57 protein-coding genes (2 of these 57 cut by a window edge) are annotated in these 57,671 nt (G+C 38.6%); 29 read left to right on the top strand and 28 right to left on the bottom strand.

Annotated features, from left to right (window positions below):
• The 10 genes from pilV to rplS form a co-directional block, all read left to right on the top strand.
• Positions 1-424, top strand: the 3' portion of a protein-coding gene (gene pilV / locus O1450_RS01570; protein WP_269229459.1) for a type IV pilus modification protein PilV. The gene continues 71 nt to the left of window position 1, outside the view; the window shows 424 of its 495 coding nt (coding positions 72-495); its start codon lies off the left edge, out of view; it ends in the stop codon at positions 422-424.
• Positions 424-1,425, top strand: coding sequence for a PilW family protein (locus O1450_RS01575; protein ID WP_269229460.1), 1,002 nt, complete (start codon positions 424-426; stop codon positions 1,423-1,425). Before pilV ends, O1450_RS01575 begins: the two co-directional genes overlap by 1 nt.
• The gene (locus O1450_RS01580) at positions 1,422-2,171 is read left to right on the top strand and encodes a pilus assembly PilX family protein (protein ID WP_269229461.1); all 750 of its coding nucleotides are present in this window, start codon (positions 1,422-1,424) and stop codon (positions 2,169-2,171) included. The genes O1450_RS01575 and O1450_RS01580 overlap by 4 nt, the downstream gene beginning before the upstream one ends.
• 13 nt (positions 2,172-2,184) lie before the next feature.
• On the top strand, positions 2,185-6,186 hold the full coding sequence (locus O1450_RS01585) for a hypothetical protein (protein WP_269229462.1): 4,002 nt from the start codon (positions 2,185-2,187) through the stop codon (positions 6,184-6,186).
• A gap of 12 nt (positions 6,187-6,198) precedes the next feature.
• Positions 6,199-6,714 (top strand): type IV pilin protein, encoded by a 516-nt coding sequence (locus tag O1450_RS01590; RefSeq protein ID WP_269229463.1) that lies wholly within the window; start codon positions 6,199-6,201, stop codon positions 6,712-6,714.
• Positions 6,708-7,148, top strand: a complete 441-nt coding sequence (locus O1450_RS01595) for a type IV pilin protein (protein ID WP_269229464.1) — start codon at positions 6,708-6,710, stop codon at positions 7,146-7,148. The genes O1450_RS01590 and O1450_RS01595 overlap by 7 nt, the downstream gene beginning before the upstream one ends.
• Positions 7,149-7,405: 257 nt before the next feature.
• Positions 7,406-7,663: a 30S ribosomal protein S16 gene (gene rpsP / locus O1450_RS01600; RefSeq protein WP_004660208.1), complete on the top strand. Its 258-nt coding sequence runs from the start codon at positions 7,406-7,408 to the stop codon at positions 7,661-7,663.
• Between the two features lie 16 nt (positions 7,664-7,679).
• Positions 7,680-8,228, top strand: coding sequence for a ribosome maturation factor RimM (gene rimM, locus O1450_RS01605; RefSeq protein WP_005156501.1), 549 nt, complete (start codon positions 7,680-7,682; stop codon positions 8,226-8,228).
• Between the two features lie 45 nt (positions 8,229-8,273).
• Entirely contained in the window at positions 8,274-9,014 is a 741-nt protein-coding gene (gene trmD, locus O1450_RS01610) for a tRNA (guanosine(37)-N1)-methyltransferase TrmD (RefSeq protein ID WP_269229465.1), read from the top strand.
• 196 nt (positions 9,015-9,210) lie between these two features.
• On the top strand, positions 9,211-9,582 hold the full coding sequence (gene rplS, locus O1450_RS01615; RefSeq protein WP_004660214.1) for a 50S ribosomal protein L19: 372 nt from the start codon (positions 9,211-9,213) through the stop codon (positions 9,580-9,582).
• Positions 9,583-9,640: 58 nt separating this feature from the next.
• Here rplS and O1450_RS01620 read toward each other — a convergent pair whose 3' ends face one another.
• Positions 9,641-10,615 carry a lipase family alpha/beta hydrolase gene (locus tag O1450_RS01620; RefSeq protein WP_269229466.1) on the bottom strand — a complete coding sequence of 325 codons (975 nt, stop codon included), beginning with the start codon at positions 10,613-10,615 and terminating at the stop codon, positions 9,641-9,643.
• Positions 10,616-10,718: 103 nt separating this feature from the next.
• The gene (locus O1450_RS01625; protein ID WP_269229467.1) at positions 10,719-11,762 is read right to left on the bottom strand and encodes a lipase secretion chaperone; all 1,044 of its coding nucleotides are present in this window, start codon (positions 11,760-11,762) and stop codon (positions 10,719-10,721) included.
• A 137-nt stretch (positions 11,763-11,899) separates the two neighbouring features.
• Here O1450_RS01625 and truB point away from each other — a divergent pair, with 137 nt between their 5' ends.
• From truB to O1450_RS01640, 3 genes are all read left to right on the top strand, one after another.
• Positions 11,900-12,793: a tRNA pseudouridine(55) synthase TruB gene (gene truB / locus O1450_RS01630; RefSeq protein WP_269229468.1), complete on the top strand. Its 894-nt coding sequence runs from the start codon at positions 11,900-11,902 to the stop codon at positions 12,791-12,793.
• A gap of 10 nt (positions 12,794-12,803) precedes the next feature.
• A complete protein-coding gene (locus O1450_RS01635) occupies positions 12,804-13,574 on the top strand; it encodes a sulfite exporter TauE/SafE family protein (RefSeq protein ID WP_269229469.1) in 771 nt (256 codons plus the stop codon).
• Between the two features lie 150 nt (positions 13,575-13,724).
• Positions 13,725-14,171: a hemerythrin domain-containing protein gene (locus tag O1450_RS01640; protein ID WP_269229470.1), complete on the top strand. Its 447-nt coding sequence runs from the start codon at positions 13,725-13,727 to the stop codon at positions 14,169-14,171.
• Positions 14,172-14,208: 37 nt separating this feature from the next.
• Here the strand turns inward: O1450_RS01640 and O1450_RS01645 are convergent, their stop codons facing one another.
• The 3 genes from O1450_RS01645 to serA all read right to left on the bottom strand — a co-directional run bounded on the left by O1450_RS01645 (position 14,209) and on the right by serA (position 17,384).
• Complete coding sequence (locus tag O1450_RS01645) at positions 14,209-15,075, bottom strand: EamA family transporter (protein WP_269229471.1); 867 nt, start codon at positions 15,073-15,075, stop codon at positions 14,209-14,211.
• 91 nt (positions 15,076-15,166) lie between these two features.
• Positions 15,167-16,036 (bottom strand): EamA family transporter, encoded by an 870-nt coding sequence (locus O1450_RS01650; RefSeq protein WP_269229472.1) that lies wholly within the window; start codon positions 16,034-16,036, stop codon positions 15,167-15,169.
• 115 nt (positions 16,037-16,151) lie between these two features.
• Positions 16,152-17,384, bottom strand: a complete 1,233-nt coding sequence (serA, locus tag O1450_RS01655) for a phosphoglycerate dehydrogenase (protein WP_269229473.1) — start codon at positions 17,382-17,384, stop codon at positions 16,152-16,154.
• Positions 17,385-17,741: 357 nt separating this feature from the next.
• On the opposite strand from serA, the gene O1450_RS01660 reads away from it, so the two are divergent.
• Positions 17,742-19,151: an FAD-binding oxidoreductase gene (locus O1450_RS01660; RefSeq protein ID WP_241282145.1), complete on the top strand. Its 1,410-nt coding sequence runs from the start codon at positions 17,742-17,744 to the stop codon at positions 19,149-19,151.
• 488 nt (positions 19,152-19,639) lie between these two features.
• A complete protein-coding gene (locus tag O1450_RS01665) occupies positions 19,640-20,404 on the top strand; it encodes a nucleotidyltransferase domain-containing protein (RefSeq protein ID WP_269229474.1) in 765 nt (254 codons plus the stop codon).
• 300 nt (positions 20,405-20,704) lie between these two features.
• Here O1450_RS01665 and O1450_RS01670 read toward each other — a convergent pair whose 3' ends face one another.
• From O1450_RS01670 to O1450_RS01680, 3 genes are all read right to left on the bottom strand, one after another.
• Positions 20,705-21,019 (bottom strand): putative quinol monooxygenase, encoded by a 315-nt coding sequence (locus O1450_RS01670; RefSeq protein ID WP_269229475.1) that lies wholly within the window; start codon positions 21,017-21,019, stop codon positions 20,705-20,707.
• Between the two features lie 12 nt (positions 21,020-21,031).
• A complete protein-coding gene (locus tag O1450_RS01675) occupies positions 21,032-21,622 on the bottom strand; it encodes an NAD(P)H-dependent oxidoreductase (RefSeq protein WP_269229476.1) in 591 nt (196 codons plus the stop codon).
• 108 nt (positions 21,623-21,730) lie between these two features.
• The gene (locus tag O1450_RS01680; RefSeq protein ID WP_269229477.1) at positions 21,731-22,603 is read right to left on the bottom strand and encodes a DUF4349 domain-containing protein; all 873 of its coding nucleotides are present in this window, start codon (positions 22,601-22,603) and stop codon (positions 21,731-21,733) included.
• 180 nt (positions 22,604-22,783) lie between these two features.
• Between O1450_RS01680 and O1450_RS01685 the strand changes: the two genes are divergently transcribed.
• On the top strand, positions 22,784-23,155 hold the full coding sequence (locus O1450_RS01685; RefSeq protein WP_269229478.1) for a hypothetical protein: 372 nt from the start codon (positions 22,784-22,786) through the stop codon (positions 23,153-23,155).
• Between the two features lie 363 nt (positions 23,156-23,518).
• Positions 23,519-24,748, top strand: coding sequence for a chloramphenicol efflux MFS transporter CraA (craA, locus tag O1450_RS01690; RefSeq protein ID WP_269230391.1), 1,230 nt, complete (start codon positions 23,519-23,521; stop codon positions 24,746-24,748).
• Between the two features lie 92 nt (positions 24,749-24,840).
• Here craA and sodC read toward each other — a convergent pair whose 3' ends face one another.
• Positions 24,841-25,425 carry a superoxide dismutase [Cu-Zn] SodC gene (gene sodC, locus O1450_RS01695; protein WP_269229479.1) on the bottom strand — a complete coding sequence of 195 codons (585 nt, stop codon included), beginning with the start codon at positions 25,423-25,425 and terminating at the stop codon, positions 24,841-24,843.
• A gap of 103 nt (positions 25,426-25,528) precedes the next feature.
• Complete coding sequence (locus O1450_RS01700) at positions 25,529-26,626, bottom strand: AI-2E family transporter (protein WP_269229480.1); 1,098 nt, start codon at positions 26,624-26,626, stop codon at positions 25,529-25,531.
• 353 nt (positions 26,627-26,979) lie between these two features.
• Here O1450_RS01700 and O1450_RS01705 point away from each other — a divergent pair, with 353 nt between their 5' ends.
• Positions 26,980-27,384 carry a hypothetical protein gene (locus O1450_RS01705; RefSeq protein ID WP_087544167.1) on the top strand — a complete coding sequence of 135 codons (405 nt, stop codon included), beginning with the start codon at positions 26,980-26,982 and terminating at the stop codon, positions 27,382-27,384.
• Positions 27,385-27,457: 73 nt separating this feature from the next.
• On the opposite strand, the gene O1450_RS01710 is transcribed toward O1450_RS01705, so the two are convergent.
• The gene (locus O1450_RS01710; RefSeq protein ID WP_087544228.1) at positions 27,458-28,102 is read right to left on the bottom strand and encodes a ParA family protein; all 645 of its coding nucleotides are present in this window, start codon (positions 28,100-28,102) and stop codon (positions 27,458-27,460) included.
• A 128-nt stretch (positions 28,103-28,230) separates the two neighbouring features.
• Between O1450_RS01710 and O1450_RS01715 the strand changes: the two genes are divergently transcribed.
• Positions 28,231-28,698 carry a Holliday junction resolvase-like protein gene (locus O1450_RS01715; protein WP_005156416.1) on the top strand — a complete coding sequence of 156 codons (468 nt, stop codon included), beginning with the start codon at positions 28,231-28,233 and terminating at the stop codon, positions 28,696-28,698.
• 14 nt (positions 28,699-28,712) lie between these two features.
• Here O1450_RS01715 and O1450_RS01720 read toward each other — a convergent pair whose 3' ends face one another.
• The gene (locus O1450_RS01720) at positions 28,713-29,336 is read right to left on the bottom strand and encodes a class I SAM-dependent methyltransferase (protein ID WP_250750038.1); all 624 of its coding nucleotides are present in this window, start codon (positions 29,334-29,336) and stop codon (positions 28,713-28,715) included.
• A 169-nt stretch (positions 29,337-29,505) separates the two neighbouring features.
• Between O1450_RS01720 and O1450_RS01725 the strand changes: the two genes are divergently transcribed.
• The gene (locus tag O1450_RS01725; protein ID WP_269229481.1) at positions 29,506-30,069 is read left to right on the top strand and encodes a hypothetical protein; all 564 of its coding nucleotides are present in this window, start codon (positions 29,506-29,508) and stop codon (positions 30,067-30,069) included.
• 44 nt (positions 30,070-30,113) lie between these two features.
• On the opposite strand, the gene O1450_RS01730 is transcribed toward O1450_RS01725, so the two are convergent.
• Both O1450_RS01730 and O1450_RS01735 read right to left on the bottom strand, forming a co-directional pair.
• Entirely contained in the window at positions 30,114-30,689 is a 576-nt protein-coding gene (locus O1450_RS01730) for a hypothetical protein (RefSeq protein ID WP_269229482.1), read from the bottom strand.
• A gap of 19 nt (positions 30,690-30,708) precedes the next feature.
• Complete coding sequence (locus O1450_RS01735; protein WP_269229483.1) at positions 30,709-31,488, bottom strand: class I SAM-dependent methyltransferase; 780 nt, start codon at positions 31,486-31,488, stop codon at positions 30,709-30,711.
• A gap of 121 nt (positions 31,489-31,609) precedes the next feature.
• On the opposite strand from O1450_RS01735, the gene O1450_RS01740 reads away from it, so the two are divergent.
• Positions 31,610-32,884 carry a hypothetical protein gene (locus O1450_RS01740; RefSeq protein WP_269229484.1) on the top strand — a complete coding sequence of 425 codons (1,275 nt, stop codon included), beginning with the start codon at positions 31,610-31,612 and terminating at the stop codon, positions 32,882-32,884.
• Positions 32,885-32,942: 58 nt separating this feature from the next.
• On the opposite strand, the gene O1450_RS01745 is transcribed toward O1450_RS01740, so the two are convergent.
• From O1450_RS01745 to O1450_RS01755, 3 genes are all read right to left on the bottom strand, one after another.
• Positions 32,943-33,530: a hypothetical protein gene (locus O1450_RS01745; protein ID WP_269229485.1), complete on the bottom strand. Its 588-nt coding sequence runs from the start codon at positions 33,528-33,530 to the stop codon at positions 32,943-32,945.
• Between the two features lie 290 nt (positions 33,531-33,820).
• Positions 33,821-34,622 (bottom strand): IS5 family transposase gene (locus O1450_RS01750; RefSeq protein ID WP_269229486.1). Its coding sequence is split into 2 segments (ribosomal slippage): positions 33,821-34,357 and positions 34,359-34,622, totalling 801 coding nucleotides; the frame shifts between segments, so codons are not numbered across the junction.
• A 103-nt stretch (positions 34,623-34,725) separates the two neighbouring features.
• Positions 34,726-35,172, bottom strand: coding sequence for a hypothetical protein (locus O1450_RS01755; protein ID WP_269229487.1), 447 nt, complete (start codon positions 35,170-35,172; stop codon positions 34,726-34,728).
• Positions 35,173-35,412: 240 nt separating this feature from the next.
• Between O1450_RS01755 and O1450_RS01760 the strand changes: the two genes are divergently transcribed.
• Positions 35,413-36,909, top strand: a complete 1,497-nt coding sequence (locus tag O1450_RS01760) for a flavin-containing monooxygenase (RefSeq protein ID WP_269229488.1) — start codon at positions 35,413-35,415, stop codon at positions 36,907-36,909.
• A gap of 51 nt (positions 36,910-36,960) precedes the next feature.
• Here O1450_RS01760 and O1450_RS01765 read toward each other — a convergent pair whose 3' ends face one another.
• The 5 genes from O1450_RS01765 to O1450_RS01785 all read right to left on the bottom strand — a co-directional run bounded on the left by O1450_RS01765 (position 36,961) and on the right by O1450_RS01785 (position 42,186).
• Positions 36,961-37,380: a hypothetical protein gene (locus tag O1450_RS01765; RefSeq protein WP_269230392.1), complete on the bottom strand. Its 420-nt coding sequence runs from the start codon at positions 37,378-37,380 to the stop codon at positions 36,961-36,963.
• A 145-nt stretch (positions 37,381-37,525) separates the two neighbouring features.
• On the bottom strand, positions 37,526-38,488 hold the full coding sequence (locus O1450_RS01770; RefSeq protein WP_269229489.1) for a hypothetical protein: 963 nt from the start codon (positions 38,486-38,488) through the stop codon (positions 37,526-37,528).
• A 71-nt stretch (positions 38,489-38,559) separates the two neighbouring features.
• Complete coding sequence (gene glyS, locus O1450_RS01775) at positions 38,560-40,629, bottom strand: glycine--tRNA ligase subunit beta (protein ID WP_269229490.1); 2,070 nt, start codon at positions 40,627-40,629, stop codon at positions 38,560-38,562.
• A complete protein-coding gene (gene glyQ, locus O1450_RS01780) occupies positions 40,629-41,618 on the bottom strand; it encodes a glycine--tRNA ligase subunit alpha (protein WP_018679456.1) in 990 nt (329 codons plus the stop codon). Before glyQ ends, glyS begins: the two co-directional genes overlap by 1 nt.
• Positions 41,619-41,685: 67 nt before the next feature.
• Positions 41,686-42,186, bottom strand: a complete 501-nt coding sequence (locus tag O1450_RS01785; protein ID WP_269229491.1) for a hypothetical protein — start codon at positions 42,184-42,186, stop codon at positions 41,686-41,688.
• Between the two features lie 211 nt (positions 42,187-42,397).
• Here O1450_RS01785 and O1450_RS01790 point away from each other — a divergent pair, with 211 nt between their 5' ends.
• The 4 genes from O1450_RS01790 (at position 42,398) to O1450_RS01805 (ending at position 46,162) form a co-directional block, all read left to right on the top strand.
• Positions 42,398-43,660 (top strand): putative DNA modification/repair radical SAM protein, encoded by a 1,263-nt coding sequence (locus O1450_RS01790; RefSeq protein WP_269229492.1) that lies wholly within the window; start codon positions 42,398-42,400, stop codon positions 43,658-43,660.
• Between the two features lie 2 nt (positions 43,661-43,662).
• The gene (locus O1450_RS01795) at positions 43,663-44,457 is read left to right on the top strand and encodes a TIGR03915 family putative DNA repair protein (RefSeq protein WP_269229493.1); all 795 of its coding nucleotides are present in this window, start codon (positions 43,663-43,665) and stop codon (positions 44,455-44,457) included.
• A 53-nt stretch (positions 44,458-44,510) separates the two neighbouring features.
• On the top strand, positions 44,511-44,927 hold the full coding sequence (locus O1450_RS01800) for a lysozyme inhibitor LprI family protein (RefSeq protein WP_269229494.1): 417 nt from the start codon (positions 44,511-44,513) through the stop codon (positions 44,925-44,927).
• Positions 44,928-45,049: 122 nt separating this feature from the next.
• Entirely contained in the window at positions 45,050-46,162 is a 1,113-nt protein-coding gene (locus O1450_RS01805) for an HPP family protein (RefSeq protein ID WP_269229495.1), read from the top strand.
• Between the two features lie 61 nt (positions 46,163-46,223).
• Here the strand turns inward: O1450_RS01805 and O1450_RS01810 are convergent, their stop codons facing one another.
• Entirely contained in the window at positions 46,224-46,493 is a 270-nt protein-coding gene (locus tag O1450_RS01810) for a PspC domain-containing protein (RefSeq protein ID WP_004660281.1), read from the bottom strand.
• Between the two features lie 346 nt (positions 46,494-46,839).
• Between O1450_RS01810 and O1450_RS01815 the strand changes: the two genes are divergently transcribed.
• Positions 46,840-47,511 (top strand): hypothetical protein, encoded by a 672-nt coding sequence (locus tag O1450_RS01815; RefSeq protein WP_269229496.1) that lies wholly within the window; start codon positions 46,840-46,842, stop codon positions 47,509-47,511.
• 111 nt (positions 47,512-47,622) lie between these two features.
• Here the strand turns inward: O1450_RS01815 and O1450_RS01820 are convergent, their stop codons facing one another.
• Both O1450_RS01820 and O1450_RS01825 read right to left on the bottom strand, forming a co-directional pair.
• Positions 47,623-48,819: a DUF7639 domain-containing protein gene (locus O1450_RS01820; RefSeq protein WP_269229497.1), complete on the bottom strand. Its 1,197-nt coding sequence runs from the start codon at positions 48,817-48,819 to the stop codon at positions 47,623-47,625.
• 158 nt (positions 48,820-48,977) lie between these two features.
• Entirely contained in the window at positions 48,978-50,801 is a 1,824-nt protein-coding gene (locus tag O1450_RS01825) for an acyl-CoA dehydrogenase C-terminal domain-containing protein (RefSeq protein ID WP_269229498.1), read from the bottom strand.
• A 239-nt stretch (positions 50,802-51,040) separates the two neighbouring features.
• Here O1450_RS01825 and O1450_RS01830 point away from each other — a divergent pair, with 239 nt between their 5' ends.
• Positions 51,041-53,368 (top strand): hypothetical protein, encoded by a 2,328-nt coding sequence (locus tag O1450_RS01830; RefSeq protein ID WP_269229499.1) that lies wholly within the window; start codon positions 51,041-51,043, stop codon positions 53,366-53,368.
• 69 nt (positions 53,369-53,437) lie between these two features.
• Here the strand turns inward: O1450_RS01830 and aroE are convergent, their stop codons facing one another.
• From aroE to ribA, 3 genes are all read right to left on the bottom strand, one after another.
• Positions 53,438-54,226: a shikimate dehydrogenase gene (gene aroE, locus O1450_RS01835; protein WP_269229500.1), complete on the bottom strand. Its 789-nt coding sequence runs from the start codon at positions 54,224-54,226 to the stop codon at positions 53,438-53,440.
• A 133-nt stretch (positions 54,227-54,359) separates the two neighbouring features.
• Complete coding sequence (hemF, locus tag O1450_RS01840) at positions 54,360-55,301, bottom strand: oxygen-dependent coproporphyrinogen oxidase (RefSeq protein WP_269229501.1); 942 nt, start codon at positions 55,299-55,301, stop codon at positions 54,360-54,362.
• Between the two features lie 131 nt (positions 55,302-55,432).
• A complete protein-coding gene (gene ribA, locus O1450_RS01845) occupies positions 55,433-56,035 on the bottom strand; it encodes a GTP cyclohydrolase II (RefSeq protein WP_004660293.1) in 603 nt (200 codons plus the stop codon).
• Positions 56,036-56,340: 305 nt separating this feature from the next.
• On the opposite strand from ribA, the gene dxs reads away from it, so the two are divergent.
• Positions 56,341-57,671, top strand: the 5' portion of a protein-coding gene (gene dxs / locus O1450_RS01850) for a 1-deoxy-D-xylulose-5-phosphate synthase (protein WP_269229502.1). The gene runs 568 nt beyond the window's last position; the window shows 1,331 of its 1,899 coding nt (coding positions 1-1,331); it begins with the start codon at positions 56,341-56,343; its stop codon lies beyond the right edge, outside the window.

The raw sequence follows: 57,671 nt of genomic DNA on the forward strand, positions 1-57,671 counted from the left end.
ACTTGGATTTTCTGCTTTACAACTTCGTGCTTTGCAAGCAACAGCAGAAGCAATGGATCGTACAACAGCAATGACCACAGCAAGAGATTTAACTGATCGTATGCGAATAAATCGATTAGGTATTAATGATTATATTTCTTCAATCAATAATAAACAGACAGAAACAGATTGTTTTGGTACATCAACAGCTTATCAACCTGCATGCGATGTTGCAAAGATGGCTAAATATGATGCGACTCAGATTTTAACAAAAGCTAATAATGCTGGACAAACCATAATAATGAAGCAATGTGATGGCAGTAGTCGCACCTGTATCTATATTGCATGGGGGAAAACGGTCATTACTAAAGATGATCTTTCTACTTGTATGCTTAATGGTATTTATAAGCCAGATGCTCAATGTTTGGTCATGGAGACATTCTAGTGAAAGCAGCCAATGATTATTTATTTATTCAAACTAGAAATGACTATTATAGGAATCAGTCAGGCTTTACCCTGATTGAATTAATGATCGCTATTATTTTAGGCTTATTAATTACAGCAGCAGCAATTCAACTTTATATAACAGGGCAGAGAGGTATGGCTATTCAGCAAAGTGCTGCTAATTTGCAAAATAGCGCTAGTTTCGGTTTTGAGTACATGTTGAGGGATATTCGGCTAGCCAATCTAAATGCAGTAAAACCAGTGATAGATCCGACTATTTTGCATGGGGGGATTGTATTAAGTAAGGCAAATTTAAGTAGCGTGAATACTTTTACAATTACAGGTGGGACTGCTGCTAATAATTTAATGACGCAAGGGAATATAGGTTTATCTAATTTACAAGACGAAAAAAGTGATCAATTGGTAATTCAATATCGGAATACTATTGGTAACTCATTTGATTGCGAAGGAAACCAAATAAATGTAAATGCTTATGTTGTTGAGCGTTATTTTTTACGTGCTGATAGTCAAAATAATAATGATCCAAATACACCCCTAGTTTTAGCTTGTAAAGCCACTACCTATACAAAGGATGATGAACTTAAATTGGATGGGCTTAATGGTGATGGGGAGATTATTATTCCTCGCGTTGATCATATGCACATTTTACTAGGAGTGGCTTCCGATACACTAGATGCCACCACTAATCCAGCAAAAGCTGGTAAGGACGGCCTGTTAGACCGTTTTGGATATATTAGTATTCCTAATTATTTGGCACTTACTACAAAACCACAAATAGTTTCAATTCAAATTGGTGTATTGGTACGCTCTCCTGACAGTGTTGGTAAAAATGATTTAGCTGATCCGAATAAAACATATCAAATTTTTGATGTGAATAAACCACTCAAAACGGATAGTAAAAACAATCTTTATAATCGTCAGGTAGTTACTCAAACAGTAGCATTGCGTAATGGTTTTGGCTTGCAGGAGAATCCAAAATGAGAAGATTAGCAATGCAGCGCGGTGCAACTTTGATTGTCGTTTTGATCATGCTTGTACTGTTAACTTTAGTAGGGACATGGGCAATTCGTGGTAGCTTGACATCATTAAATATTGCGATGAATACGCAAGCGCAAGCATTATTACAGCAAGCATCTGATGCGGTGTTTTTTAACTTAGAGAATCAAACTTCTGATGAATTAACATTAGCAAAAATGCAAATAGGTGATGGAATGTTGGCTTATGTCTTACGTCCAGAGAATAAGGGTAAAGAACTTGTTTTCTGTATCCGAGGTGGCGATGCGAATAGTTTGTCTGGTAGCCGCAATGCTAGTGTGGTTTATTGGGAAGGATCACAAATTAAAAATACTCAACTTGGAACAGTTGGATTTTGTAATGTAGATCAAAAAGCTGATTTTATCAGTGGACGTTCCGCTGTAATGACTCGTGTCGGCATCCGGGCTGCTAGCAATAGTCAAGACTGGGAACATTTGCTTGAAGGGGATGATTCAGAAATGTCTAAAACCCAAAAAATTCAAAAAGTAGTAGTTAACGTTACATCTATTATCCCTAATTTAAGTAGTAATAGTTCAAGTGATATACAAGCCTGTTTATCAAACTACACCAGTTTTGTTGATAGTACTGTAACAAATAATGAAACAGTATCCGACTGCTTGAAAACAAATAACGTGCCTTACAGTAATCAAGAGATGGAATATACCTTAAAGCCTGTAACAGGTGCATCATAGAGGAGTGTCAAACATGAAAAATGTACAAAATCGAAGCGACATGACACCACGTCAGCAGACCTCTGTGGTGTCTAAGTTTAAAGTTGCTGCACTTTCAGCTGCGATTACTAGTTTATTGTGTGTAAGCTTACCATCAACTTATGCTAGTGATATTGAAATTTACAAAGTTCCTGAAGATAGTGTAGGGACCACGACCTTAATGATGATGTTAGACACCTCTGGAAGTATGGGGGCAGGATCTAATTCTTATAATGAAGATCGTATAGGTGCCCTCAAAAAAGGTTTAAATGATGCATTAAATGGTACGTCTACGACCCCAAGAATTGAAGATAAAGTAATTATAGGGTTGGCGACATTTAGTGCGACTAAGGGATATATTAGAATTCCTGCTAAAGCATTAGGGACAGTTACAGGTTCTGTTCAAGATGGAAATTATATTAAACCACGGTGGACGAGATATACTGTACGTACTGTCGTAAGTGGTAAGAATGTAGACACAATATACTATAATGAATGTAAAACATGGAATCCGGATAATTATAATTGTTTGTCATGGGGAGGGGATAGTACTAAATTGCCGACAGGATTTAGTACAGCTTCACCATATATAACGGACAAAAATATTAGTTGTACGTATGGTAATCGAAGTGATTGTACTTATGTTTGGGAGAATATTCCAAAATATAAAAATGTGACTCATCGCGATGATTTAGTAACTGTGATTAATAGTTTATCTGCTAGTGGTAGCACTCCAACTGCTTATGCTTATGCTGATGCAGCTGCATATTTGCTTGGGACTACGACTGCCTTACCGCAAGTCACAGTGAATGTTCCTGTTTATGCGCGTTTTAATGGTAATCCTAGTACAGGTTGGGCTTGCCAAAGTTGGAATACGAATAGAAAAGCTTGTTCGAATTGGGGGAACTATATTTCCTCGGGTTATTCGGTACCTGCAGGTTTTACTAGTAGTAGAGCTTGTAATGTAGGTAATAACTCCGCCACATGTTTCAATTATAATATGACATTAGATGATACGGATAATAATAATAGTGGTTTTAGTAGTTCTATAAGCACCTCAAAAGATGGTGCAATATATGATATGCCAAGTTCTATTAAAAGTCAGATAGATAACTCTGCTAAAAAAGAGTGTAGTGGGCAGGGAATTTATTTCCTGACTGATGGCGAGCCTAATCCGAGTGGTGGTATAGGCACAGGGACAGATGGTGTAAGCGGAACAGCATACAAGTTGATGAAACAGTCTTTGTCAACGAAAGGGGGTTTATTTAATTGTAACAACAGTTCACTTGGTAATCGCACTAATATTTATAGTAGTTTACTTGGTAGGACTGGATATTTTAACTCATCAAATAATGGATGGTCATGTATTGGTAAATATGCCCAATCATTGTTGGATCCTGCTAAGAATCCTGTAGGGTTACAGATTAAAACAGTCGTGGTTGGATTTGGTAGTGATTTTACTAGTACAGGTAATAACGATGTAGAAGATGCTAAAGTTTGGGGTACGTTAGGTGATGGGGGTTGGGTTGCTGGATCAAATTCACAAGATGTTGTGAATAGTATTAATGCTTTTATTAAACAGCTTAACAAAGATATTCCATCAATGAGTACAGGTTCGTCTACAATACCATTAGATGAATTGAACCCCTCTATAGTGCAGCCATATGCATATTTTCCACAGTTTGAACCAAAGGTTAAACCTGAAGATGTACAGCAAATTTGGTTTGGTAATCTTAAAAAATATTATGTATTAAATAATGGGGTTTATTCAAGTAAGTCTGTTGCTGATGATAATACGGTTGTTGTTAAGAAAAGTGTCCTACAAGATCTAGCAGATATTTGGGAAAGTAAATCTAGTTATCCAGATGGCACAGCTTTGTTTAAAAAGGGCGGAGTTTTAAATCGTTTAACATTAGGTCGAAATGCACAAGGTGAAACAGGGCGAAAACTACTGACAGATTATAACTATGATGGGACTAAGGCCGCTAATAATGGTCAAATCTCACAAAATCTTAATTTATCACAGATTACATATAAATATACTAGTGATGATAAAACGAAAACAGATACGAAGTATGCGCCAGCCCTAATGGGACTACTAGGTTATATTATATCGGATGGTACGAATACGAATGGTTTAGATTTATCTACCCAATCGGCAAGTTTGCGTCAAATGGGTAGTGTTTATCATTCAAAACCTCTCTTAATTACACAATCAGGCAAAGCAATTGCTTCTAAAGATGCAACGACAGGAAAAGTTAGTATTGATACGACTAATCGTGAAGATTATGTTTTATTTGGTACTACACAAGGTCTAGTAGAGATTGTTGATGCTAGTACTGGGATAGAAAAATTTGCTTTTGTCCCTAAAGAAATCATTGAAAAGCAATCAGAGACCTTCAAACAAGGTGGTGGTAATCTAGCCGCAGGGAAAAATGCCTTATATTATGGTATGGATGGTGAATGGGTTTCGCATACAGTTTACGTTAGTAAAAGTGATGGAACTCTAACTGTCGCAGGTGCATCTCGTACCGTATCTGGAGGAAGTAAAACAGAAGACTTAATTGGTAAACAATGGGTTTATGGTGGTATGCGTATGGGGGGGCGTAGTTATTATGCTCTTGATCTTACAAATATTGATAGTCCAAAAATTAAATTTCAAATTGACCCATCAACAAGTAAGGTTTACTCACAAAATCATCCTGAAGGAGTAACTTACAATGCTTTAGCCAAAATGGGGCAAAGTTGGTCGAAACCTACACTTGGTTATGTAAATTGGAATGGTAAACGTAAGTTAGTTATGATCGTGGGAGGGGGGTATGATGCTGGTGGTGATGATGGAGATGGTTTAAAATCGAATGGTATTCGTACTGGTTATGCTGGTTATGAGATATATAACTATAAGCAAGAAACGAACCTGAACGCTGATGGAACAGAAAAGAGAATTGGTGCGGGTATATATATGTTTGATGCGGATACGGGTGATTTGCTATGGAATGCAGATTCTACTAATAATCCAAGTTTAAAGTATAGTGTAGCTAGTCAAATTCGAAGTGTTGATCGGAATAATGACGGTATTATTGATCATATATATTTTGGAGATTTAGCTGGACAGGCTTTTAGAATCGACTTTAAAAATGATGGTAAAGATACATTCAAAACGCAAACTATTAAAATCTTAGACTTGCATGATAATAATGGTACAAGTCCGCGTTTTTATACATTACCAGCCTTTACGGCACATAATAGTGCAGCCAGTACAAGTATCTTTGGTGGAAATACGGTTGTAGTAACTTTTGTTTCTGGTAATCAAAGTTCACCTATATTAGCAACAAGTGACTCACCTCAAAAGAAAGATCCAACTAACTTGCAGTTTGATGGTGCATATGGAATTTTTGACTATGATAGTTATCCTAGTACGGATGCTGGCCGTTTTCCAAGTACTAATTTAGATGCTCGTACCAAAGCAGATGAAAATGCTACAACTCCAGTAAATACCAAACTTAGATTTATTAATGGTGCTACAACAGCGACCGCTATTGATAAGACAGCTGGTTGGGGTGGATGGTATTATCTCTTTAATAAGAAAATTGATGGTACAACGGCAGCAGGTGCTAGCGTTATTAAAGGTTTGACTACACCGATTGCTTTACAAGGTAGTTTATATGTCACTCAATTTGATGCATCAAACAATGGTACTACGTCTAGTTGTGGTGCTGGCGTGAAAGGTCATACTTTTACTCAACGTATATGTTTACCTGGTGGCGTTTGTAAAGATGGTGAAAAGTACGTCTATAACCTTGGTTCTGGGATTGTAACTTTGAATGTTGGCAGTCCCGATGAGGATCCGAACAAGCGAGTTATTGTTGTACCAGATCCGAACGATACGTGTCCTGCTGGGCAAACTTGCACACCAGCGAATAAGCCAAAATTTATAGCGACTGGAGGTGCATTAAAATTCATTCCAAACAGATGGTATGAGCGGTATGCGCAATAAGGATCAATGACTATGCAAACATCCCAGCAAGGTTTTACATTGATTGAGTTAATGGTAGTTTTGGTAATTATTACTATTTTTGCCGTCATTGCTATTCCAAGCTATCAAGTGTATTCACGTCGAGCTGTTGCAAGTACGGCACAACAAGAAATACAACGTTTAGCTGATCAATTGGAACGCCATAAAGGTAAAAACTTTAGTTACTTAGGCTTTGATGCAAGTTATATGTATAAGAACACAACTGGTAATCTGGTGGGGTATGACCCAGTAACATCTCAACTAGTTTTGCCTGTTGGTGCCACTGGAACTGATATTCGTTATAAGTTATCTATTAGGGATGGTACTGATACTACAAAATTATTGACTGATGTAACGGCGTTAGGGCAACGATGGGTGATTCGGGCTGAAAGCACAGATCCGCAGAACTTTAGTTATTTAATGACTAATACTGGGACACAATGTAGAAATAAAACAGCTGCTAATGTCACTTTTACTAGCTGTGGTGTGGGTGGGGAAAATAAATGGTAATTGAAGAGAAAGGTTTTACACTGATTGAATTGATGATTGCTGTCACAATTATAGGGGTTTTAGCTGCATTTGCTTACCCTTCGTATATACAGTATAAGATTCGCAGTCAGCGTGTAGATGCTCAAAGTGAGATGCTATTTATTGCTCAACGTATGCAAGCATATAAAGCTACTAATGGAACATTTGCAAATGCAACAGTTAATTTGCTTTATGGTGGTACTACTACACCTAAACAAGGTGGTGCTTTATATGACCTGAGTTTCAACCCTTCACCAACTTTAGCTACATCTTGGGTATTAGTTGCAACACCTAAAAGTGGGACAAATCAATTTGGTAATGGTGTCCTCTGTTTGAATGATCAAGGGCAGAGGTTTTGGGCCAAAGGGGCATCTACATGTGTCCTTTCCCAAACTTCAAACTGGGATGGACGTTAATCGGTTCCTTTCCAGTCTCCAAAAGCAAGCTTAATTAGCTTGCTTTTTTATTTAATAGTTTTCCTGATTTAGTTAAAGTAGCGTGCCACTTCAGATACTAGCAACTCTTCTTACAAGTTCAAAACTGTGGATAACTCTGAATTTAGTCTTTCTTTCAAAGCAAATATAACGTAGAATATTGCCCTCTATGAAAGGGGTTTGAAGTGCTGCCGATGGTCGGCGCAGGGATAATCCGTAAAAATTATAAGGTTGTTCTCATGGTTGTTATTCGTTTAGCGCGCGGTGGTGCAAAAAAACGTCCATTCTATCAAATCATTGTAACTGATAGCCGCAATGCACGTGATGGTCGTTTCATCGAGCGTATTGGTTTCTTTAACCCAACTGCACAAGGTAAAGCTGAAAAAGTTCGTTTAGATGCTGACCGTTTTGCTCACTGGGTTGCACAAGGTGCTCAACCTTCAGATCGCGTTGCTTCTTTAGCTGCTCAAGCTAAAAAAGCTGCAACTACTGCATAATTGTAGTAGGTAGCCCATGACATCGACACAGAATGTGCCAGAAGATCGTATTCAGATTGGACAGTTACGTTCAGCTTATGGATTGAATGGGTGGCTCTGGGTTTACTCTAACACAGAACCTATGAGCAATATGTTTGACTACCTTCCTTGGTACATTGAGACCAAGGCAGGTTGGCAAACCATAGATGTAAAACGTTGGAAACCACATGGCAAAGGCTTGGTTGTTGCATTAAAAGGCGTGAATGATCGCACGGGTGCAGAAAACTTAGTTGGTGCAAATATCTGGATTGCCAAATCACAGCTTCCTAAAGCAGATGTAGACGAGTACTACTGGTCTGATCTTAAAGGCTTAACCGTGTTAGGTCTTGATGATGAAGAACAAGAAGTGAATCTTGGTCAAATCTACGAACTGTTTGAAACCGGTGCTAATGATGTCATGGTCGTGAAAGCGACACCTGATAGTATTGATGCTGAAGAGCGAATGATTCCTTGGCATAAAGATGTGGTACAACGCGTTGATCTTGAAGCTGGTCGTATTTACGTCAATTGGGGCGTAGACTACTAATCCTTTTGGGAATAGTAGCGCAGCAGGAAAATAGAGGAGTCTGCGGTGTTTTTTGCAGTCATTACACTGTTTCCTGAAATGTTTGAAGCGATTACAGCGCACGGGATTAGCGGACGTGCAGCAAAGCGTGACATCGTGCAAGTCAATTGCATTAACCCACGAGATTTTGCTGAGGGCAACTACAAAAGAGTGGATGAACGTCCTTTCGGTGGTGGTCCTGGTATGGTGATGATGGCTGAGCCTTTGGCAAAAGCAATTAACCATGCTAAACAACTTGCAACACAAGCAGGCTGTGTTCATGCCCCAGTGGTGTATATGTCACCGCAAGGGAAAACCTTAAATGAACAGGCAGTACAACAATTCGTTGGTTATGATGGTTTGATTGTATTGTGTGGGCGTTATGAGGGTGTCGATGAGCGTTTAATCCAAAATTATGTTGATCAAGAATGGTCAATTGGGGATTACGTTTTATCGGGTGGTGAACTGCCAGCGATGGTGTTGCTTGATAGTATTATTCGTCGATTGCCAAATGTCATGTCTGACGAGCAATCTGCGATCCAAGATTCTTTTGTGGATGGTTTACTGGATTGTCCACAATATACCAAGCCAGACCATTTCGAAGGGTTAGATGTGCCTGAGGTACTTAAATCAGGACATCATGCCAATATTGAGAAATGGCGTTTTTTACAGCGTTATCAACGAACTTTAGATCGTCGACCAGAGTTGGTTGATAAAGTTGAGTTGACTAAACAGCAAAAAAAATGGCTTAAAAATTCGCAAGACTAAACTGTTAGAAGTTTGTGTTTGCAACAGACGAGAAGCTTTGCTTCGAGTTACTACTTAAACTGAGTTTAAGTTGAAAATAGGCTCTTTAGAGTAATTTTGCTTTAAAGGGAAAGTTAAACGAGCGATATGCGTTTTAGCCTCTATCCTCAGCGGTATAAGAGACCTCTTCTCTCCCGCACATATTGGAGATTCCACAATGAGTGGTAAACATCCTTTAGTTCAAGCTGTTGAAAATGCACAGTTAAAAACTGATATCCCTGCTTTTGCTCCTGGTGACACTGTTATCGTTCAAGTTAAAGTAAAAGAGGGTGACCGTGAGCGTCTTCAGGCATTTGAAGGTGTTGTAATCGCGAAGAAAAACCGTGGTTTAAACTCTGCTTTCACAGTTCGTAAAATCTCTAGCGGTGTTGGTGTTGAGCGTGTTTTCCAAACTCACTCTCCAATCGTTGCTAAAATCGAAGTGAAACGTCGTGGTGACGTTCGTCGTGCTAAACTTTACTACCTACGCGAGTTGTCTGGTAAAGCTGCACGTATTCGTGAAAAGTTACCAGCTCGTAAACAAGGTTAATTTTAACTTTGTTGTAAAGCAAAAAAATGCGCCTTTGGCGCATTTTTTTATGGCTGTTTTATAATCCTTGTAATTTTAGTCGATTGGCATGTTGACGATAAATATCAATTGGATCAGGTGCAAACAGTGATTTCAAACCTAAAACCTGATTCACTTCATCTGCATGATTCCAAGGGAGATTATCTCTAATTGTACGTCCAAACTTAGCACTACAACGGCTCACCATACCATCATTATCTCCTTTAATATCGACAATTAGGCTCGTACCTGCAAATAGGGGATCTAGTGGGTCAAGAATGTTTGTGACTGCTTGAGTCCCTGAGAATGAATACATATAAATTCCTTTATCCTGATATGCACCTTCACCACAACTTGTGGTTGGTACACCCATAGGGAATCGTGTATTAAATTGTTTTGAACCTTCAACTGAAATACTACGACCAGCAGCTAAAGCATCATGTGGGTAGCTTTTGGGGTTGAGTCCTTGTGACCATGTAATCGCTCCTGAGAAAAAGTTTACGACGGCAGAGCCAGCTGTACCTAAGACAGTACCATCTACATTCATAATTAAACTAGCGACAGGTGAACCCTTATGAGTGCCACTTACACTGGTTAATGATGCAACTTTACTTGGCATAATGCCAGCCACGTAACGGATCGTTGGACCGCCTTGGCTATGACCAATTAAATTAACTTTAGGTTGTCCAGTAATCGCAATAATTTCTTCAACTTGTTGCGCCAGTTGTTCACCACGAACCTCATTTGAGTTAAAAGGTGAAAGTCGTGTCGCCCAGACATTTGCGCCATTACGTGCAAGGTCGGGTAGGATTTGATGCCAATAATCAACGCCTAATGGATCACTTCCAACGCGTGAAAAACCTGCGACACCATGTACAAAGACCATCGGATATTTGGTTTTTGCATATGTTGACGTGACATTATTGTCTTTAACTTGCGTTGTATTTGATGCGTAACTTGTTGATATACTCATTGCTATCATAGATAGTGCAAGACAGCGGATTAGTTTTTGCATGATATTTCTCTCGATTTTTGTTTTCATATGGGTCTTGATGTTCTTTCGAACGAGACATTGCATCCATGCTAAATAGCGTTATTTCAATGCCTTAAGATGTTTCTTAATTACTAAAAGGTAAGGTTCCTCCTTGGTCATAGACAGTTTCAAAAGTTTGCAAACGCTGTTGTTCTTGTGCTGATTGGAATTGTTGTGATTTGATTTTTTGAATTGCTTGATCTTTCGCTGATGCACTCATATTGCTATCGACAATGGTTTTGCGTTCATCTAGATAGGACTGCACACGTTGTTTCCAGTCAGAACGTTGTTGGTCAAGCTGTTCTAAGCGTTGTGTGGCGGCTTCACCGACCAAACTAACACGCATATCACGTAGTTCTTGAGCTGAACCATGTCTTGCTTTGATTTGTGCCGTTAATGCATGCAAATCGTCGAGTTTGGATAAATCTTTGAGGTTGTCTTGCCAATCTTGAGGAAGCTGCTCAAAACGTTGTTGTAATTGTTTCGCTTTCGCTGAGGCATTTAGTGCGTTGTTTTCTAAAATTCGCATACGATCAAGCGTATATTGCTGATAAACATCTTCCGTTCCAAATAAGCCTTCAATTTCAGGATTTGAAAAGAAACGTTGTTTTAAATCATGCATAGAGTCAAAAATAGCTTGGAAATATTGATAGCTTTCCTGTGTGGGTTGTTGAGTCTGTAACTTACTGAGCTCTTGGCGATATTCTAAATAACGTGACCATAAGGTTAAAACTTGCTGTTGTTGTGAAGCTTGAAATGTTTTAGCGAGATAAAGCTGAAAGTTATAACGAATTTCATCAATATTTCGCTCGCCGTATTGAGAAATAAAATACTCAAAACAATTCCGCGTGTGTTCATTCACAATTAAATGCTGAGCGCTATTGAATTGTAATTTGCAGTCAATCTCAGTATCCATTTGGCTGGTGCTATTAAAAGAAGTATCGAGTTGATTGATATTCTTTGGACTCTTATGCAACTGTGATGGATTGCTGTTGTTGCTATATTGATCAGTTGAGTTAAGTGATTGCTGAGACTGATTTGGATATAACCAATACAATACGCTCAGCGTGACTGCTGAAATGATCAATAAGCTACATAATAATGCTATTTTTTTTCCATTTTTATTCATTAAGCATAATCCATTTGCTTTTAATTTCGGAAACGAAAATAAATTTAGCATAGATGTTGTTTTTTTGAGCGTTTAATTTTTAAAAATCCGATGAATAGTTTTGATAAAATACACCTTTCTTGTTTGACTTTTCATTTATGAAAAAAAGCTCTTATCGCCATCTGAGTGGTGTTTTCTTATTAAATAAGCCGTTAGGTTTAAGTTCTAATTCGGCATTGCAAAAAGTACGTCGACTTTTTAATGCACAGAAAGCAGGACATACAGGTGCTTTAGATCCGCTTGCAACAGGTTTATTACCGATTTGCTTAGGGGAGGCAACCAAGTTTTCGCATTATTTATTGGATTCGACCAAGCGTTATCAAACAACAGTAAAACTTGGACAAACAACTGCTACGGGTGATGTTGAAGGGGAAATTCTTCAACAAAGAGATGTGCCAGCATTAACTGAAGCTAATATTGAACAGGTTCTAGAACAGTTCCGTGGTGATATCAAGCAAGTGCCACCGATGTATTCGGCACTGAAACGAGAAGGTCGCCCTTTGTATGAGTTAGCGCGCCAAGGAATTGAAATTGAGCGTGAAGCGCGTCCAGTGACGATTTATGAGTTAAAACTCATTGATTTTACAGAAGACAGTTTGACCTTAGATGTGACGTGTTCTAAAGGAACTTACATCCGAGTGTTAGGTGAAGATATTGGTGAAGCTTTGGGCTGTGGTGGACATTTAACAAAATTACATCGTACTCAAACAGGTCATTTTGAGATTAATCCAAGTTATACCATCGAATATTTAGAAGGGCTTACTCAGGAACAGCGGGATGCATTATTGTTACCTGTTTATGCACCTGTTGAACATTTTCCACGGGTTCAATTACCTGAAGGGCGTGAAAAATATTTTGGTAATGGTCAAGAAAGTAATATTGAGCACGAAGCTGCTGCTGAAGTATTGGTATTCGATGGTGAGCGTTGTTTAGGCTTAGCTGAAATTACAGATAAAAAGCGTCTTGTGCCAAAACGTTTGTTGAATTTATAAGGTTATATTGATGGAATGGGAGCTGATTCTGAGTCTAGTGTTCTTTGCATTCTGTGCGGGAACAATTGATGCGGCAGTTGGTGGTGGTGGGTTAATTCAGATTCCAGCATTAATGGGTGCATTACCACAAACGGCTCCTGCAACATTATTTGGAACAAATAAACTGGCTTCTATTTTTGGAACGGGTTCTGCAGCTCTTTCATTTGTACGTCGAGTAAAGTTGCAGTGGTCATTATTATGGGTGATCGCAATTTTTGCTTTTATCAGTGCGTATGTAGGTGCAGCCTGCGTTTCACTGGTGCCTACTCATATATTAAGACCAATTGTCTTAGTTATGCTGATTGTAATTGCAATTTATACCTTTATGAAAAAGCAATTTGGGCAAGTGCATGTGGATCAACACATCACACCAAAATTATTATTTTTTGCCGCATTAGGTAGTTTAGCGATTGGTTTCTATGATGGAATCTTTGGTCCTGGTACAGGCAGCTTCTTTATCTTCTTTTTTATTCGCTTTCTTCAAGTCGATTTTTTACATGCTTCTGCATTATCCAAGATTGGTAATTTTATGACTAATCTAGCGGCACTGAGTTTTTTTATTCCCGCAGGGCATATCTTCTTTCAGCTTGGTTTTATGATGGCGGCTGCAAATATTGCAGGTTCATTATTGGGTGTACGTTTGGCTTTGAAATACGGTAGTGGTTTTATTCGTATTTTATTTTTGATTTTGGTCAGTATTTTAATTTGTCGGTTGGCTTATCAAATCTTTGTTGCAGTTTAATCTATAAAAATAAACTTTCCATACAAAAATCTACGCAAACATCGCTGTTTAAAAAAGTGTCATTTTTTAATATGAAGGCTCAGCCAAACAGATCAACTAGAGAAGAATTGAAGTAAGTGTTGATTATGCTAGCCATCGTAGAGGTAAATAATGAATATATTTGAGGCACTCAGAGAAAGCCACGAACAACAACGTAACTTAGCTGAACGATTAATTCAGACCAGCGGACATACTCAAGAAAGGGAACATTTATTTAAACAGCTTAAGAATGAACTCTATGCGCATTCAGTTGCCGAAGACCGCTATTTATATATTCCTTTAATGTTTGATGATGTGGGTTTAGATATTACCCGCCATGCTTTATCTGAGCATCATGAAATGGATGAACTGATTGAAAAATTAGAAGAAACTGATATGAGTAATCCGAGTTGGTTAGCGACAGCAAAACAATTAAGTGAAAAAGTCCATCATCATTTAAAGGAAGAGGAACATAAATTTTTCCAACAGGCTGGAAAAATATTAGAGGATGATGAAAAGGAAAAACTAGGTAAAAAATATCTTACTGAATATCAGAAATATAAAAATGCAGATAGCTAATTTTCGTTATAACGAGAATGAGCAGAAAGGAGTGCTCTTACTGTGTTTGAGATTTTTCACCACGTAAGGTCACTCCAATTGATGCAATCATAATACATGTGAGTGCGATCCACTGGATGAAGCTAATTTGTTCATGCAGTAATACCAGTCCTGCTAAAGCAGCAAGCGCAGGTGCAAGGCTTGAAAGCGTACCATAGCTGAGTTTACTTAAACGTTTTAGTGCCATGAGATCGAGTGCATAAGGAATAGCTGTAGCTAGAATTGCAATGACTAAAGCTTTACCCCAATATTGAGTGTCGAGTAGAGCAGGTGCATTACTCCACAGACCAAATGGAAGTAAGGTCAGGGCAGATAAACCAATTGCGATGGTTAAGGCATGCATACCAATATTCTGTTGTACAACTCGATGTCCGAAATAAATATAAAATGCCCAAAATAATCCAGCACCTAAAGCGCACGCCGCGCCAAGATAGGAAAAATGCTCGGTATTTGTATCATGCCAAGGCACCATCAGTGCAATTCCTAAGACGGCAAAAGCTACCCAGATGTAATCACTACGTTGCTTAATTGAAAGTAAAGCTAAACCAAGAGGACCGATAAATTCTAAACCGACCGCAATGCCTTGAGGCAGCTTCCCTAAAGAGCTATAAAACAAGATATTCATACAGCCCAAAGAAGCGCTATATAGCAGTAAATCTCGCCATTTTAGGTATTTCAGTTTAGCGATCACTTTCCATGAGCGGAACATGATCGCAACTAGAATAGTGGCGAAGCTCAACCTTAAAATGGTCACGGTGAGAGGATCAAGTGTCGCAATCAGTTGTTTTGCAAATGAAGCACTGATTTGATAAGCCACCATGGAAAGAACCATGTATAGCACAGCGACCAACTGAATATTTTTCATGGGAGATCTACAAAATCAAAGTAAACAGACCTAAAAATAGGCGCGATGATTATATGCTGTGAAAACGACATTATGGTCATACGGTGAAATTTTATTGGGCCTCTTTCTGTTGTCGAGCCTGTTGAGTGGTAAAAGTACAACCGATCGATGCAGCTATAATCGTTGCTAAAGCGAGCCATTGATTCCAAAGCAACATTTCACCTAAGAAAATAAAGCCTGAAAGCGCAGCGACAGCAGGTTCTAAGCTCATTAATGTACCAAAGCTCAGTGGGGTTAAACTGCGCAAAGCAATCATTTCTAATGAGAAGGGTAATGCACTGGCTAAAATCGCAAGCCCAATAAAATAGTATAAATTGGGTAGTTCAAACACTCGATCTATTGCGCCTGAAAAGGCTGCGAAAGGAAGTAGGCACAGCATACCAATACTCATGCCTATACAAACCGTATGATTGCCTGAGATACCAGATGGCTTCTGTCCTGCAATAATGTACAGCGCCCAACATGCACCTGCACCGATGGCAAAGCAAACACCGATTAAATCAAGACCTTGTTGTGCTTGTTGTAGAGGAAATAATAGAACCAAGCCAAGAATGGCACAACCGACCCAGATGAAATCATATTTTTGTCGTGCATGAAATAGTGCAACACTTAAAGGGCCGATAAACTCAAAGGCAACTGCTAAGCCCAAAGGTAAACGCTCCAGTGATAAATAGAACAGGGCATTCATTCCAGCAAGTGCAACACCATAGCTGAGAATCGCTTTCCAACGCACTACTTTGAAATTGATGGTCCAAATTTTAAAAATCACTGCTAAAATGAGTGCACCAAAAAACAGACGCATGGCTGAGACCGTAAGGACTGGAAAACTTTGGAATAGAATTTTGGCTAAAGAACCGCTTCCTTGTACACACAGCATGGCAATCATTAACAACAATAAGGCATGAAGTGGGGTTTTGAACATTAGAGAAGCAACTTATTATTTGAACGATTGGTATATTATTCACATAATAATTCAAATGCGAATAAAAAAGCCACAGCTATTGCTGTGGCTTTTTATAGATTATTCTAAATTTAGCTTAGAACAATACACGTACACGAATTGTGCCTTCAACTTGGCTTAAGGTATCAAGTGCTTCTTGAGAAGCAGATGCATCAACATCCATAACTAGATAACCAATATCACCTTTGGTCATTAAAGATTGACCAGAGATATTGATGCCTTGTTCCGCAAATAATGTATTGATTTTAGACAACACACCCGGAACGTTTTTGTGGATGTGCAGTAAACGGTGTTGGCCATCAGAAAGTGGTAATGCGATTTCTGGGAAATTCACCGCAGAAAGCGTCATACCTTTATCTGAATATGCAACGAATTTTTCAGCAACTTCTAAACCGATGTTTGCTTGCGCTTCCATCGTAGAACCACCTACGTGCGGTGTTAAAATCACGTTGTCTAAGCCACGAAGTGGAGAAACGAATTCTTCACCATTAGCTTTTGGCTCTTTCGGGAATACGTCAACCGCTGCGCCAGCAATGTGACCAGATTTAATCGCATCTGCTAAATCTTCAATAATCACACATGTACCACGTGCAGCATTAATGAAGATCGAACCTTCTTTCATTTTCGCGAACTGTTCTTTTTTGAAGAAGTTACGTGTAGAAGGAACATCTGGAACGTGTAAAGAAACTACATCAGCAGTTTCTAAAAGCTCATCCAATGAACCCACTTGGCGTGCATTACCTAACGGTAATTTAGTTACCGCATCATAATAGCAAACTTTCATACCTAAGCTTTCAGCTAAAACTGAAAGTTGTGAACCAATTGAACCGTAGCCAATAATACCTAGAGTCTTACCACGCGTTTCAAAAGAACCAACCGCAGATTTGTTCCAACCGCCTGCATGTGTATCTTTTGATTTTTCAGGTACACGACGAAGTAATAAAATTGCTTCAGCAAGAACCAATTCTGCAACCGAACGTGTATTTGAATATGGTGCGTTGAAAACAGGGATACCACGAGACATCGCTGCTTTTAAATCGACTTGGTTTGTACCGATACAGAAACAACCTACCGCAATCAATTTATTCGCTGCTTCAAAGATTTCTTCAGTCAATTGAGTACGCGAACGAATACCAACAAAATGAGCATCTTTGATCGCTTCTTTTAAAGCTTCACCTTCAAGTGCAGTTTTGTGGTAGTCGATGTTGGTATAACCCGCAGCGTTTAATGTATCGATGGCATTTTGGTGCACACCTTCTAACAAAAGGAAACGGATTTTGTCTTTCGGTAGTGATAGATGTTGGCTCATTACGGCTCCGCTACAAAGGCCAAAATTTAGTTGCAGTATCATAGCATAGAGCTTTGAGATATAGATATTTCGTTTAAAATTAGCTCAGCATAAATGTTGAGAATTTTTCAGTTCCGAATGAATTTTAGTTTTTATACACATTTTGTTATGACACTATTGCCATCCTGTGCTTTATCCCTCGCTTGCTTACATGTAAAATAAAGAAATACGATAATCAAACTGATCAATTGAAAGTTTGATGCTTTCGCTAGCGTTTCTATATTTTGGATGTTTCGACACCTTTGTTTATAAGGTTTTGAAAAATATTATGTTGTCATCCAAAAGCCCTATATTTACTTCTTGCTAGGCCTGTAAACGATGAATGCTTCAGTCGCTTTGACACCTGAATTATTGACCCAATTGACGGCAATTGTAGGTGAAAACCGTATTAAAACCGATGCTGACAGTTTAGAAAATTGGGGGCGAGATCATACTAAACATTTTGATCCGAACCCATCAGTCATCGTTTTTCCATCAAGTACTGAACAAGTTCAGTCGATTGTAAAACTTGCCAATCAATTCAATGTTGCGATTACGCCATCGGGTGGTCGTACAGGTTTATCGGCTGGTGCTGTGGCGAATAATGGCGAAATCGTAATTAGTTTCGACAAGATGAATCAAATCTTAGAATTTTTGCCAGCGGATCGTATGGTTCGCGTTCAAGCGGGTGTTGTGACTGAACAATTACAAAATTATGCCGAACAACAAGGCATGTATTACCCAGTTGATTTTGCATCGACAGGTTCTAGTCAAATTGGTGGAAATATCGGAACCAATGCAGGCGGTATTAAAGTCATCAAATACGGCATGACACGTAACTGGGTACTTGGCTTAACAGTTGTGACGGGTAAAGGCGATATTTTACGTTTAAACAAAGGCATGATTAAAAATGCGACGGGTTATGCATTGCAGCATTTGTTTATCGGTGGTGAAGGCACATTAGGTTTAGTGACTGAGGCTGAGATTAAACTTGAGCGTAAGCCACAAAACTTACAAGTGATGGTATTGGGTACGCCTGACTTTGAAGCGGTAATGCCTGTATTACATGCTTTCCAAAAAGAAATCGACTTAACTGCATTCGAGTTCTTTGGTGAAGTGGCAATGCAAAAAGTCTTGGATCGTGGTCATGTACAGCGTCCATTTGAAACAACTTGCCCATTCTATGTATTACTCGAATTTGAAGCGCCGTATGAACCAATCATGGATAAAGCGATGCAGATTTTTGAGCATTGTATGGAACAAGGTTGGGTGATTGATGGCGTAATGAGCCAAAGCTTAGAACAAGCACAGAGCCTATGGCGTTTACGTGAAGATATTTCGGAATCGATTGCGCCGTATATCCCTTATAAGAATGATATTTCAGTATTGATTACGCATGTACCTGCGTTTATCTCAGAAATTGATGCGATCGTTTCACAAAACTATCCAGACTTTGAAATCTGCTGGTTTGGCCATATTGGTGACGGTAACTTGCACTTAAATATTTTAAAACCTGAAAACTTAACTAAAGACGAGTTTTTTGCGAAGTGTCAGGTGGTGAATAAATACGTGTTTGAGACTGTAAAAAAATATGATGGTTCGATCTCTGCCGAGCATGGTGTCGGTATGACCAAGAAGCCATATTTAGAGTATTCACGTTCGCCTGAAGAAATTGAATATATGAAAGCATTGAAGTTGGCGTTTGATCCGAATGGGATTATGAACCCAGGCAAATTATTTGATCTTTAATGCTTGATTAGATAAAAGAAGTTCTGCTAAAAGCGTATCGTAAGATGCGCTTTTTTATAAAACCAATATGAAAACTCAAGCTTATATTTATCTAGAGAGCGATCAAGTATATGGAGACTATATTGATCATTTTTATAATGAACATAATGTAAAGTGTATGCGTATTATGTTGAGAGTAAAAATTGGAAATGTATTTTACTCTTGTTCATTTATATTCAAAGACTTCTCTTCATGGATATTAGTAGAGCTTATTCATTGTGAAATAAATTTTCTTTGTTATGACGGAGAATTAAATTTCTTCAAGAATTACGAACTCCATAACTTAAAAAATGAACGGATAGGACTTATCTATTTTACTGATGTGTTATAGGTTAACTTAGCTATTAAATTAAAAATACTATTCTTTATTGGACAAATTAAGAGTAAAGAATCAAATTGATAGGTTACAAATAATAAAATTCTCGTTTAATCGAATCTTAGAGAGAAATATGAACATCCATCACGAAATCGAAAAACTATTCGAACAACGCCAAGACCTTCCATTGTTTTATATTGAAAGTGGTAGTCGTTTATGGGGGATGGCTAGCCCTGACAGTGACTATGATGTGCGCGGTTTTCATTTGCCGAGCAAAGACCAATATTTTGATTATAAAAAATATCGTGATCTGATCGAAATCATGGACGGTGATTTTGATTTCGTTTCTTATGATCTCGACAAAATGTTTGGCTTATTGGCAAAAAGTAACCCAACGGTATTGGAATGGGTCAGAGCACATATTGTTTATTTTAATGCTTTTCCAGAATGGCAAACCTTTCGCGATGGACTGATTGAGCGAATCGACTATAGTGCGCTATATCACCACTATTTATCACTGGCAAAAGGTGGCATGAAAGTGATGCAAACTGCGGATAATTTTACTTATAAGAAAGTATTTTATTCGATCCGTGGTTTGATGTCGGCAGAGTTAGCAACCCAAGAAGTCATGCCTGAATTATTGATTACCGATTTATTTGCGCAAGTCTATGAGCATGATCCATTACGTCATTGGGCAGAAGATTATTTGGAAATTAAAAAACAGCAGAAAGAAAAAGCTCAACTGCCAGAAGCGGAACAAGCCGCTATTCTGAATTTACTGGAAACCAAAATAGAGCAATTGGCTGCTAAAGAAATGCAAAAAGCTGATCGTCGAGAGGGCTTAGAGCGTTATTTAACGGAATATAGTCGTCATTTAAAGCAGCATTATTATCAGTAAAATTTTTTACTCACCATCTTGGTTGGACTTATATATTTCCAACTCATTGAAAAATAATTATCTTGGCGGGGGCTTGCCGAGTGCTTATCTAATTTCAGGATCAGCCTGCGGCTCGCCCTACTTTGGTTTCGCCCAAAGTAGGCAAAGGCATTGTCATCCGCAAAACTCGTTGACCTACCATCAACTAGTTTAATAAATCGCAGAAACATCCTTTTATTAATGAAGTCCTGTCTCAAACAGTTGCGGATGACGTTTCCGAGTATCATATTATTTTCGAACTTAGGTTAATGGTTTTATCTATTAAATCCCACTTTCCAAAATACGCACTTTGACATTAGCCACATGCGCTTTGGTCGCTTCAAAATGCTTCAACATATGTGCCGTTTGCATATGCGCTTCGAGATGAGCTGTGCTTTCCCATTGCTCTAACATCACAATGCTATTTTCATCTTGCGTCTGCATCGCAATTTCTGGCAGGTGATCAATCAGTGGCGCATAACCATGACAACCATCTTCTGCCAATACAGTTGGAATGATTTTTTGGAAAGCATCTAACACTGCTTGGCGGTGTTCTGCACCTGCATGTGTCTGAATTTCAGCAATAATTGTCAACATAGGATTTCTCTCTTAATGGGCAGTCGCAAAATGCTGATCTAAATGAGCTTTATAATCTTCGATATAGCTTGGCACATCAGGCATTTTGATTACATCATTCACGATAAATGTAGGTAATGATTCCATACCCAAGAACTGATTGGCTTTATGAAAAGGTAAATAAACGCCATCCACGCCCACGCCGTGAAAGAATTGATCAGGATCAGTGAACGCTTCCATTGGTGCATTCCATGTGAGCGACAACATGTATTTTTTACCTTGAATCAAGCCACCTGAACCATACTTTTTAGAAGCATCAGAACGGCTACGTCCATCGCTGGCATAAAGTGAACCATGACCAATCGTAAATACATCATCAATATATTTTTTCATCGTCCATGGTGCACCCATCCACCAACCTGGCATTTGATAGATCACCACATCTGCCCATAAATATTTTTCAATTTCTGCTTGTATGTCATAGTCACTGTCGGTACGAGTCACTTGTAGTGTATGACCTAAAGCTTTTAAATATGATTCTGAAAAGTCAGTCAGGGTGTCATTCAATTCACCATTTGAGTGAGCGAATTGTTTCGCGCCATTAATAATTAAAATATTGCTCATAAAATTAAACTCAAAAATAGATTTCTAAAACTTGGACACATTTTAGAGAATCTATTCATGAGTAAAAATGTGTAAATAAGCAAAATACTATTGACTAAAAATCAATAATTATGGGTTCTGTTTTCGTGTTTTATAGGCTTTACGGATTAACCAAACTGCAATAATCACAATGAAAAATGCCCAAAATTGAATCAACCATATGATGGTTTCTTTAAAATACGATAATCCAACTTTGAAGGCTTGAGCGATTCGAGTGAGTAATGGGTCACTGTCTAATGTTGCAATGCGATGAATATTTAAGTCTTGGCTTTTACGAACTTTAGGCTGTTGGAAAAACTCTAAACGAATGGTGCTATATGCTAGACGATCTTTCACTTCTAAATCAGTGAGCTGTTGTAATTGATTATTTACTGCATTAGATGCGCTATTACTTTGATTTGCGGTATTGAGTTTTTCTTCTAATAGCTTTAACTCATAACGTTTTGCTTCATAACTCTGCGTATTAAAATTCAACATCAAAGGCAGCATATTGTTTAAGAAACTTGTGACCTCAGCATTTGGAATACGTACCGTCAGTTGTACTGTTGGTGTGATTTTCTCATAAATATCCACGGTTCCATCGATGCGATCATGTTGAGAACGGTCACTCACTTGATAATCAATTTGCTTATTTTCAATATAGCCGTTGTATTGCAATAACTGCTGTTCAAGTGTAGATGTGGTTTTTAATACATCCTTTACTTCAAAGCGTAATTCAGCACTTTTAATCAATTGACGATTTTGTTCGAGAGCACTTTGTTGTGTGCTGACCAGCTGTTCAGGATTTTTTGCTGCATTTGCTCGAATTGTTTCACTATTAGGCGCCGCACTTTCTGTCGCTACAGATGCATCGCTTGCAGCACCTTCTTCTTTTTTCGAGCAGCCGACAATCGTACTACTGACGACTAAAATAATTGCTAATTGTTTTGCTAAATCTGACATTGGTTATGCCTAATCCGTGGTGATGTTCATGTTATAAAATTTGTTTTTTAGTGATTTGTGATGATGTTCAAATGATTGATAAATACAACAAATCTCTCATAAGTCACATACATTTTGTTGCTTTGAAATTCAGTTTTGCATAGTAGCATAAATGCATGTGGTAAATAGGAAAGGTACAAAATGTATAAAATTTGGATGATTTTAGGATGCGGACTTGTTTTAACGGCATGTAATCAGCCCGTTGATCAGTCACAACAACAAGCTGCTGTGCAAAAAAGTACAGCGATGCATGCGGTATTACTTGATCAACCGAATTTATTTCATGATGAAACTAATCTCAAAATTGATCAACAATTTAATAGCGCTGAAAATCCTACCGATGCTGAGATTACCGTTGAACAAACGCAATTAGATGATTCTGTTGCAGCTATTCGTACCGAATATGAGTTAAAGCGTGATCAAGAAGTCTGGAAGATTGTAAATAAAAAACAAAGTTATCAGTGTGCGAGAGGGGACAATACCAATAAATTCCAGTTTGAATTGTGTTCCTGAATCTCATTGATAAATTGACGATGAATAAAAACCAAACAAAAATGTGGATAACTTTTGGGTTATTCACATATCCACACAATTCCTTTTATTGCTTAAATTGCAGGCATTTTTAAAAAGTGCTAAAGTTGCGCTTGGAAATTTTTCCAATAGGTAAAACTTTTTACCAATCTCACGTAAATAAATTGTTTTCTTAATACACCTTGTGAATACGGTGTTTTCACATTTTTACATGCGCTCTCACTGCATGAAAATCAAAATTTAATTTAAATCAAAGCCATAAAATCGTGTGCTGATGATCCTATTTTCCTTTTATTTGTGGAAATGGGCTGTATACGAATTGGTTATTTTTGTGAATAGAACATGATGACGAATAATCAGAGCATGACGTTAAACCGTATAACGCTCATGTTTCCATTAGCTTTAGTGCTATTCGAATTTTCAGTTTATATCGGTAATGATTTAATTCAACCAGCGATGTTGGCGATTACGGAACAATTCGGTGTTAGTGCAACATGGGCACCATCTTCCATGTCTTTTTATTTATTGGGTGGAGCAAGCGTTGCTTGGTTACTTGGACCTCTTTCAGATCGTCTTGGACGTAAAAAAGTATTATTGGCAGGCGTGGCATTTTTTACCATCTGTTGTTTGCTGATTTTACTCACGCACAATATTCAACAATTCCTGACTTTACGTTTTTTACAGGGAATTGGCCTTACGGTCATTTCGGCAGTGGGTTATGCTGCAATTCAGGAAACATTTGAGGAGCGTGATGCCATTAAAGTGATGGCCTTAATGGCCAATATCTCATTGCTTGCGCCATTACTTGGGCCTGTTCTTGGTGCATTTCTGATTGATTATGTCTCTTGGCATTGGGGTTTTGTTGCGATTGCAATCGTTTCATTCCTGAGTTGGTTTGGTCTAAATAAATTTATGCCAGCAACCCAAGAGCGTCGGGCTAGACAACCTTTTAGTTATATTTTTGATGATTTCAAAAAAGTATTCACCAATCGCCGTTTCTTAGGGTTAAGCATTGCTTTACCTTTGGTTGGGATGCCATTAATGCTATGGATTGCGCTGTCACCCATTATCTTAGTCGATGAGTTGAAGCTTAGTAGTGTGCAATATGGTTTAGCGCAATTTCCTGTATTTTTCGGGCTTATTGCGGGAAATATTATTCTGATTAAGATTATTGATCGCTTTCCATTAGGTAAAACGATTTTGATGGGCTTACCCATTATGTTGCTCGGAACCTTGTTTTTGGTGCTAGGCGTGATTTGGCAAACTTATCTAGTGCCGTGTTTATTGATGGGTATGACCTTAATAAGCTTAGGAGAGGGGATTAGTTTTTCAGTTTTATATCGTTTTGCATTAATGTCTTCAGAAGTATCCAAAGGGACAGTCGCTGCAGCTGTTTCAATGCTATTGATGATGAGTTTCTTTGTGATTATAGAATTGGTGCGTCTACTTTATACGCATTTCCATATTTGGGCTTTTGCTTTAACGAGTGTCAGTTTGATCGGTTTTTGGTTTATGCAACCAAGAGCTGTACTCAAACAAGTGATGCAAGAACGTAAAGCCAAGGGAATCAATTAGTGAATAATATGCTGAACCAATAGCGTAGTCATTTGTAGCTGGATAAAATATCTACAAAACTGTGGATATCTTTTTAGATACCCCCAGTGCTTTTATGATTGAATAACACCACAGGCAATTCGCTCGCCACCACCACCTAAAGGCTTAGGTGTATCTGAATAATTATCTCCACCTGCATGAATCATGATCGCACGACCTTGAATATCTGAAAGTTTTAGGCGAGGAGCAATGACGGGTGTAACTGCAAAACCTTTGTCATTGACGACGAGTACAGGTAAATCACCTAAATGACCATTTTCTGGTGTGCCGTGATTGGCAGTGTGATCAGGGTTTAAGTGTCCCCCTGCTGCAAGAGCAGCTCCCATTTTTCCATCCTTTAATGCTGCTTCACATGAGCCGTTTTCATGGATATGAAAACCATGTTCACCTGGGGAAAGTTTCCAAAGCGCAGGGGTGATGAGTAAACCTTTTGCTGTTTGCTTAAATGTTACTGTTCCAATCGATGCACCTATACCTTTGGCGTCGACTTGATAAACTTGTATGAGTTGTTTCTGATCTGTTGTCGTTGGCTGTGTTTGAATTTTAGATGCGTTGTTGTCTAAGTTAATAGACGAACATGCACTCATCATCAAAACTAAACTTGCCAGAACACAAGACTTTTGTACCGTTGCAATCATTGCAAATTATCCTTATCTATCATCTTTATTTGTTGGATTCAAACAAAGTATGGAATAACTCCTAAGTTGTCAGTAAGATTAAATGGTAAGTCGTGTAAATAGATTACGGCTTTATTTCAGGTGGTGCTTCAATAGCAGCGATTGGCTCCTGAACATTTTCATGTAACCATTCACGCCAGATCGCCAATAAAATCGCCAAAATGACTGGACCAATAAATAAGCCCACTAAGCCAAAACTTGCGATTCCTCCTAGCACACCAAACATAATTAAAATGAATGGAATTTGGGTTGCGCCTGAGATAACTAAAGGTCGAATCACATTATCTGAGCTACTTACAATCAAGACACCCCATGTAATAACACCAATTGCTTCGACAGTCTGGCCTTGAGCAAATAACCATAAACTAACTCCTAAATAGGAGATGGGAGTTCCAAATGGAATTAAGGCCAAGATAAACGTCACCATGGTGAGTAGCATTGGGTTAGGCACACCTGCTACAAAGTAACTGAGACCCGCTAAAATGGCTTGTGCTACAGCAGTTAATCCCACACCATATACTACAGCGCGTGTTGTTTCTGAAATGGTTTCTAGATAATGATGTACGCGAGGACCAATGATCTTTTCTAATGCACGACTCACCTGAAACAAAATCATTTGCCCATCACGATAAAAAAAGAACAGTGTCATGATTGCAAAGGTCAGTTTAATTAAATTTCGACTAATCTCGCTCAGTACAAAACGACCATAGCTCAAATGACCTTGTATCCATTCGGCAACATTCTTCGCAATACTATTTGGATCGGCACTTAATTCATTGACTGTACGACTGATATCTTTACCGACAATTGGTAGTGTTTTAATAAATTCGGGGACTTGAATATGACCTGAGAATAATTGTTTTTGTAAATTAAAATATAAATTTCGACCTTCAAGTTGCAGCATGAAAATGGCACAAATAAAGGGAACCCCAATCACTAAAATGACCAACGTAATCATGATCGTTGCATTTAGCGTTGGTCGATTTTCACCAAAAAAACGACGTTGTACCCATAAATAAACAGGCCATGTCATATAAGCAATAATCGCTGCCCAAAGAACAGGAACGATAAAGTATTTGAGAATGCTGAATCCCAAATACATTAAGACAAAGAACAGTCCAAACAATAAAACACGTTGTAATGTGGGAGCGTATTGTTGCACAAGCTTCCGTCTCTAGGGCTAAAAGTTGAATAAAATCATATTAACTGAAAAATGCGTCCAGTAAAATTTTCATTCAGTAATTTCACGTTGAAATCTCTAAATGGAATCAGGGGCTAAACCGCTGGCATGTTTCAGCCAGCCGATTATTTTCAATGGAGTGGCCCGTGATCGGCAATATGTATATCTCAGCATCTATATCTCAGCATTTACGAAAGTTTTAAGACTGCAATACAGCAACTTACCATAGCAACATTTGCTATCGACTTTAATACAAGAGTTGTCAAAGAGTTACAAAGCGTATTGTTATATTGAATTCATCACACATCCATAAAGTGAATTTAAGGAGCAGTTCGATGACACATTCAAATAATCAGGACAATACCTCTCCAAAAACAGGTCAGGACCATCATTCACAACCGAATAACAGCAATGGTACACAAGCCGAAAGCGCAGTGGCTACCCTCTTGAACGATGATAAACTCAGTTATCAGCAAGTGGAAGGACTGACGGACAGTGATCAATTACAGCAGGCTATAGAAAGGGAAGATATTCCTAAAAATCCTGAAAATGCACTACAGGAGCAAGGTGCGGAACGTGAACAGGCAATCCAGTCAAATGATGGCAGTCACGGTAACGAGACCATTCGTAAAGCTATGGAAAACCTCGATAGTGATGAAATGAGGCATAACCTGAAAGATGAGGGTGATGACACAGACCAACCTAGCCAAAATCCCGCACCTTTCATTGAACCTAAATAAAGATAAGTTTTATTAATGCAGTTACATCAATGGCCTCATGCCTTGTTCCATCCTGCTAATGGAGCAAGGCGGCTTAAAACCATTCACTTGGATCATCGACTAACTGATTCAGAACGGGTTGCCATTGGCTTTGAATATTCACAAAATTTTTCTGTGGTTTATCAAAAATACTTAAACCTCGCATAGCCAACGTGCCATAAGCACTACGTTCTGAAATCCATGCGACAGGCTCTTGTTCAATCTTCTTAAAGAAGTCTTGAATGTCTTTTGAACTAGAGCTATTCGCTTTCACGCGATTGGCAATCAACAGAATTTGTACTTTTCCTTTACGTATTCGTTTGATGTCTTGTAAATGTTTTAGGAACCGACGCGTACTATCAATATCAAAGAACGAGGGCTGTAAAGGGGTCACAATCGCATGGGCTTCGCTGACCAGTTGTTCTGCATGCTCACCTGACAGTGCGCCTGGGGCATCAATGATTAAATAATCGAGATGTTTAGGTGCATCACCAATTGATTTCTCATGCCTCCAGTCGAGGCTTTGAATGGCAGCAACAGTTTCAGGGCGTTGTTTTAACCATTGTAATGATGATTTTTGGTTATCAGCATCAGCCAACGCGACTTTATAGCCCTTTTGTGACAGTGCTGCGGCAAGCGTAATGGCTGTCATGGTTTTACCACAGCCACCTTTTTGATTTGCAATTAATATGGTTTTCATGAAATTAGATTTTTTAACAAGCATTTTGTATTCAACTATACCTTAGCATCTTTTTCAGTAGAGTGTGTGACACATGACAAAAGTTTAATGTTGCAGTTAAATAGCAGATTCAGAAAAAGGAAAGTTTTATGTCAGTTTGGCTTGCAATGTTAATTGGTGGTTGTATTGGTGTTGTGATTACCACGCTGATTTTGTCCAATACGCGGAATGGTCGTATTCAGGCGGAATATGAAAAATATATTGCTGAATTAGAATTAGAACATAAGCAAGCTTTGCTAGATGCACAGAAACGTAGTGTAAATACAAGTCGTGCGGTGTTAAAAGGAAAAATGGCAGAACAGTTTGCACCGATTTTACCTGAATTTCAGTATTTACCCAGTGATGCAAAATTTCTCGGTGATCCTGTCGATTACGTGGTTTTTGATGGCTATACCGATTTTCGTGATGGTGATGGGACTGCGGACGATATTGAAGTGATTCTACTTGATATTAAAAGTGGTGGTGCGCGCTTGAGCAAAGGACAGCAGGCAATTGCTCAAGCAGTACGTGAAGGACGTATTCGTTTTGAAACGCTAAGAATTGATTTTGAAAATTAATGACTGCTTTGAATTTATAACTTTTGCACGCGAGCCAATAGCATTTTTTGTGCAATCGCAGGAATACCATCTGCATCAAAATATTCTTTTTCAAGAAATTTAAATTTAGCTTGTGCAAGGTGTCGTTCAATATCACGATTGAGATGGCATCCATCTCCAATCCTTTTCTGTATCGGAGTGAGTAGGGTCTGTAAGGATTGTAATTTGATCGAGTCAGGATGTTTCACATGTTCAATTAAATGAAAGGTGCCTGTAGGTTTCAACACTCGATAAATTTCTGCTAAGGCAACATCAAGTTTTGGAATACTACAGAGTGTCCATGTGGAAACAATATGATCTAAACTTGCATCGGCAAATGGAAGTTTCTCTGCGCTGGATTGTACATGCTTAACATAAAAAGGCGCATGCTGAACTCGTTCAACGGCAAGATGATAAATGTCTGGGTTGGGTTCTAAAGCATAAAGTGAGTCAACATTGCCATAGAAAGGAATATTTAAACCTGTACCAAAACCTATTTCGAGGACTTCACCTTCGATAGGAACCAATAATTCACGACGCTTATCCATTAGACTTGCAGTTTGCATGACTTGGTTGAGTAAATGTGGGAAAACTCGACGTTGATAGAATTGATAAATCATAGAGATCCATTCGTTGATTCAGATTAGAGAAATCAGTAACAAAGCCACAAAAATATGACTAAAGTAAGTTTGATTGTTACTAAAAAAAGTAATTTTTTTCATCGTCTAAGCATACTATGAAGAGGTACGCTTTTCTAAGAATTTAGTTAGATTTTGAGGGTGATGAGCCATGAAAAAACGTCTATGGATGAGTTTAGGCATGGTGGTTATGCTTGGGCAGGCACATGCATCGACCAGCGGAATAGAATATAACATTGCCAATGGTTTATCGCCGATCGCAAAGGATCAGTCTATTTCGGTGTTACAGCCTTTTTATGGCAACTTTCGTATTCTCGGCTCTAAAATGTATCAGGATGACGAACAAGCCAAGTTCTCTCCAATTGATTATGCTGTGAGTTGGGGCTTATTTGCCAAGCCTGAGATTGCACGTAAAATTTCAGTGAATCAATATGATCGTTATCTGAATTGGAAAATTGATAAACTGCCTGTTCCTGCCGATCAAGCCATGCAAATGGTGTCCAATATGCATATTATTCCTGCAAATCCTGAAATTGCTCAGCAAATCAAACAAGTGAAGCGTGGGGATTTGGTGCAGTTGAAAGGCGAGTTGGTCGAGATTCGTGATAAAAATTTGGTTTGGAAATCTTCTTTAACACCAACCGATACAGGCGATGGAGCATGTGAGTTATTCCGTGTTAATTCAATTCAGTGGATAGAAAAACAAAAAATCTAATCTTGTTGAACAAGAGAGGGTCGTATGACCCTCAATTTTTTATATCACTCACTAGCCTTTTTAGTTTCTGTTGGTTGAGAACTTTTCCAATGGTGCAGTTGGCTTTGCGCATGTAAATACTCATTTAGATGATCAACTTGTTTGGCTGTATCAGTATTTTCTGTTGTGCTCGCTAAGGTGCTTTGCTCGAGTACTTTGGCTTGATTATCCCAATATTCATACAAAAGCCCTTGAATATAACGACCTTGTTCGGTTTTGAGTTCTAACGCTTTCAGCATATTGAGTGCAGATCGGATATTATCTTTTTGGCGTTGTTGTTCAAATTCAGGTGTGAGTGAATTGGCTTCTTTCATCTTTGCAAGTTCTATTTCCATGCTGTCGCTCATTTCGGTAAAACGACGGTCATAGTCATCTAAAATTGCAATATCATGCGCATCGTCAGCCGTTGTAGGGAACTGTTTAATAGGGATTTGCTTAAGCTGACCAATCGCATCATTAGAATTTTGAGTTTGCTGTTCTTGCTGAGAGGGTGCTTTGGGGTCTTTGTTACAAGCACTCAGTAATAGTGTAGAGCTGATCAAGCAACTGAGTGCAATCGTGGTTTTAAATTTAAAGGTCATAGAAACACCTGATTTATTGTTACTTTGCTATTTTTTGGAAATGGTAAGCAAAGGTTGTATAAGGAAAATCAATCTGATCTTGCGCAGTTCGCCCTGTAAAATCAAATACAATTTGTTCAAATCTTGCTTTCAATTGCTGTTGTTGATGTTCTGGCATTGCTGCAATAAAACTGGTGGAAAGTAACCGTTTGCTGACCACTTGTTCTACTGTGCCTGTATGTTGGAGTTGAAAGGTCTGAAGAGCATTGAATTGAAAGAATTGTTGTTGCTCAAAAACCTGTTTCCATTTCTCACTATGGTAACGCGGTGTATCTGCTTCAAAAGGTGCAATTTCATCCGCCAACGCTTTTACCCAATCCACAGTAATGTCTCGTTGATTCCAAACCAGTCCAAGATGCCCTGCAGGAATTAATACCCGATACATTTCCTTGAGCGTTTCGATATCGGAGAACCAGTGGAAAGATTGGGCGCAAATAATGGCGTTAATGGATTCATCCTTCACCAGAAGTTGATCGCTTGAAGTCTGTAGACATTCTACTGTGCTATAGCTTTGCTGCAGTTGTTCTCGCATCGCCGTCACAGGTTCAACAGCAATCACTTTTGCCTGTGTTTGAAGTAGGAGAGGTAAGAATTTGCCAGTCCCTGAACCGAGGTCAATAACAGTGGAATTTTCACCGACTTTGAGCTGATCTTGCAGCCAAACGAGGATTTCTGGTGGATAACTGGGGCGAACTTGCTGATAGAGTTCTGCCCCTAAACTAAAGCCTTTTTGTGCAGCAGGATGCAAGGATTGTGTCATTTTTTGCGCTTTTTAATCTGTCTTATCTCTATAAAATAAGATACTCCGCAAATAGGGTTTGGCAAAGACATCATTTGATGGCTTTTTGCGACAAGCCTAGGATTAATTTTTCAGTGTGAGCATGGATAAGCAAATAATATTTGAAGATGAACATATTCGCGTTATTTTTTTAAAAGGTTCAAGTGACACTTTAGTGGTTTCGTTTGGCGATTTGATTAGTCGTGCCAAAGGAATGTCGATTAATGCTGAAAAATCACTCATAAAATATCAATATAATGTCATCGGTATTATGCCGAAGCAAAAAACTTGGTTTCCTAAAAGCAGCATGTTTGAAATGCAGCGACAGATTCAGCCGATCTTACAACAGTTTGAGCAGATTGTGGGTTACGGTGGATCAATGGGAGGCTATGCTGCGATTAAATATTCTAATTTATTGAATATGCATAAAATCGTTGCTTTTGTACCACAATATTCGATAGACCCTGATGTGGTTCATGATCGCCGTTATGCAGAATTTTTTGACGCATCTATTCATCAAAATATGCAGATTCAGGCGGATGAAGTGGATTCATCTCGTGAATACATCATTGTTTATGATCCATACTATGCAGAGGATAAAGAACATTTCTTAAAAATACAGCCCTTATTACCAAAGATGCATGTGATTCATTTGCCTTTTACAGGACATGAAGCACTCTCGGTTTTGGCAAGTTCGCAATTACTCAATGATTTTGTTGAGCAACCTTTTGAGATTACTTATTTTTATAAGCGCGTTCGAGAGGTTAAAAAGCAAAGTAAGTTCTACTATCGCCATGTACTAGATGCATTATTGAGCAGACATCATCAGGCTTTATTGCGAATCTTGCAAAATAACGATTTTGAATTAGATGAACGTTATTTTGATGCTGTTCTTAAGCAAAAATTGGTTCAACAGTTATTTAATCTACAACAGGGTACTGAGCAAAATTTACGGAAGTTAGGTATTCATCCGCATTTTATGCAACAGATGGACAGCTCAGTGCCAACCATTCGCACGATTCAAAATACATGGTTAGTTTTTAATTTAGTCAGCTTAAAGCTAGAGGCTTATAACGCTGAAGCAATTAAGGCGAATCAACAATATTTGCTGCCATTGAAAGCCAGTGTGAATGCCGTTGTTGAACTTGAGTTAAATGCAGAATCTTATGTTTTGACGATGAATGATCGTTGGATTCATAAGTTAGTCAAAGTCGGTGAAGCTTTGGCTTTGGATCAGTCTTTATTGATTTTTAAACGCTATCCTGAATATTATCAACTCAGTTATAAAAACTTAACCTTGAGTTGTGATGATCATGGGCAGGGACATTTTATTGAAGATCATGCGGATGAGCAGACCAAACTACGATTGATAGATTAAATCACATCGTCAAAAGCCCTTTGCTTAAGCAAAGGGCTTTGGATGATTGGTTAGAAAATTAGTTTGTACCCACTTTGGCATTGGTATTTACGTTCGCATTCACACCTAATACTTTCACACCAACATTGGCACCTGTTTGCAGATTTTTTCTATCTGCATTTAAGCCTGTTTTTGCATTTAGAGATGAAGTCTTACCATTCACTTGTGTATTTAAATTCGTTTCCGCATTTAAATTTAATGCTTTAGATTTAGTTTGCTTTTCTTCAATTCGTTTTTTGATGTTGGCCTTTTGGTCAGCAGTAAATTTCTTGCCATCATTTACTTTGTCTACGGTGTAATCACGCGTATTTTTGACAGCCTCACCTGTTTTATTGATGACTTGTGAACTCACATGGGTTGCGACACCAACCGTTTTTTGAGTGGCATTTACACCTGTATCTACAGCAGCATGACCGACATGTTGAGCTACATGACCAACGCCTTGTGCTGTATTTTTAACTGCACCAGTAACGCCTTTGATCAACCCACCTGATTCGACATTCACTTGCGCCGAGCCATTGGCATTGACACCAACGTTTTGTGCAAAAATAGATGCAGAAGCAAGGAGAGTTGTTGTCACGATAGCTGTTTTGATCATTTTTTTCATTGCAATTTCCTTAGCGATGTACCGTATTGGGGTACTTCATCAACGCAAATGCATCATAGCGAGCAAAACAGAGAAAGCGATGGATTTCAGCAAAACTTTACAAGCAAATTACAGCTTAAAAACACTGTAGCTAGAAATTGTGGAGATGATATTTTCTATAATTAAATGAAAAATAAAATAAAAAAGTTATGTTATTTAAATAATTCATCTCAATATAACTGAAAGAAATAGGTGAAAAGCATATTTCCCTTGGTTTGTTTTGATCGCAGGATCACAAATATTCTAAGAATCTATCCAGAATATTTTCTATGCAAAAGTAGCCTTAAAAAGGCTAAATTAATGAACTGAAGGCTCGTATTTAGGTGCTTTTCACAGTTTTTCCAAAGCCTTCTACATTTTTCTAACCAAGCAAATGATCTTTCAACAACCCAGCGTTGTGGTATGACTGCAAATTTATGTAATTCACTTCGTTTAGCAACTTCAACTCGCGCTCTGATTAAATCATTAACAGCCAAAGAAAAGGGTTCGCCTGTATAACCACCATCAACAAGTACAACCTCTACATTTTGTAAGGTATCTCTATGCAAATTTATCGCATTTAATGCACCTTGACGATCTGTTTTATCTGCTGTCGTAACAAATATTCCATGAGGCAGACCTTGAGTATCAACAATGATATGTCTTTTAATCCCTGAAACTCTTTTACCAGCGTCATAGCCTTTATTACGTGCGGTATCTGTGTTTTTTACACTTTGTGAATCAATGATGATAAAGCTCGTTTGTTCTTTCCGTCCATTGTTGATACGGGCCTCGCCAACCACATTTTTTTAAAGCCTGCTCAAGTATGCTAGGTTCAGTTTCTGATGGTTTTCTATTCCAAATCGAGAAGTAATAATGCACAGTGCTTTTAGGTGGAAAGTATCGAGGAAGCATACTCCATTGACATCCACTTTTTAGAATATAGAGCAAGGCGCAAAACACTTCATAGACATCAACGACTCTTGGACGTGTTTGTTTTCTTCCGCTCAATAGTAACGGTTCAATTTCTTTAAAGGCTTCTCGACTAATGTCGCTGGGATATGGTTTTCTCATGGGGGAGAATTTAACAAATTATTTTTCCAATTGCCAAAAAAGAATGAAATTAATACTGGATAGACTCTAAGACCCTGCATCATCGGTATTCAGCTATGACGCATTAGGCGCATTGCGCGAGTGCATTTTGACTAAAATGACTTTTCAATTTATTGAAGTTGTTCGTTACATCTGGATTTTGAATATCAAAAGTAGTGGCACGACGTGTTTTAGAATCAACCAGAGGTTTTGATGTAGCCGCAAGATGATTTTGATTTACAACGTATTGGTATGTTTCAGAAGATGCTTTCTTTAATTGATCCTTTTTGAAATACCACGTTTCTGTACTTTCACCACCATTAAAATAGCCTGTAAATTGGATCAGACAACCATTGTTAGAGCGACTCAATGTTGCCAAATTTGTTTTGGTATTGGGAAGAGCTTCAATATTTTGTACTTGTTCTAACTGTTTTATGGGCGAAGGTGATGCTGTCGGTAAATAAGAACATGCAGTGAAACTGATTAAGCTGAGTAATGGTAGTACCATCATTTTGAATGAGCGGTGCATCATTTGCAAAATTCCAATTCTATGAATTTATGTGATTAAGTGTGTAGAGAAATATGAAGAAGTTCAATCTGTGTTTTGAGACAACACTGTAAATTTTAGCTAAATCTTTCGCCTAAAATCTTCAGCAGACTACTTTAACAATTTGTGTCAAAAATGACCTAAGAAAAGGCCTATCTTGATAATGACCCTCTCAGTTGTTTATGCGATGTTGTTCACGGAATTAAAATAAGGAAATACGTGGTTATGGGTATGAAATCGAAGACTGTGCCATTTTATCGAGTGATTGTGATTGGTGGTGGTTTTGCGGGTTTAGGCGCAGCCATTAAATTAAAACAAGCAGGTATCCAAGATTTTATTTTGTTGGAAAAAGCCGATGAATTAGGCGGGGTATGGCGTGAAAATACCTATCCGGGCTGTGCTTGTGATGTGCCTTCGGCATTGTATTCGTATTCTTTCGAACCCAATCCTACATGGAGTCGTGTATTTGCAGGGCAAGCTGAAATCAAACAATATCTGCAAAATACGGCACAAAAATACCAAGTATTACCGCATGTCCGTTTTCAACATGAAGCCCTTGCAGCAACTTGGTCAGATGCAAAACAGTGCTGGATTATTAAAACCAATCAAGGCGAATTACATTCACAATTTGCGATTATGGCATGTGGCCCAATGCATGAGCCTATCATTCCAAACATTCAAGGCTTAAAAGATTTTAAGGGTGAGATTTTCCATTCATCGCGTTGGCGACATGATGTGGACTTAACAGGAAAACGTGTTGCAGTCATTGGCACAGGTGCTTCCGCAATTCAGTTTGTGCCACAAATCCAGCCTTTGGTCAAAGAACTCACTGTGTTTCAACGCACACCGCATTGGATTTTACCTAAATCCGATATGCCGCTGCCAAGTGCGATTCAAACCTTATTTAAATATATTCCTGTCACTCAGTCGGTGATGCGTGGATCAGTCTATGGCATCTTTGAAACCTTAAATGGTGGGTTACAAAGTAATGCTGCGATGCGACAAGTACAGCGTATTGCTGAATTTCATATTAAACAGGGCATTAATGACCCTGAATTACGTCGCAAAGTCACACCAAATTATGTGATTGGTTGTAAACGTATTTTACAATCTAATGAATGGTATCCAGCCTTAGCTCAAGAAAATGTCAATGTTGTTGCAGGGGCGTTGAGCGAAGTGAAAGGCAAGCAGTTGATTGCCAGTGATGGCACGACTTTTGAAGCTGATGTGATCATTCTTGGTACGGGTTTTGAAGTGGCTGAACCGCCAATTGCACAGCGAGTCTATAACCGTTATGGGCAAAGCATGTCTGACGTATGGCAGGGCAGTCCAGAAGGCTATATGGGAACGATGGTGGCAGATTGCCCGAATGGCTTTTTGATGTTTGGACCGAATATTGCGGTGAGTTCTTCTGCTTTTATCATCATTGAAGCGCAGCTCACTTATATTATGGATGCGTTGAAACAAGCGATTCAAAAAAATATCAAAACCATAGAACCCGATCCTGTGCGTATGGCTGATTTTAATCAACGCGTGCAAGAGGCTTTACAAACGACGGTTTGGAACAAAGGGGGCTGTCAGAGTTATTTCATTGATCGAAATGGGCGTAACAGTACGGTATGGCCGTGGACGACGTTTAAGATGCGTCAGCAACTCAGTCATTTTAATTTAAATGAATATGTGATTGATCGTCAGGTTAAGCTCGAAACTGAAACAGCTTAAATCTCTATCATTAATAAAAAAACCTCTAACTTTTGATTAGAGGTTTTTTATTTAGTTCGATGATGGCTGACTAAGTTCAGCACGTTCAATAGGAACATGTCCATCATTGGTACCCACCACCGCATCTTTGGTTTCTTGCCATTTTTTAGCGGTAAATTGTTTGGCTTTTTGTGTTTGTTCCTGAACGATTTCAGATTGCTCTTCGGTATATTTTTTGGTATCTGTCCACTTTTCACTGATCTTTTGTGATGTATTTTCAGATACACCTTGAATTGAATCACCTAAGTTTTGTAGCCCTTTACCTGTTTTATACAGCAATACACGACCGAGACTAGGGTTGTCACCATAAGGAAGTGTTTTTTCAGCCGTTGCAGCATTTGTATTCGCTGTATTTGTATTTGTTTCGGCTGCCCAGAGAGAAGACGATGCGATCAGTGCAGTCGCTAAATATAGTGCAGGTACTTTTTTCATCATCTTTTATCCTTTTGGCAATGTTGTTGCAATTCAAGTTTTATAGCTTATCGTCAAGTTCAAGAAAAGAATGTAGGTGATGTGAAATTGATACAGTGCGTAAACCGTTGTGATTTGGGTAAATGAAAATTTCTTGGGATGGTACTTAATCAATAAGCCCTGATGGTCCTATTCGATCTCGACTTAAATAATAACTACCTTTGTAATTTAAGAGCGTAAGCAGATATTTTCGTAATAGGTCGCTGACATTTCCACGGTCTTCTATAGCTTGCTCCATATAATTTTCATCTCCGAAAGGTAATAAAATACCTTCGTGGATAATTTTGTTCCGTTTTTTTAAGAAAGGAGATATTTCAGCTCGTTTAAATTTGGCGGATATAAACATTCTTTTAGTCATTTCGGTTGAACCACACTTACCGTATGACTTATGAATATATTGAGCGGTCATTTCATCAAAGCAATATTCTTCTTTATTTTTACAATGGTAGTCCTGAGGAGGGTATAAAGGGTGGCTATACTTGCCATCTTTATATATATAGCCTTGTTCAAGGGCAAACGTATTTTTTAGATTTTCTATTGCAACGTAATGTGAAATTAGAGTTATCTCTAAAGCTAAAGTGGAGCGATTGGCTTCACACAAATAACCGAAGACTACCGTAAGCTGTCTAATCGCTTTGAGTTTTTTAAAAGTTGGATAAGTTTGCTCAATAAAGTTGCGGATTTCTTTACCGCTATCTTCAATTATTGTACGAAGTGGATTAACAACAGCTCCTGAACAGTTTGTTTCATATTCGGCTGAACCGATTTTATAGCTATAGCGTCGAACTGGAGATTGTTGAGCAAACGACAGTAGCCAGCAAAGATCATCAATAATTTCTAAAACATGCTCAACTTGGTCTGAACTAATGTTTTCAATAGTGATTCTAGTGGTAATTAAACTTTGATTTATAAACTCACTTTGCTTAAGGTGGATATTAAGCTGCTTAAATTCAAACTTAAAACCTGCACATTCTATGAATGTTGTATCACGAATTCGCTGATTATTATGGTTAGAGAAGTTTTCACCTAACATGAATAAATTGATAAGAAAGACTTCTAAATTTTCCATATTTATTTTTAATAATAAACCCCACTAAATATATAGTGGGGTTTATTTAAAAGATCAAGTGTTCTAAAGGCTTAACCCTGCAATACACTCACATCTGCAATCGCTGTGAATAAATCACGCAACTGAGCCAATAAACGTAAACGGTTGGCTTTTAATTCTGCATCTTCTGCCATAACCATTACACCTTCAAAGAAAGCATCAATTGGCGCACGAAGTGCGGCAAGTTTAGACAGTGCCTCTGTATAGTTACGTGCAGCAAGTAAAGGCTGAACCACTGGTGTTAAAGCTGATAACTCTGCAAAAAGTGCTTTTTCAGCAGCTTCAACCAGATTTGCTTCAACCACAGCCCCTTCAGGCGTTGCTTCTTTCGCAAGAATATTGGCAACACGTTTATTTGCCGCAGCCAATGCAGCCGCTTCAGGCAATGTACGGAAATGATTGACCGCAGTCACACGCTTGTCAAAATCAAGTGGAGATTTTGGAGCAAGTGCTTGAACGGCTTGAATCACATCAACCGCAACGCCTTGGTCTTCATACTTGGCACGGTAACGACCTTCAAGGAACGCAACCGCATCAGCACGTGTCTTGTCATGATCCTTAACCACATCGCCATAACCTTGAAGTGCAAAGTTAACCAGTTCTTCAATCGTCACATCAAGTTCATTTTCGATGATTAAACGTAAGATACCGATTGCAGAACGACGTAATGCAAATGGGTCTTTAGAACCTGTTGGCGCTTGACCAATACCAAAAATACCAACAAGCGTATCTAAACGATCTGCAAGCGCAATCGTTGTACCCGTCTTGGTTTGTGGTAATACATCACCCGCAAACTTAGGTAAGTATTGCTCACCTAAAGCTTCAGCAACTTCATGATTCTCACCTTCAAGGCGAGCGTAATAAGTGCCTGCAATCCCTTGAAGTTCAGGGAATTCACCCACAAGTTCAGAGGTTAAGTCACATTTAGCGAGTAACGCTGCTTTTTCTGCATCGGCTGCATTAGCACCTGTAATTGGTGACAACGCAACGGCTAATTTAGCAATACGTTCTGATTTATTCCAAAGCGTACCCAATTGCGCTTGGAACACCATATTCGCGAGTTTTTCTTTACGAGATGCAAGCGGTTGCTTTTGATCTTGTAAGAAGAAAAATTCTGCATCCGACAAACGAGGGCGTACAACTTTCTCATTGCCTTCAATAATTTGAATCGGATCTTTTGACTCAATATTTGAAATGGTAATGAAGTAAGGTTGTAATTTACCTTCAGCATTGATTAAACAGAAATACTTTTGGTTGTCCTGCATGGTGGTAATCAATGCTTCTTGAGGAACAGCTAAATAACGCTCTTCAAAGGTCGCACGTAACGCAACAGGCCATTCAACCAAACTGGTGACTTCATCAAGTAAGTCTGCTGGCACAATCGCAGTCGCATTGACTTCATCAGCTAACTTTTTCACTTGTTCTTGAATGGTTGCTTGACGCTTTTCAAAGTTCGCAACGACATAAGCTTTTTCTAAAGTTGCTAAATAGTCATTTGCATGCGCCAAAGTCACTGCTTCAGGTGCATGGAAACGATGACCATACGTCACGTTACCTGCTTTATGATCTTGAATGGTTGCTTCAACCACATGATCATCTTTCAGCAATACCACCCATTTTACTGGACGTACGAATTCAGTACGGCTTGCCGCTGAACGCATACGTTTTGCGATTGGCAAGTTATCCAATGCAGTTTGTAAAATTTGTGGTAGTAAAACGTCAAGACTTTGACCTTTGACATCTTTCAAGAAGCATACTTTTTCAACTTTACCTGCTTGGAAAGTCGAAAGCTGGTCAACCGTGATACCTTGACCGCGCATAAAGCCTTCAAGTGCTTTGGTCGGTTTGCCTTCAGCATCATACGCTGCTTGTACCGCAGGGCCATCGAAACGTTTTTGTGTGTCTGCTTGAGCCGCATCAATATCCACAATTTTTAATGCCAAACGACGTGGTGCGGCATAAGCTTCGATTGCAGCAAAATTTAAGCCTGCATCTTTTAAGCCTTTTTCAGTTTCAGCTTTTAAAGCATCACGCAAAGTTTTTAAGCTTTTAGGAGGAAGTTCTTCACAGCCAAGTTCAAATAAAACTGTATGTTGAGTCATTATTTATTCTCCTTCGCTTTTTCAGCTTGGGCTGCTTCTGCTTCAACTTGTGCTTTGAGTTGAGCCAATACTTCATCACGTAAATGCGGTTCTGCCATTGGGAAACCGAGCTTCGCACGGGCAGCGACATAACTTTGTGCAATTGAACGTGCCAAGGTACGCACACGTAAAATATAACGTTGACGTTCAGTTACCGAAATTGCACCACGTGCATCCAACAAGTTAAAGCTATGCGATGCTTTAATAACTTGCTCATAAGCAGGGAGTGGCAGTTCAGCTTCCATTAAGCGAGTTGCTTCCGCTTCATAGAAATCGAATAATTCAAACATTTTTTCAACGTTGGCATATTCAAAGTTATAGGTTGATTGTTCCACTTCATTTTGATGGAATACATCGCCGTATGTCACAGTACCGAACTGACCTTTGGTCCAAACCAGATCGTAAACAGAGTCTACACCTTGAAGGTACATCGCAAGACGTTCTAAGCCGTAAGTAATTTCGCCAGTCACAGGGTAGCATTCAACACCACCGACTTGTTGGAAGTAAGTGAACTGAGTCACTTCCATACCATTGAGCCAGACTTCCCAACCTAAGCCCCATGCGCCCAGTGTTGGAGATTCCCAGTTGTCTTCTACGAAACGGATGTCGTGTGTGAGCGTATCAATGCCGATTGCTTTTAATGAATCAAGATACAGCTGTTGGATATTATCTGGGTTTGGCTTAAGTACCACTTGGAACTGATAGTAATGTTGTAAGCGGTTCGGGTTCTCACCATAACGACCATCTTTCGGACGGCGTGAAGGTTGAACATAAGCCGCATTCCAAGTTTCTGGACCTAATGCGCGTAAGAAAGTTGCAGTGTGGAATGTCCCTGCACCCATTTCCATATCATATGGTTGTAATATGACGCAGCCTTGCTCCGCCCAATAGTTTTGTAGGGCAAGAATCAAGCCCTGAAAGGTATCAATATGCGAAATCGCACGACTCATGGTGCATCCATTATTCTTGAGAAAAATTGCCCTCAAGTATAAGGATTTTGGTGGTGAGTGGCAAAGGCTAGTTAGGGAATTTCAGCTTTGAACAGGTTTTAGATTTGTTTGCTGTTCTGAGTAATAAAATCCAATTAGTCACAGCAAATGTAAGAGAGAAAAAACAGAGAATAACAAAAAATCTGAGTGGGATAATATTAATTTGGGCTGTATTCAAAATGATGATCAAGCTAGGGACAATCATAGTAAACAAAAAGGTATATGCAATAATCGAAAAGAAATGCAGGGCTTGGTATCTTAGCAGTAATACTTGAAAGAAATAGGTTGGAAGAAAAACGAGAATGAAATAGATCACTGCAATGATTAGTGCGACAAAGAACATTTCACTCAATACTTCGAAAATCTCTTTTGAAAAATTGCTATAAAAAGTAAATGAAACAATCTCTAAAAGATAGATCACAGTACATGCATAAAGTGGTGTTTGGATCAAACAGCGCCAAATTTGTGCTTTGCTGACAATAAGTTTTTGAGTTAATGGTTGAGCAAGTCTTTGAAGTATAGGTTTCATGGTAATTTAAATCTTTATTTATTTCAATTGCTTATATTTGGGGTGTTGAGTTAATCAAGCTATTGTATTGTATTAATTTTTTTCATAAAAAATCCTCGATCTATAATTATACGTCACCTCATGACGTATTGCATCTCACATGCTCTTAATTTCACAACTTTGAAATGCTAATTTTAAAACAATATTCTATGTTTCCTTCAGGTGGTTTGAAGTGTCAGATCGCATTCGAGAAAAACTACAAATCCTTGCGGACGCTGCCAAATATGACGTGTCCTGTTCCTCCAGCGGCAGTGACCGTAAAAATAAAGACAAAGGTTTAGGCGATGCCAGTCGGGCAGGGATTTGCCATAGCTATACCGAAGATGGACGCTGTGTTTCATTGCTGAAAATCTTGTTCAGTAATGTTTGTATTTTTGATTGTGCTTATTGTGTGTCACGCCGTTCTAATGATGTGAAACGGGCTGCATTTACGGTACAAGAAGTGGTTGATCTCACCATTAATTTCTATCGTCGTAATTATATAGAAGGATTATTCCTTAGCTCAGGCATTTTTAAATCCGCAGACTATACGATGGAACGGATGCTTCAAGTGGTGAAAAAACTACGTCTAGAAGAAAATTTTAATGGCTATATTCATCTCAAAACTATTCCTGGAGCATCGCCTGAATTGATTCACGAAGCGGGACTTTATGCTGACCGCATGAGCATCAATTTAGAAATGCCAACCGAGATCGGGTTAAAAGCATTTGCGCCTGAAAAATCACATCAAGAAGTACAAAAAGACTTGGGGCTAGTGCGAGATCGACTCATTCAACTCAAAGATGAACGTCAAATTATTAAGCATGTTCCGAAATATGTACCCGCAGGGCAGACCACACAAATGGTGGTGGGCGCTCATCAGGAAACCGATCAAGATGTGCTGGTGATGGCAGATCGACATTACAAAGAATTTAAACTCAAACGTGTCTACTTCTCAGGTTATATTCCAATCAATACAGAAAATAACTATTTGCCTGCTGTCGGTTCAGCACCACCTTTGTTGCGTGAAAATCGTCTTTATCAAAGTGATTGGTTGATGCGTTTTTATGGTTTTGAAGTCAATGAAATCGTCAATGAAAAACACCCACATTTAGATTTGGATGTAGACCCAAAACTGAGTTGGGCATTACGTCATCCTGAACAGTTTCCAGTGGATTTAAATCGTGCGGATTATCAAATGATTTTACGTGTACCGGGCATCGGAGTGAAGTCAGCCAAGAAAATTGTACAGGCGCGTCGTTTTGGCAAAATTCATGTCGATTTATTAAAGCAGTTAGGTGTGGCGTATTCACGTGCTAAGTTCTTTATTCGTTGTGAAGACAGTCCACGGTTTCAAAAAGAGCTTTCCACGCTTGATATTCGGCAGCAGATATTAACGCAGGGTTCATCCAAGTATGTAAAACAACTGTCACCACAATTGAGTTTAGGATTCTAAACATGTTCAGTGATGCTGTGGTTTATTATTACTTTGATGGTTCAATGGTGGGTTTGCTCAACTGTGTATTTCGTGCTTTTCAATTTAAAGAGTTTCACGTTCAACTCTGTTTAAACCAAGGCGCGCAGCATGGCTTATTTGCTACGGTGGTTGAGATTCCAAATCATGAGCAACATGCAAGTCGTGTTTGGTCAGCTTTACAGCAAAAACTTTCGCATTCATCTTTGAGACAATTTTATTTTGCTTATTTGTCAGAATCTTTGGATGCCTATCAGCATTTATTTAATTACTGTATCTATATTTTTCGGCATCAACATTCAGTTGAAAAAAATTACTCTCATCCCAGTGTTTTAGCGATTTCGCAATGGACGAAAAAGGTGGGGCGCGAAAAGCATCGTATGGAAGCTTTTGTGCGGTTTAAGAAAACCACAGATGGTTTATTTTTAAGTTTAGTTCGACCCGATTTTAATGTCTTGCCTTTGATACAGCCGCATTTTAAGCGTCGTTATCAAGATCAACGTTGGTTGATTTATGACGAACAACGCAAATATGGTCTGTATTATGATTTGAAAGACATTCATGAGGTTTCTTTAGAAGCCAATCAGATTGACCGTAATATCGAAAATGGTGCGAGTCAAAACTTCCAATTAGAATTAGATGGACAAGAAGAATTATACGATCAGCTTTGGAAAGATTATTTCAATAGTATCAATATTAAAGAACGTCAGAATGTAAAATTGCATGTGCAATATTTACCTAAACGTTATTGGCGTTATCTCAATGAAAAATATGTTTAAGGCATTTTTTAATTATTATTTTAAAAATACCAACATAACAAAAGAGCACGTTCATGACTAAATTAGTTTTAAAAACAGCAGTACTGATCATGGCTTGTTTGAGTACTTCGGTATTTGCCAAAACGCAAAATAAAGCGATAGATCCTTATAGCCAATGTGTCAATGACACCATTCAACAGCTAAAACTGGGGAATATTAATAATGCTGTGGTGGAGATCTGTAGCACCAGAACCAAAACTTTATATGCAAAGCAGATTGTGCAGTTATTGGATCAAATAAAAAAACAGAGTCAGGAATACAAGCAACCTGAACGCTATCAGGACATCATGAAATCACAACAACTTTGGAAAAATTTTGTCGATCAGGAATGTCGTAATGCAGGTGCTTATATCGGTTCACCGATGTATCAATTTTGCCCTATGCAAAGATACGCAGAGCGCTTGGAGCAACTACGAGAATATCTCAATTGATATGATTTGTGTTCAGCAGATTTGAGCATACATTAAAACTATAATTTAAATACATCTTTACTTTAAGATGACAGTATACTACTGCACCCAATGAGAACAAGACGATTCCAGCAAGGTGCATTGTGAGCTTAACCCAATCAGACTGGTTAAATTTCTTAAAACCGAATTACAAAGTATTACCTTTGAAAGAACGTTTACTTTCAGGATTTGGTGCGCTTTGTGGTTTAGCAATATCCTCTTTAATTAGTTGGTATGTATTGGATGGTATGAATGCTTGGTATATTGCTCCTATGGGTGCCTCTTCTGTACTGCTTTTTGCAGTTCCGAATAGTCCTTTAGCGCAACCGTGGAATGTTGTGGTTGGCAACATATTGGCAGGTTTAATTGGTGTGACATGTACACAGTTATTACCTGATTTAACCTCTGCTTTTAGTGTCGCAGTTGGGTTAGCCATTTTTATGATGATGACCACTGATTCATTGCATCCTCCAAGCGGCGCAGTGGCGATTACAGCGGTATTAGGTGGGGATGCTGTACATCGTTTAGGTTTTCACTTTATTTTATATCCTGTGTTACTCAATTCGATTTTATTATTATTGATTGCTGTCTTTTTTAATCGGTTGATTGGTCGACATTATCCAATAACAGCGCATATTAATGAACGCTCTAAAGACCCTACACCAACCCAAAAAGTGTCGATTCAACCGAAAGATATTAGATATGCTTTGGCGCATCACACTGAGCTATTAGACATTAGCCAATATGATTTGGAAAAAATTATTTTAGAAGCACAAGAACGAGCCAATGAACGTTTGACGAACTTATTTGTTTGCCAAGACATTATGAGCCGAGATGTGATGAAACTGCATGAAGATGATGATATTCATCAGGCTTTGGATAAATTTAAAGCAGTGAATCTGATGAGTTTGCCTGTGGTGAATAACGAGAATCATTTGGTGGGGACATTGGCTTTGTATGAAGTGGTGGAATGGTTTAAAAGTGCAACTGATCCAAGAAATTCTTGGCAACACTATGTCCGACAAATTATGAGTCACCGTGTTGTCATCGTTGATCCCTCCCAACCCATTCAGGATTTAATCCCTTATTTTGTGGAGAAGTCATTTAACTATATCCCTGTAGTTGAAAATCAATGTTTGATTGGGATCATTAGTCGTGCGGATATGATTGCTGCGCTTCAACAACAACTCAGTCGTCAAAAGCTTCAATCAGAATAAAAAAAAGCTACGGTTGTATTAGGGGGAAATTCAACCGTAGCGACCAAAAGAGGTAAATAAATTAACGTTTTATGCTTTGGTCTTCATAAACGGTTTTTACGGGCTGATTATAGCCTTGTACATAATCAACGCGACTTTGCTGTTGTTTTGGAATCACTAACCACAAAATCAGGTAAACCAAAATACCAGGGAAAGCTGCGCTCATGAGTGAAATCACGACAAAGATCAAGCGTAATAAATTTGCATTCCAACCAAAACGTTCCGCAATACCGCCCATTACACCAGCGATCATGCTTTGTCGGTTTGAGCGATATAAACCAGAATTGGCCATTTAATTTTTCTCCTAAAATATTTGATACAGCAACAGAATGAGGCTTCATTCATGATAAATCGCTGTTAATAATGAGATAGGGATGAACTGTTTTTTTTAAAGTTTAAACAGATGGAAGAATCGTTACGGTGTGTAAAAGGCTGATGGAAAAAACGACAGTATCGCCTAAAATGCACCGACTTAAAGCATACTGCTTTGTTAATTTGCTATTTCATCAAGTTACGTTCGCCATAATTACCCATTTTGGGGAATAGACGAATATTCAAATGCTTCCTATATTTTGCAGAACCATCGTATGTTTTTGAAAAAAGTGTGACAATGATGTTGATATTAGAGATTTGTGGATATGCAGTTCAGGTTCTTGTTACAGCATGTTAGTGTAGGATTTTTATTGAGTTTAGGGTTGAGTGCTTGTGATAGCTATCATCCGGATTCAATGAAAACCTCAAACCAAGCGCAGCCAACTACTGATGAAAGTTCTATTCCTGTCATGTTAGATGCTGAGCAAACACGAACAAATGCAAGTGAAGGAATCTCACTGACTGAGGTTGCTGGACAAGCAACAGTTCCTCATGTTGCTTCTAAACATATGACGCAACCGACTCAACAAGATATGCAATATGTTGGGCGCTATCATGCGCGTATTCCTTGTACTGATACATTTGCTGGTTGTGTCAAAGATGAAAAAGAAGCGGAATATATCTTAACTTTGTTAGAAGATGGTTCGGTCTATTGGACCAATACCAGTTTCGGGCGTTTGGGTTCAGATCCATCGCGCAATATGACCAAAATAGAGCAAACCTGTAAGCAGGTGCAATGGCATGTTCATGAGGCAGGGAAGGAAATTATTGTCCGTTGTGATGTGGCTAATGTAAATTTGTATTATCAAATTAATCAGGACCAGAATCTTGTGATGGATCTGGATAAAATCTGGAATGGGGATCAGGGCCGCAACCGCAAGTTCTTTAAGGAATATCCATTTCCCAAGAAAGCCTATGTTTTTGAAAAGGCGGAATGATTTTTTAATTTATCTTTAAATAAACGAACAATAAAAAAGTACCTCATGAGTTTCATTAGGTACTTTATTTTTATAAAACCCAAGATTAAAGTATCTAATAGAATTCCAAGATTATAAAAAGGTTAGGATTTCTTGAGCCAATTGTTGAGCCTTGTTCCTGGACCAACCAATAGCAAAATGTTTCTGTGCTAAAACGGGTGTGTTCAAATTAATGGATTTTATATGTCGTTCAGCATCTACACCATGTGTAATCATTACTTTGGGTTGAAGATGTTGAATCAGGAAATCAAAAATAAAGGTGTCTTGATCAGATTGTGTCAGATCGGTTTTTTTGCGCGTGGGCAGGGCATAAATATTTGTTTCCATGACAACTAGATTTGGATGAATACTGAATAATGCATCATTGATCCATTCGATGACTCGGCGAGTATTGCTGAGTGCAGGTTTGCCAGCATCTATACGGTCTTGTTGATAGGCTTGTAACCAGTCATTTTTATTGAAGCCTGTAGCTGGAGCAAAATATTTCCAAAAGTCATCTGCTTGAGTCGCTGGATTAAAACCAATAATTAAAATGTCAGTTTCTAGTGGATTGCCATTACAAACAAAAGGTCTGATGTTGTGATTGCCCGCCAAATTTTTTAATTCTTTATAAAATTTTTCCAACGGTGTGGATGTATCAAAAATCTCTTTACTGAACTGTTGAATTGCTGGCTGGAATTTAGGTTGAACGATTGAATATCTTAAGGGCAAGGGTTCTTGATAAATTACTTTGCGGATGGGTATGTCATGTTGATCCATATCCCCTAAAACATATTTACGATGGTGTGTGGGTATGGCTTCATAAGCGATTCTTAAACATTCAATATTTTCTGCACAAGGGTGGGTTAAATAGTTTTCCCAAGCAATTTGACAACGTGCGCTTGAATCTGGACGATCATTGAGTTCATCAATAATATCTATAACTTCCTTTATTAAATCATCATTGTTTTTATAGTATGAAAGAGAGGGATAAATTCCAAATTCACCGAGGCTTTCTATCTCAAGTTTAGAACTTTCAGCGATTTGAACAGTAATTTTTCCCTCTTGAATCTCTTGCCTAAGTTGTTGCAGGTTAAAGTGCTGATAACCACATCTGATTGTACCATCCTGATAAATAGACAGTGCTTCTAAAGAATATGAACACCCTGCTTCGTCAGGATCATATATTTCAAGTAAGACAAATACTGGAAGTGTTGTGCCAATGATAAAAGTTCCATCTTCTGCCTTTTTATAGATGCCATAATTTAGATTGCCTTTCCTAAATGTCATTTTTATTTGCCTATATGATGTGTAGCTGTTTTATTTTTTTAGAATAATCGAGAGGATAGGAAAATCACAATAAATCAGCGACATCATTTGACGTTGCTGTTTGAAAATAAAAAAAAGAGCGCTTTAAGCGCTCTTTTTATTGATCAGTTCCGATTGAATTAGTAATCGAAGCTGAAGTGTTCTGGAGTAAGTGAAGTCAAAGTACGTGAAGTCGTTACCATTGATTCTGCATGACCTTGTGCACGTGGCAATAAACGGTCAAAGTAGAAATCTGCAACTTTGATTTTTGCTTTATAGAATTCTGGAGTTTCAATGCCGTTACCAGCTTCTAGCTTCTCAGAAGCAACCACTGCTTGTTGAGCCCAGAAATAAGCCATCATCACATAACCAGAGAACATCAAGAAATCATTAGAAGCAGAAGATACGATGTCACGGTCTTTACGAGCTGCAAGCATGATGCGAACAGTTAATGTGTTCCATTGAGCGCAAAGCTTAGTTAAGTCCCAAGCAAAACGGCGTAAATACTTGTTACGCGCATGCGTAGCACAGAATTTTAAGATTTCAGCAGTATAGTCACGAACGATTTTACCTTTTGAACTTAAAAGAACTTTACGACCTAATAAATCAAGTGCTTGGATACCCGTTGTACCTTCATACAATGTTGAGATACGTGCATCACGTGCGATTTGTTCCATGCCCCATTCTTTGATGAAACCATGACCACCGTATACTTGCATACCATGGTTCGCAGCTTCCAAACCTAATTCAGTCAAGAAACCTTTTAAAATCGGGGTATAGAAACCTAGTTTGTCATCAGCAGCTTCATAAGCAGCTTGATCACCATTGACTAATGCATCTGTCATTTTGTCTGCAAGTTTTGCAGCATGATAGATCATTGCGCGACCGCCTTCTGCAACCGCTTTTTGAGTTAACAACATACGACGAACGTCAGCATGGTGAATAATTGCATCAGCTACACGCTCAGGCTCTTTCTTACCAGAAAGGGCACGCATCGACATACGATCTTTCGCATAAGGTAACGCACCTTGGAAAGAAAGTTCAGCATGTGCAATACCTTGAACCGCTGTACCAATACGAGCAGTGTTCATGAACGTAAACATGGCATGTAAACCTTTGTTTACTTCACCGATGAGGTAACCTGTTGCATTGTCAAAGTTCAATACAGCAGTTGCTGAAGCACGGATACCCATTTTGTGTTCGATCGAACCACAAGAAACCGTGTTACGCTCACCTACACCGCCGTCAGCAGTCGGGATGAATTTCGGTACGATAAATAAAGAAATACCACGAGTACCAGCAGGTGCATCTGGAAGACGCGCAAGTACGATATGAATGATATTGTCTGTTAAATCATGCTCACCCGCAGAGATGAAGATTTTAGTACCAGAGATTTTATAAGTACCGTCAGCAGCAGGTTCAGCTTTAGTTTTAACTTGACCTAAGTCTGTACCACATTGAGGTTCAGTTAAGCACATTGTGCCTGACCAAGTCCCTTCAACCAATTTAGGCATATAAGTATTTTTTTGCTCATCCGTACCGAACTGTATGATGGTGTTCATACAACCTGTACTTAAACCTGGATACATGGTAAATGACCAGTTCGCCGTACCCATCATTTCAGATTTGATGAGGTTCAAAGACATTGGTAAGCCTTGACCACCAAACTCTTCTGGGTAAGAAAGACCTTGCCAACCACCCATTACGAATTGGTCGTAAGCATCTTTAAAACCTTTAGGCGTTGTTACTTCGCCATTATTGAAAGTACAACCTTCTTCATCACCAGATTGGTTCAGTGGAGAAAGTACGTTTTCACAGTAATCTGCCGCACCTTCAAGAATCATATCAACGGTTTCAGCATCCGCATTTTGACCACTTGTCAAAGTTTGGTAATGTGCTGGATAATCTAACATTTCGTTCATTAAGAAACGAATATCACGGAGAGGGGCTTTATATGCTGGCATAATCTTAATCCTGTATTTGAATCATTTTGGATTATCTGTTTCGATACTTTGATTATTCATAATGGTGATAAAAATACATTGATAAACTCTAGGGAAAAAAATGTCAGAAAAGCTAATTTTAGAAAATAGTAATGTGTAAGAAAATCATTTTTCTGTTAGAGTCTTTGCAGATATTATATGTGAAAAATGATCTATTTTATAGTTGAAAATATAACGATATAAGGGTGTTTGGTAAAGCTATGCGTTTAAAATATTTAACATTATGTTTGTTGGGTCTTGGTCTTTCTGCTTGTTCGCAGCATGTCATTAAAACCAATTCAGGTTCTCAGAATTTAGAGCAAAAGGCAATTAACAGTCTCAATGCAATGTATGAATATCCGAGTTACGATTATCGTGGCAAATTCAAAGTTCATGTCGACCTAGATCAAAATAAATCAAACACCTCATCAGAAAAGGCGACTTTAGATGCAGCACTCAAACAAAAAGTGGATCAATATTTACAAGAACAAAAGGTTAATTTAAACAGCAAACAAAAGCAGGCACTCTATAATGCCTTGGCACAACAGCCCAAAAGTTCTGGTGGTTCTAAAGCTGATAAATTTGCTCAGATCATGACCAATATATTGAATGATATGCAATTTGAATATGATGGTTCTGTGCATTATCGTCAGAAAATGGGTTCGTTTAATCTGACAGCACGTTATGAAAAACCAACCTTGTTAGTTCAAGCAAAAGTGCCGATGGTCCTAGATTTAAATAATTATAAGTTTTATATCAATTATTTTGCTTTGATGCCGTATTTGGTGAACAAAGAAAATCAAAATAATTTAGCTTATTTGGATTTTTCAAAATATCAGGCAATGTTTAAGCAAGTGGATTACAAAAAATTTGCAGAGTATGTGAAAGCTTCAAGTGCTGTTTATTACCGTTTAGCTGATCAAAATAACATTCAAGCATTGTCTGTCTCCGCTGCTGATCGAAATTTAGGAGTAGTCGAAAAAATTCGCTTAAAAACATCGATTGAAGAATTAATTTTACAAGCGAATTTGTACAGCAAAGTGAATGAAAAATATTTAATGCAAAGCATTTTAAATATTAAAGAACAAAATTTAGAAAAGCTGATTGCTGATGAAACCAATGCTGCAAGCAAAACCAAACCTGATGCAGCGGCATCCATATTAGCGAATAAAGATTCCGCAGATGATGCCAGTGTCGTCAGTCAGCAATTATATCGTTTAGTGAATCAGCACTTTGGTGTTGAAGATGAAGCTGATCCAAAGGTATCCGATGCAGCGCAGCAAGCGATGGATGCTGCCAAAGAAGCTGGGATAGTCACTGACGATTCAGAATCAGCTGATGCTGCCGCAGATGCAGCTTCTTCCTCAAAAGATGAACAAGGTTTGACAGAGACCCAATGTACAGCGCTTCTGAATGCTCAACAGGCTGCTTATGGCGATGCACAGTATTGTGAAAGTATTTACGATATTGATGTTTTTAATGCGAAAAAAGCCGAATCAGGTTTTCTATCTTATGTTGAAAAATTACAAAGCCTAGAAAAAGAATTTGCTGTGTATGATCAAAATCAATTTATTGATGATCAGGCATTTAAAGCGCTATGGATCAAGCATCAGGCTGAGATTGAAAAAGCATTGCCTCCTCAAGACAAACGTAATCCATTTACTATGGATATTGGTTTAGATGCGCAAGGGCGAGCAGTTAAAATTGATTATGATTTGAATTATGCACTACCTGAACTGAAGTCTCGTTTTAATCTTAAAGCAGATATGTTGATTTCCAATTATGGCCAAGCAACGCCAATTGATCAGGCTCAATTGAAACGAGCGAAAACATGGGCTGAAGCAAGTAAAGGCTCTATGTTAGAGCAGGCGATTGGTAGTTTCTCTGAAAAGTTAGGGCAAACCAATGTTCAAGAACGTTCAGCAGAAGCATATACACTATCATTAGATGACCAATTGAAAGTGATTGCTGAACAGCGATATGATGCAACACAGAGTTATGAGCAAACATTTAAAGCTGTATTTATTGCCAAGCTGATAGAAAATAAAGCAGAAATTGCACAACGTTATACAAGTCAAGAATTACAAGAAATTGCAGCGGTTTATGCGTATTGGTATGGCGATGAAGATGTGTATAACCCAGAAGGCAAAGCACTAAAAAGCATTGAAACCTTACAGAAGAAACATCATCTTGAGCAAGATGATCAGTTTGATGACAAGCTAGGACAAGCTGTTAATCGTATTGTAAATGATGCGATGCATGGTGATAAAGATCGTCAAGCTTGGAAAAAGCTACAAGCTCAATATAAACAACCACAGCAGCTATTTGCTCAACAGTATCAACTTCAATTTGAGCGTGATAATGGAGTTTCAAGTGAGGAAAAACCATTATTGGCACAAACCGCAACGATTTTGGGACAAGTATATGTTGATGCTCGTAAAAATAAGTTGTCCGAAAAGAGCATTAAATCATTAAAGATTGAGCATAATGAGTTTATTGATTATGAAATCTTTAAAGACGTTTATTTGAAAATGTTAAGCACTAAATAATGGTTAATTAATTCAAAAAGAACCTGCGCAATGCAGGTTCTTTTTTGCTAATTAATATTTATAGATGGGTCATAAGAAATCTTTTAATTCAGGTTTGACCCCATTCCAAATAGAGAAGGCTTCAATCGCTTGGCCCACCAACATACCAAAACCATCTGTTGATGGAACTTGACGCTCTTGGGCTTGATCCAAAAAGCTCGAAGGTTTTCCATAAGCCATTTCATAAGCATGGTGAAAAACCAAGCATTCAGGGAGTTGTAAAGTATCACCAGTTAAGCTGACAGAAGTGGCATTGATGACAAAATCAAATTCACCAGCAAGTTGTTCCAAGCTGAGCGCTGAGAGTTGCGCCTGCGGCACGGCATTTTTTAAATCTGAGACCAATTGTTCAGCACGAGTCAGTGTACGATTGGCAATGATAACCTGTTTTGCGCCTGCTTGTACTAAAGGATAAATCACACCGCGAGTTGCGCCACCTGCACCTAAAATTAAAATACGACTATTTTCTAAATTCCAATTTAGGGCTTGAATGGCGGCAACTAAACCCTGACCATCGGTATTATCTCCAAACAGTTTGCCATCTTGCATCCACAAGGTATTCACAGCTTTAGCAATTTTGGCACGTTCAGTAAGTTGATCACATAAAGCAAATGCCTGCTCTTTAAACGGCACAGTTACATTCATTCCAACGCCATCATGAGCAAAAAAATCTTTTGCTGTGCTTTCAAAACCATCTAAGGGCGCAAGAATTTTTTTATAGTCTAAATTGACCCCCGTTTTTGCTGCAAATGCATGATGGAGTTCTGGTGATCGAGATTGTTCAATCGGATTCCCAATGACAGCAAATTGTTTGGTCATACTTTTATCCAAAGTTGAAAGAGAGGACAGAGGCTATTAAACATATTTGAATGCTTATGAGGACACAATATACGATAATCTTTAGGTACAAAAAAAGCACCTAAATTCAGGTGCTTTGAATAATTACGGTCAATTATTTATTTAAACTCAACCAATCTCTTGGTTTTAGATAATAATCTGTTAAGCGTTTTTCTATTGAGTCGGCATCCCATTCAGGGCGATAAGACCAACCCGCGAGATTAGGCAAGCTAACTAAAATCGACTCAATACGACCACCCGTTTGTAGGCCAAACAACGTACCACGGTCGTAGACTAAATTATATTCAACATAGCGACCACGACGATACAATTGGAATTCACGCTGAGCTTCGGTATAAGGCTGTTCACGATGCTTTTCAAAAATAGGCAAGATTGCTTCTAAATAACCATTACCAACGGCTTGAATATATTTAAAGCAAGTTTCGAAGTTCCATTGGTTCAAATCATCAAAGAATAAACCACCTACACCACGTTGTTCATCACGATGTTTTAAGTAGAAATAATCATCACACCATTGTTTATGTTCAGCATAAACATGTTCGCCGAATGGTTGGCATAAATCATAAGCGGTTTGATGCCAGTTTTGAATATCTTGATCATCTGGATAAAAAGGTGTGAGATCAAATCCACCGCCAAACCACCAAACAGGGTCTTGCCCCTCAGGTTCGGCAACAAATAAACGTACATTGGCATGTGAAGTTGGGATATTGGGATTTTTTGGGTGAATCACCAGTGATACACCCAAGGCTTGTGCTTTTGCGCCTGCTATCTGTGGATGCCGTTCAGTTGCAGAAGCAGGAAGTTTACTGATGTTGATGTGGGAAAACATCACCCCACCTTTTTCAATCACTTCACCATTTTGCAGAACACGAGAGCGACCACCGCCACCTTCGGTTCGTTGCCAATCATCAATGATAAACTCAGCGGTGCCACCGCCTGCACATTCCTGTTGCTCTAGTCCTGCACAAATCCGTGCTTGTAGATCGAGTAAAAACTCACGAACACGTTGAATATCAACTGAAGTTGGATGTTGCATGATGATCCTCTGAAAGTGATCTAGAGATTGCTTATATCAAAACATAAATCCATAAAAAAAATAAGGGATTTTTAATTTTTCTAATCAAAAATCCCTTAAATGCTTTATTTTTAAACATCATTAAAAATGAATTAAAAGTCATCTTTTTGATAAAGATGATCCATACGCTCACGTTTGGTCTTTAAATATTGTTCATTAAATGGGTTACGACCTACTGTTAACGGTACACGCTCAACCACATTGATGTCTAAATCAGTTAAGGCTTTAAGTTTTAACGGGTTATTCGTAATTAACTTAACTTCTTTAATTTGTAGATGATCCAGCATAATGCTACACATATCATAACGACGTGCATCCGCAGGAAGATTTAATAACAGGTTTGCATCAACAGTGTCATGCCCTTGATCTTGTAAAGCATAGGCGCGGATTTTATTCGTTAAACCAATCCCACGACCTTCTTGGCGTAGATACAAAATCACACCTTGACCTGCTTCATTAATCAAACGTTGAGTCGCTTGTAATTGAGGACCACAGTCACACTTTAATGAAGCGAAAGCATCACCTGTTAAGCATTCTGAATGAATACGAACTAAAACAGGTCCTGTTGGGGGAGTTTCTAAACCTTTAGAAAGCGCCACATGTTCTTCGCCCGTTTGAGGGTCTTGAAACACAGAAATATTGAAGTCACCAAAAGCAGTTGGTAGCTTTGATGTTGCAATAAATTCAATCGGCACAGAGAGCTCGCTATGTTAGTAAAAACTATCAAAGTATAGCTTAATGTGTGAAGATTGAGTGAATTGGAATTTCTGATTTTTCACATAAGTTTTTCTTTTTCATAGAAAGCACACAATAATGGTTGATAAACAGTGACATAATTCAGGATAATCTGTAAGTCAGTTGTTTAAGATTGGCTTGAGAATGTTCAGCACTACATCATTCGCACATGTGGCTGATTGAAGGTAGATCGTATTTAATTGTATGATTGCCCCCATTTAACCCAGCTTCGGATTTGCCAGGCTTAAAAAGGCTTTGCCACATTATGTTGTATACCGAAATTCCAACTCAACGTCCTGTTACGCCATTGTTAGATGGAATTGATCATCCACAACAATTACGTCAGCTCGAGCAAAGCCAACTCGCACAAGTGGCGGATGAGTTGCGTCAATATATTTTGTATGCGGCAGGGCAAAGCGGTGGCCACTTTGGCGCAAATCTTGGAGTCATCGAACTGACTGTTGCGCTGCACTATTGTTTTGATACGCCGCAAGACCGCTTGGTTTGGGATGTCGGTCATCAAGCCTATCCGCATAAAGTATTAACAGGTCGCCGTGAAACAATTACCACAATTCGTACAAAAAATGGTTTAGCGGCTTTCCCTGCGCGTGATGAATCAGAGTTTGATACCTTTGGGGTAGGGCATTCATCAACTGCAATTTCAGCAGGTTTGGGGATGGCTTTGGCACGTCGCTATCAAAAAGATCCATGCGATGTCGTTGCAATCGTTGGTGATGGTGCAATGACAGCAGGTATGGCATTTGAAGCCATGAATGATGCAGTTGCACATGATGCTGATCTGATTGTCGTTTTAAATGATAACGATATGTCGATTTCATGTAGCACAGGTGGTTTTGCAAAACACTTAGCAGCGATTTGGGAAACAGGTCAGTTTATCAATGTCAATGAACATGGCGAAGCTTATGTTCAACCACATCCAAAATGGACTTACAATTCGCGCTTACACCAATCTGCAACAAATGCTGCTGATAATTTATTTAAAGCGATTGGTTTTGATTACTTTGGTCCATTTGATGGACATGATGTGGAACAGTTAGCGCAAGTTTTTCATGCGCTTAAAAAACGTAATGGCCCTCGTTTAGTTCATATTTATACCAAAAAGGGTAAAGGATTTGCGCCTGCTGAAGCAGACCCGATTACCTATCATGCGATTACTAAAATTGCAGCTACAGCATCTGCATCTGCAAAAAAATCACCGCCTAAATACTCAGACGTGTTTGGACAATGGTTATGTGATGAAGCAGCGCAAGATGATCGTTTACTCGCAATCACCCCAGCGATGTGCGAAGGCTCAGGAATGGTTCAGTTTGCAAAACAATATCCTGAACGTTTCTTCGATGTGGCTATTGCCGAGCAACATGCAGTGACTTTAGCAGCGGGTATGGCGTGTGAAGGTTTAAAACCTGTCGTAGCAATCTATTCGACCTTTTTACAACGTGGTTATGATCAGTTAATCCATGATGTCGCACTCCAGAATTTAGATGTGACTTTTGGTATTGATCGTGCTGGTTTGGTCGGTGAAGATGGTCCGACCCATGCAGGCGCATATGACTATGCTTATATGCGTACAGTGCC

It is taken from the genome of Acinetobacter sp. TR11 (genome assembly GCF_027105035.1).
In the GTDB taxonomy this organism is placed as follows: domain Bacteria; phylum Pseudomonadota; class Gammaproteobacteria; order Pseudomonadales; family Moraxellaceae; genus Acinetobacter.

Bases quoted from the DNA above. Each gene is read 5' to 3' on its own strand.
- serA (WP_269229473.1), bottom strand. From the start codon at position 17,384: ATGAGCCAACATCTATCACTACCGAAAGACAAAATCCGTTTCCTTTTG.
- O1450_RS01715 (WP_005156416.1), top strand. From the start codon at position 28,231: ATGTCAGTTTGGCTTGCAATGTTAATTGGTGGTTGTATTGGTGTTGTG.
- O1450_RS01755 (WP_269229487.1), bottom strand. From the start codon at position 35,172: ATGATGCACCGCTCATTCAAAATGATGGTACTACCATTACTCAGCTTA.
- O1450_RS01580 (WP_269229461.1), top strand. From the start codon at position 1,422: ATGAGAAGATTAGCAATGCAGCGCGGTGCAACTTTGATTGTCGTTTTG.
- O1450_RS01680 (WP_269229477.1), bottom strand. From the start codon at position 22,603: ATGTCAGATTTAGCAAAACAATTAGCAATTATTTTAGTCGTCAGTAGT.
- O1450_RS01785 (WP_269229491.1), bottom strand. From the start codon at position 42,186: ATGAAACCTATACTTCAAAGACTTGCTCAACCATTAACTCAAAAACTT.
- glyQ (WP_018679456.1), bottom strand. From the start codon at position 41,618: ATGAGTCGTGCGATTTCGCATATTGATACCTTTCAGGGCTTGATTCTT.
- O1450_RS01640 (WP_269229470.1), top strand. From the start codon at position 13,725: ATGAATATATTTGAGGCACTCAGAGAAAGCCACGAACAACAACGTAAC.
- O1450_RS01740 (WP_269229484.1), top strand. From the start codon at position 31,610: ATGGATAAGCAAATAATATTTGAAGATGAACATATTCGCGTTATTTTT.
- sodC (WP_269229479.1), bottom strand. From the start codon at position 25,425: ATGATTGCAACGGTACAAAAGTCTTGTGTTCTGGCAAGTTTAGTTTTG.
- O1450_RS01625 (WP_269229467.1), bottom strand. From the start codon at position 11,762: ATGAATAAAAATGGAAAAAAAATAGCATTATTATGTAGCTTATTGATC.
- craA (WP_269230391.1), top strand. From the start codon at position 23,519: ATGACGAATAATCAGAGCATGACGTTAAACCGTATAACGCTCATGTTT.
- O1450_RS01705 (WP_087544167.1), top strand. From the start codon at position 26,980: ATGACACATTCAAATAATCAGGACAATACCTCTCCAAAAACAGGTCAG.
- rpsP (WP_004660208.1), top strand. From the start codon at position 7,406: ATGGTTGTTATTCGTTTAGCGCGCGGTGGTGCAAAAAAACGTCCATTC.
- O1450_RS01765 (WP_269230392.1), bottom strand. From the start codon at position 37,380: ATGAAAAAAGTACCTGCACTATATTTAGCGACTGCACTGATCGCATCG.
- O1450_RS01730 (WP_269229482.1), bottom strand. From the start codon at position 30,689: ATGACCTTTAAATTTAAAACCACGATTGCACTCAGTTGCTTGATCAGC.
- rplS (WP_004660214.1), top strand. From the start codon at position 9,211: ATGAGTGGTAAACATCCTTTAGTTCAAGCTGTTGAAAATGCACAGTTA.
- O1450_RS01735 (WP_269229483.1), bottom strand. From the start codon at position 31,488: ATGACACAATCCTTGCATCCTGCTGCACAAAAAGGCTTTAGTTTAGGG.
- O1450_RS01595 (WP_269229464.1), top strand. From the start codon at position 6,708: ATGGTAATTGAAGAGAAAGGTTTTACACTGATTGAATTGATGATTGCT.
- O1450_RS01745 (WP_269229485.1), bottom strand. From the start codon at position 33,530: ATGAAAAAAATGATCAAAACAGCTATCGTGACAACAACTCTCCTTGCT.
- O1450_RS01585 (WP_269229462.1), top strand. From the start codon at position 2,185: ATGAAAAATGTACAAAATCGAAGCGACATGACACCACGTCAGCAGACC.
- O1450_RS01645 (WP_269229471.1), bottom strand. From the start codon at position 15,075: ATGAAAAATATTCAGTTGGTCGCTGTGCTATACATGGTTCTTTCCATG.
- O1450_RS01650 (WP_269229472.1), bottom strand. From the start codon at position 16,036: ATGTTCAAAACCCCACTTCATGCCTTATTGTTGTTAATGATTGCCATG.
- O1450_RS01770 (WP_269229489.1), bottom strand. From the start codon at position 38,488: ATGGAAAATTTAGAAGTCTTTCTTATCAATTTATTCATGTTAGGTGAA.
- O1450_RS01710 (WP_087544228.1), bottom strand. From the start codon at position 28,102: ATGAAAACCATATTAATTGCAAATCAAAAAGGTGGCTGTGGTAAAACC.
- O1450_RS01670 (WP_269229475.1), bottom strand. From the start codon at position 21,019: ATGTTGACAATTATTGCTGAAATTCAGACACATGCAGGTGCAGAACAC.
- aroE (WP_269229500.1), bottom strand. From the start codon at position 54,226: ATGACCAAACAATTTGCTGTCATTGGGAATCCGATTGAACAATCTCGA.
- truB (WP_269229468.1), top strand. From the start codon at position 11,900: ATGAAAAAAAGCTCTTATCGCCATCTGAGTGGTGTTTTCTTATTAAAT.
- O1450_RS01685 (WP_269229478.1), top strand. From the start codon at position 22,784: ATGTATAAAATTTGGATGATTTTAGGATGCGGACTTGTTTTAACGGCA.
- O1450_RS01660 (WP_241282145.1), top strand. From the start codon at position 17,742: ATGAATGCTTCAGTCGCTTTGACACCTGAATTATTGACCCAATTGACG.
- O1450_RS01665 (WP_269229474.1), top strand. From the start codon at position 19,640: ATGAACATCCATCACGAAATCGAAAAACTATTCGAACAACGCCAAGAC.
- O1450_RS01830 (WP_269229499.1), top strand. From the start codon at position 51,041: ATGCGTTTAAAATATTTAACATTATGTTTGTTGGGTCTTGGTCTTTCT.
- O1450_RS01795 (WP_269229493.1), top strand. From the start codon at position 43,663: ATGTTCAGTGATGCTGTGGTTTATTATTACTTTGATGGTTCAATGGTG.
- O1450_RS01815 (WP_269229496.1), top strand. From the start codon at position 46,840: ATGCAGTTCAGGTTCTTGTTACAGCATGTTAGTGTAGGATTTTTATTG.
- O1450_RS01720 (WP_250750038.1), bottom strand. From the start codon at position 29,336: ATGATTTATCAATTCTATCAACGTCGAGTTTTCCCACATTTACTCAAC.
- rimM (WP_005156501.1), top strand. From the start codon at position 7,680: ATGACATCGACACAGAATGTGCCAGAAGATCGTATTCAGATTGGACAG.
- O1450_RS01590 (WP_269229463.1), top strand. From the start codon at position 6,199: ATGCAAACATCCCAGCAAGGTTTTACATTGATTGAGTTAATGGTAGTT.
- O1450_RS01820 (WP_269229497.1), bottom strand. From the start codon at position 48,819: ATGACATTTAGGAAAGGCAATCTAAATTATGGCATCTATAAAAAGGCA.
- hemF (WP_269229501.1), bottom strand. From the start codon at position 55,301: ATGCAACATCCAACTTCAGTTGATATTCAACGTGTTCGTGAGTTTTTA.
- O1450_RS01620 (WP_269229466.1), bottom strand. From the start codon at position 10,615: ATGCAAAAACTAATCCGCTGTCTTGCACTATCTATGATAGCAATGAGT.
- glyS (WP_269229490.1), bottom strand. From the start codon at position 40,629: ATGACTCAACATACAGTTTTATTTGAACTTGGCTGTGAAGAACTTCCT.
- O1450_RS01825 (WP_269229498.1), bottom strand. From the start codon at position 50,801: ATGCCAGCATATAAAGCCCCTCTCCGTGATATTCGTTTCTTAATGAAC.
- O1450_RS01760 (WP_269229488.1), top strand. From the start codon at position 35,413: ATGGGTATGAAATCGAAGACTGTGCCATTTTATCGAGTGATTGTGATT.
- O1450_RS01725 (WP_269229481.1), top strand. From the start codon at position 29,506: ATGAAAAAACGTCTATGGATGAGTTTAGGCATGGTGGTTATGCTTGGG.
- O1450_RS01675 (WP_269229476.1), bottom strand. From the start codon at position 21,622: ATGAGCAATATTTTAATTATTAATGGCGCGAAACAATTCGCTCACTCA.
- O1450_RS01800 (WP_269229494.1), top strand. From the start codon at position 44,511: ATGACTAAATTAGTTTTAAAAACAGCAGTACTGATCATGGCTTGTTTG.
- O1450_RS01635 (WP_269229469.1), top strand. From the start codon at position 12,804: ATGGAATGGGAGCTGATTCTGAGTCTAGTGTTCTTTGCATTCTGTGCG.
- O1450_RS01810 (WP_004660281.1), bottom strand. From the start codon at position 46,493: ATGGCCAATTCTGGTTTATATCGCTCAAACCGACAAAGCATGATCGCT.